We start from the raw sequence: 56,630 nt of genomic DNA, 5'->3' as shown, positions 1-56,630 counted from the left end.
GGCCACGTTGGTGCCGCCATCGTCGAACGGCACGGCGGCCGCATCGGCGTGGAGCAGCACCCGGGCGGCGGCAGCCGCTTCTGGTTCACGCTGCCGCCGTCAACCTGATCCCCGACTCGCCTATGCGTCCGGGTCCCAGGCGATCAGCTGGTCGAAGACGTGCCGGTCGCCGTCGATCCGCAGCGAGTCCATCCGAATGCGTCCATAGCAGAACATGACCAGCTCATTGGCCGTGCCCTGGGCGGAGACATAGGCCGTCTCCGGGTGCTCGCCGGCGGCCGGCCCGGAAAGGCGGGCGGTCCGGGCGCCGTCGGCGTCGAGCCAGATCCGCCAGGAACGGCCCTCGGTGGCGTGGTAGTCGATGACCGCGGGCTCGTGCGGCCACGCGGCCGTGTTGGCGACGCAGGTGGTCAGGAACTCGTCGACACCGTCGAGGGCCACCGCGTCCGGCAGCGGCTCCGGGGCGCCCACGGCGACCTGCGCGTCGTAGGTGTGCACGGCGACCTGCTGGAGCTGGTGCCGGGCGACGGCTCCGGTGGTCTGCGGCGACTGCGACGGACCCCACCACGTCCAGCAACCCTGATCCGGGCCGGCCTTCCACAGCGCGTCCAGCAGCTGCCGGGTGGATTCGGTGAACCAGGCCAGCAGGGCCTCGCGCTCCCGTGGCGCGACCGGAGCGGAGAAGGCCGGCGGATTGTCGGCGGGCCCAGCGGCCACCGTGACGGCCCACCTGTGGCGTCCCTCGCCCAGGTGCTGCACCAGGTCGAACAGCGTCCACTCGGGGCAGGTCGGCACTTGCACGTCGAGGCTGGGCGCCGCGGCGACCGCCGCCCGGAAAGCAGCCGATCGTTCGTCCATCAGCCGCAACAGGTCGGCGAACTCCAGAGTCTCTTCCACCGCGGATTTCTACCACCCTGCTCCGGCAGCCGACAGCGAGTTTCCCGCCCCGGCGTCCGGTTGGCCGCGAACCGAGGCCCGGCAAGTCCTCTTGTCCGTCACCGCAGGCTGCGCCGGACCGCCCGGATCGCCAAGGAAACACCCAGCAGCAGCCCGGCCGCCTCGCCCGTCATGAGGCCGTGAGCGGGGGAGTTGTCCTTCATGACCCACAGCAGGACGAGGCTGCCGACCGCCAGCAGGGTCGAGACCCCGGCCAGCTCATTCGGAACCCTACCGTCGGCGATCAGGCGTTTCGTTGCGAGGGCGATCAGCCCGCCGCCGACCAGGAGCCCGGCCAGGAAGAGCGTCCCCACCAGGAGGGGCCGGGCAGAGGTTGCGGCGATGGCGACACCGGCCGCCGCCACGGCCAGGCCGAGTGCCAAAGGCCGCACGGGTGAGGAGTGGGCCCATTTGCGAAGGGCGTCATCGGAATGTATGTCCCCGGACATGCGCGACATCGTGCCAGGTCACCGCCACACCACGAAGGGCGGTTGGGGGCTACTACCATCGTCGGCATGCCGAGAACGGGCTGGTCGCCGGCCGAGGACCAGAACAGGCGACTGCTTCGCGCCCGCGACGCGATGGACCGTGACTTCGCGGACCGGCTCGGCCTGCCCGCGCTCGCCAAGCTGGCGCACATGTCCGAGGGGCATTTCAGCCGCAGCTTCCGCAGCGCCTTCGGGGAGACCCCGCACCGCTATCTCCAGCGCCGCCGCATCGAGCGCGCCATGTCGTTACTCCGCGACCCGGCAAGCTCGGTGACCGAGGTCGGGCTACAGGTCGGCTTCGACAGTCTCGGGGCGTTCAGCCGGGTGTTCCGGGCCGTCGTCGGGGTCTCGCCGTCGCAGTACCGCGAGCGGAGGCTGGTGGCCAACGCGCCGGTGTGCTTCGTGAAAACCTGGCTGCGACCGGTCAGTTTTGGCGAAGCACCCACGCCGGGCCCGCCCGTACCGTGAAGCCATGTTCACAGCGATCACGATCACCACGGTCCGGGTGCTCGACCAGGACGAAGCACTCGACTTCTACGTCGGCAAGCTCGGCTTCAAGATCGACGACGACGTCGACATGGGCTTCATGCGCTGGCTGACGATCTCGCTGCCGTCCGATCCGGGCCGGCAGCTGCTGCTGGAGGTTCCCGGGCCGCCCGCGATGAGCGAGCAGGCCGCAGCGCAGGTCCGTGACCTGCTGACCAAGGGCGCCCTCGGCGCGGCGATCCTCACCACCGACGACTGCCAGAAGGTGTACGACACGCTCAAGAGCCAGGGCGTGGAGTTCACCCAGGGCGTCGAGGTGCAGCCGTACGGCATCGACTGTGCCTTCCGTGACCCGTTCGGGAACCAGATCCGGGTCACCCAGCCGGCCGCGCAGCCGTCCGCCATCACCGACGAGGACCGTGCCCGCTGGTGCGGCTCCGCCGAGTCCTGAGCTCGCCGGGGGCGGCCCGCGGAATTCCGTCCGCTGTTGCAACGTGCCGTGCCATCCAGACAGCCGCGGTGTGCCCACCCGCCCCGGTCAAGGCTGCGGGCCGATACGCAAGTGCTCGACGCCGTAGGCCGCCACGCCACCGAGCCGTGCAGCCCGCGTGGACATCTGCGGTTCGATGCGAACCACAGGTCACCACGCCGCCAAGCCGTGCAGTCCGCGTGGACATCTGTGGCCCGATTCGAACCGCGGGTCACCACGCGAACTATTGCTGTCGGCGGGGGGTGACGGAACCCGGAACGCCTTTGCCGCGCGGCATTGCGCTCGGACGACGACGGACGCACACGATCGGCCATTGCGTGCGCTGGTCGACGTTGCCGATCCGCGACTTACGTAACCGACAGCACCCGGTTCCGCGGAACGGGCCGCAGGCCTCACCGGCCGTCGCTCAGCCCGGTAAAGCCACCCGCATTCCCGCGTTCAGCGACGGCTCGCGGTCTCGGCCGTGACCGAGCCGGCAGAACCCCGACCCGGCGGGCCGGCAGTCCGCGGAGCTTGGGCGCGGTCAGTGGGCCGACCGGCGACGCCACCAGATCTCCAGCGGACCGAGGACACCGAACTCAGGCGGGTCGCGATCGGGCGATTCCAGGCTGGCCCGCCGTGGATTCGGCAGACGACACCCTGCCGTCCGTGACCTGGGCTTACCTGTCCTTCAGGGCAGACAGCCTCACCAAATGAATTCGAGACGGTCGATGGAGCGGACTAAAAAAGACTAGGGTGACTCGCGGATTCCATTCAGGTGAGACACGGGGAGGCCTGGACGATGAACACGAGATTGGCTGCTGCCCGCAGCCGTACGAGACGGGCGGTACGACGTACCGCCGTGGCCGCTGCTCTGGCTGTGCTGACCCTGGCGGCGGGGGTGGGTTCCGCTCCGGCGTCGGGCGTCACCGGCGGCGCGCCGGCCGACGGTTACGCGTTCGCGGCACACATCCAGGTCGGCGAACTGGTGCGCGGATGCTCCGGCGCCCTGATCGACCCGGAGTGGGTCGCCACCAGCGCCGCCTGCTTCGCCGGTGTCGCCGGCGCGCCCGCCGAGGTCACCACGGTCACCGTCGGGCGGGCCGACCTGCACACGACCGGCGGCCAGCAGCGCCGGGTCATCGACGTGGTGCTGCACCCGGACCGTGAGCTGGCCCTGGCCAAGCTCTCCGCCCCGGTCATCGACGTCACGCCGGTTCCGATCGCCGACGTCGCACCGACCAACGGCGAGACACTGCAGATCCTGGGGTACGGGCGTACGGCGACCACCTGGGTGCCGGGCCGCCTGCATCGCGGCGACCTGACCGTCCAGGCCGTCGGCGCCGCCACGATCGACCTCGCCCCGGCCGTGGGCACGGCGGTCGGCATCTGCAAGGGCGACTCGGGCGGACCCGCGCTGCGACCCCGCGGCGCCGGATTCGAGCTTGTCGGCGTGCACGCCCTGTCCGGTCAGGCCGGCTGTCTCAAGGCGCCGGCCGATGCGACCGCCACGGCGACGGAGACCCGGCTCGACGACATCGCGGCCTGGGCCCGCCAGACCGTCCGCGGAGGCGCGTTCGTTCGCCTCCCGACGAGCGCGGCGGTCCTCGACACCCGCGGCTCGATCGGCGGCGCACCGGGCGTCAAGGCGGCCGGCGCCACCACGTCGTTCCAGGTCACCGGTGTCGGCGGGGTGCCCGCCACCGGCGTGACCGCGGTGCTGGTGGACATCACTGCGGTGACCACGACCGCCGGGATGTACCTGACCGTGTTCCCCGAGGGCACCACCCGCCCGGCCGCGCTGTCCACTCTGAACGTCACCGCCAGCCAGATCCTGTCGAACAGTGCCGTGGTGAACGTGCCGGCCAGCGGCAAACTCTCCGTCTACAACAACGGCGGCGGCGTGCACATCATCGTCGACGTGCAGGGCTACTACACCCGCGCCGGCACGTCCGGCGGCGGCTACGTGCCGGTCACGCCGACCCGGCTGGTGGACACCCGCAGCGGGCTCGGCGGTGGCGGCACGACGGCGATCCCCAGCGGCGGCAGCCGGACGTTCCCCTTCACCGGCGGGGTGATCCCGGCCGGGGCGTCCGCCGCGTTCGTCGATCTGATCGCCACCGGCGCCACCGCACAGGGCTGGGTCGGCACGTACGCGACCGGCGGCACCAGCCGCAGCGTCATGGACTACGTCGTCGGCACCACCTCGCACGGCGTGTCGGTGCGGCTCGGCACCGACGGGCGGGCCACGTTCACCAACAACAGCGGCTCACCGATCCACCTGGTGATGACGGCGACCGGCTACTTCACCGGCGCGCCCGCCACCGGCGCCGGCCTGCGTACCCTGGCGGCGCGGCGGCTGGTGGACACCCGCAGCAACACCGCCCCGATGCCGGCGAACGGCACCGTCGACATCGCCACCGGCCTGCCGCCCGGCGCCACCGCCGTGGTGAACTTCGTCGTGGTGGACAACACGGCTGCCGGCTACCTGCGCGCCTGGCCGGTCGGCGGCACCGAGCCGAGCACGTCGCTGTCCAACTATCCGCCCGTCGCCGACCTGGCCCGCGGCGGCTTGGCCAAGGTCCCGGTCGGCACGGACGGCAAGATCCGCGTCCGCAACGTCAGCACGGGCACCACCAACCTGGTGGTCGACCTGCAGGCCTGGTACCCGGGTTCCTGACCGGATGGTGGCCGCGCACGTGATCGGCGCGCGCGGCCACCACAGCGAAGCCGGTGGTGTTGTTGATCTAGTCTCGATGGAATGCATTCGTCTGCTGATGGATACCGGTGGGAGGCCGCACGCGGCGGTCGGATTCCGGCCGGAGCGGCGCCGCACGGCTACGAGGCCGACGGCGAGCCGCTGTGGGTATGCCGCGTCCGCATGTACGGCGGCGTGCACCCGGGCAAGGTCCGCCCCGGCTTCGGCGCTGCCCAGGCCACCTGGGGCGGCAAGGAAGTAAGCATCGACGAGTACGAGGTGCTGATGGACCGCGGCGCCTGGGGCATCGCCTCCGGGGGCGCGGTGCCCGCGGGCGCGCTCCCGGCAGGTCGTGAGAGCGACGGCGAACCGCTCTACGTCGCCCGCGCGGCGGTTGCGCCCGGCACGTTGCACATCGGCAAGGTGCGGCCCGCCTTCGGCGCCGCCAACATCGGATACGGCAACGGCGAGCACACCGTTCTGTCGTACGAGGTACTGCTGCACCCGTCGTCACCCGGCGCGCCGGCAACCCCACTGCGTACCGGGATCCAGATGGAACCCACCTACGCCGACTTCGGCACCGCGCCGCCCCGGACCGGGAACATCACGATCGTCGAGGCCGACCGGGCTGCGGCCGCAGACGACCACCTCGCCGTTCACGCCGGCGGGTCGGTCGAGCTGGAGTTCGACGTGCCCGACCCGGCCGCGGTCCGCGAGGCCTGCGTCGCCTTGCGAGCGCTCGCGTCGATGCTCTCCCGGGAACCCGGATACGCCCCGCTCACCGTCCGCCTCAACGGCAACCGGCTGGCCGACCGGCTGCGGATCCCGAACGGCGGCGGACTCCCGCAGCGGGTGGCCTTCGCGGTCCCGGCCGAGCAGTTGGTGGCCGGCCGGAACACGCTGCGGATCGAGAGCGGCGACGATGCCCGCAGCATGTTGTGGCTGTACCGGGTGACGATCGACCCGATGCACGCACACGATCAGGCGGGCTCGGCGCTCGAACGGCAGCGGATCGCCGAGCCGGTGCTGCGGTACGCGACCGACGCCGGCGAGGTCACCGTCTTCATCGACCGCGGCGAGCAGGCTGTCGTCGAGCAGGTGGCCTGGGCGGACTCGTCCGGCGCCGAGTACGCGATCACGTTCGAGAAGCAGCAGGCCGCGTTCTACGGCTGGCGCCGGCAGCCCGGCGAGCAGCCGAGGGAGTTCCGCGGCCGCCTGATCCGGCGCGACACCGTGGCCAAGGAGGCACGGCGCTTCTCGGCTGAGGAGGGCTGGGGCGGCGGGTGGCACCGTTCCGGGGACCTGCTCCTCGCGGTGGGCGTGCCCGGCAGCCCGGCCACCAGGTTGAGCTGGCGCGACGGCCGCGGCAACCACGGCACGGTCGCGTTCGCCGACGGCGGTTTCCTGGGCACCTACCAGCGAGCCGGGGAGGGCCCGATCGGCTACCGCGGCCAGGGCCGGTGACCGGGATCCCGGCCCATCCGCGACCGTCCCAGGTGCGGGCGACAGGGTAGATCCGCTGCCGGCGGACGGAGGCGCCCCAGTCGGCGAAGACCTGCCGCGCCGCTCCTCGCGCGGGCCAGTAGGCTCCGGTCGCTGATCACATGAAAATCGAGGAGAGCCCGCGCGATGTACGGGGAGACCACCGGGCTGGAGCCGGGCGGCAAGGCGGACAAGTCCACGGGCGGTCCTCCGGTCGAGTGGGACCCGGATTGGGAACGCGGTCCACAAGAGGGTCTCAGTGGACTCGCCGTCGCCTCCTTGGTCTTCGGCGTGATCGGCGGCATCATCTTCAGCCCGCTGCTGGGCATCGCGGCACTGGTGAAGATCAAGCAGACCGGTCAGCGTGGCAAGGGTCTCGCCGTCGCGGGTCTGGTGCTCAGCACATTCTGGCTGGTCGTGCTGGCCGTCGTTGTCGGTGTCAACTGGCACGTGGGGAACCGTGCCGAGGACATGGTGGCGCTGCGAGTCGGCCAGTGCCTGGACCTTCCGGCGGCGGAACAAGGCGACCCGTTCATTCCCGGACAGATCACCACGCTCCCGTGCACCCAGCCGCACCATGCCGAGATGGCCGGCTGGGTCGGTTTCGGGGACGGGAGGTCCGCGTACCCGGGAGCCACCGCGCTCGTTCAGCGCGCCAAGGAGGGCTGTCCCTCGGTGACTCGCAACTATGTCCTCGACCCGTTGTCGTTGCCTACCGATGTGCAGACACGCTGGTACGTTCCGCGTGACTCGGAGTGGGCGCGAGGGAGCCAGAACATCACCTGCTTCCTGGCGGCGGAGCAGACGCCGATCGGTCGCCCACTCCGCGAGGACGCATCGATCGTGAACCCCGACCAGCTTTACTTCCTGCTGGCGATCCGGGACTGCGTTCAGCTCACGGCGGGCGTCGATGAGCTGCGGGCGGCCGGTACGCCGGCCGAGCTGCGTAGCTTGGCGGCGCAGACCGTCGACGCGTGCTCGACCACGCGCTCGAAGTTGCAGGGGAGACTGTGGCCGAGCGCTGTCGAGCCGGAGATGCTCCGGCTCGTCGCCGACATCGAGGCCGCGCTGCCGCTGTGGCAGTCCGCCGCCCGCACGACCAGCGAAGATGACCTGCGCAGTGGTATCCAGCAGGCGCAGCAGGTCAGCGATCCCGACCCCATGCCGGCGGTACGTCGAGCCTTGAAGCTGTCGACCACGCAGGGCGAGCCGCTGCCCGGACAATGATGTCTGGACAACCTGGACGAGATCGCCGAACTGTGCGCGGGCCGGCCCGTCCTGGCCGTTCGCACCGCCGAACACGTCGGCGCCCGCCTGCGGGGCCTGCGCGAATGGCCCGACCCGACGATCCTTGCCGGCGTCGTCACGGCACTGGCCGGGCGCGGCGACCTGGCCGGAGGGCTGTTCGCGGTGGCGCTGGTCCGGCACGGCGCCGGTTTCGGCTGGAAGCAGCCATGGCGAGACCTGCTGACCGGGCTGCGGCGACACCCCGACCCGGACGTACGCGAGGAGGCATACGCCATCGACATGAGTTGACCAGCCGTTCTCTGCGCTCATGATCCAGAACGTCTGGATGGCCGGGGAGTTTGCGTCACAGGTGTGCGACCCGGTCGCGCCGGTGGGTGGCCGACCGCTCAAGATCATCAGACGATCTCGTCGGAGGGACATCCTTGAGCGCGCCAACCGGGTCCGAGCAGGCCGCCACCAGCGCACCGAAGTCACGCGGGCCCGGCAACGGGCGGCTCGCCTTCGGGGGGTTCTTCCTCGTCCTCGCGGTCACCCATCAGACCGCCGGACACATCACCCATCCCGTGGCCCGGGCGCTGGACGCGCTGATCTTCGGTGGCGCCGGGGTGCTGCTGATCCACCTGTGGAATCTGCGCCGCGAGCGATACCGCGCCGATCCCGGCGCCGCGCTGCCCGGCCCGTCCGGCCTCGCGCTGACGACCGGCTCCATTGGCCTCATCTGCGCCTTCGGCGCCGCCGAGACGAGCTTGAGTCCCTCCGGATCCGCGGGCCTGTCCGCCGACGAGGTGGAGACAGCCATCGGCATGGGTACGCTCGGCGCGGCGCTGCTGTTGATCACCGCTCTACGGATCAGGTACGAGAGACGGCGTCCCGCCGAAGCACCCGTTCCCGAGCCTGTCGGCCTGCCCGTTCCGGAGCCCGTCACCCTGCCGACGCCAGCTGGGCCGGCACCGGTGCCGGAGGACCTCCCGGCTTCGGCGGCGTCACCTGACGGGGCGACGCCGGCTTATGTGGCGGCGGACTTCCTGCACGACGACGCACGGACCGCGTGGGCGTACCGCCGATATCGTGCCCAACGACAGCCGCAAGGAATCAGCGAAACGCTGGGCCGCGCCCTGCTCGCGGCCCTCGAATCGGGCGACCACGCCGAGCTGATCGTGGACGCGGTCGCCACCGACGAGACCGACGTGCTGGACGCGGTGGACTGGAAGCGCGACGACGCCGAACCGGTCGTCGCGGTGCGCACGCGGGCGCGTACATCCGTCGTCTTCCGGAGGCGGACGCCGTACCGCCGATGCCCGACGCCGCCTCGTTCATCGCCGCTGCCGCGATGCGGCCGGCCGGACCGGCCCGGCCCATGCTGCCCACCGACTGGCGTACCGCGGAGGAGATCGCGTGCCTGCACATGCGTGGCCTCGGATTCGACGACGCCGAGACCACGCCGCCCGGACGTGACGGCGGGCTGGACGTCACCGCCTCCCAGGCGGTGGCCCAGGTCAAGATGCTTGCCCTGCCGGTCGGGGCGCCGCCCGTCCAGCAGTTGCGCGGAACCCGGCCGCTGACCGCCAACCACCTGTTCTACTCGACCTCCGGCTATACCGCTGCGGCGGTCGAGTCGGCCGACGAGATCGGTGTCGCCCTGTTCCGGATCGAGCGGGACGGCACAGTCAACGAGGTGAACGGCCATGCGGTGGAGATGGCGCAGGCCGGAGCCGGGGCTCGTGTGGCGGGGGACGCGGTTGCGGTGGTGAGTGAAGCGGTGATGACCCGGCATGTCACGGCTTATGCCGACGGTGTCGCCGCCCGGATCATGAACGCCGCGACGCACACCGACCAGAGCCGCACTCACGACGACGAGCGCTACCCGGGACAGTGGCGCCGGATGGCCGGATACCTGCGCCAGGCGCTGGACAACCTCGAGGAACGCCCGAGCGAGTTCCCGTCACTGCGCGCCGCGATGATCTACTTCCACCACACCGAGTTGCTCGCGCACGTGTTCTTCCAGGAGATGGGCGTCCCCTACCCGGAGGGCGGCGGCGTCACAGACGACGATCTCAGTTCGTACTACACCTGACGCCGCCGTCCACTCGATTCTCGTGCGGTGATTCCTGACGGTGAGGATGCGCCAGAAGGTGTCGTCGTCAGGACTGCGGCTTGGAACCATCTTCGGCCCGGCGGTGTCGACCATGCGTGCACCCACCGGAAGGAGACGGCCGTATGCCCGCCACACCGCGTCGTGAGCTGATCGTCTGGAACGAGGCCGGCCCACCCCACGACGGACTACCTGACTCGCGAGGGCAGACAGCAAACAGGTGGTACCGGCGAGCCGGGGGCGTCTTCATCGCGACGGTGTTGCTGGCGGCGATCGGCGTTCTGGTGACCCACCCAGCAGGCGAGAAGGCCGGCCGGAGGAACGGCGCGGCGCTCGCCGAGGCCAGGCCCTCCGCAGATGCCGTTACTGGAACGGAACCCGGCGAGGCGAGCGAGGCGCTCTTCGTCCAGTTCGCCGACCGGGACCACGGGTTCGCGCTGACCTCGACATGCCCGGGCGAAGAGCAGCCCTGCTCGTACGGATTGGCCGTCACTGTCGACGGGGGCCGTACCTACCAGCATCGGAAGGTCCCGTTGGCCAAGGTTCCCCCACTCGAGGGTTACAGCGCCGACCTGCACGCCGTCACCGGACAAACCGTGGTGATCGAGGATCGCGGGAAGTGGTGGGCGAGCATCGACGCCGGGCGTACGTGGCGTTCGGTACCGAACTCCGTGACGCGAAGCGTCGCTGTGATTCCAGCGAAGGCGCGCCTTCACATCCACTGTGCCGACACGAACTGTGACAAGCGCGAACTAACGGTGATCGCCCCGGAGACCGGCATGCGGTTGAAGCTGTCCAACGTGCCGCTGGAGAGCGTGCACGGCTCATCGGAGTCCACGATCGCTCCTGACGGCACTCGATGGCTCTCCGGCATCGCCCGGGGCGGCGTTCCCGCCCTGGCCACGACGCGCGATGGCGGCCGTACCTGGTCGGTGTCACGCTTTCCCAAGCCGGAGAATCTGCTCTCTGGGCCGAAGCTCCTGGTAGGGCCAGGGAAGCAGTGGTACGCGGTGTTCACCGTCCAGCGCAACGACGCCAAGAACGGCTTCGGGCCCGTGTACGCCAGCCCGGACGCAGGCCGAACCTGGAGCCGGATACGAGACGGCCGAGAGCAACCCGCCTCGATCACCGGGGCGATCATCCAGCCAGAGGGACAGCTGCTGATCGGGACGGAACGAGACGGCCCGATGATCAGCGCCGACGGGGGACGCACGTTCACGACACCTCGCGCCGTGCCGGCGGTCTCCACTTTCATCGAGCGCAGCGGGATGATCACGGCCATGACAAGCACTGGCGCCTACTGGACATCGCGGGACGGCGGCGCGACGTGGTCGCCGGTCTCGGTGCCGGCCCCGTAATCGGCCGCCTGGTCGACCTGCCTGCGGGGTCAGGTGCTGGTCAGGGTGGCGCTGACCAGGTCGGTGATGAACTCGTCGGTGATCTCCTGGCCGGTGATCAGCGCCCGGTAGTAGAGGGGCCCGACCAGCCGGTCGACGGTGGTGTCGAGGTCGGCGTCGGCCGGCAGCTCACCTCGCTGGACCGCGCGCTGGAGCAGCTGCCGGTCGCGTGCCCGTTGGGCGGTCAGGTGCTCGTCGCGTAACCGGGCGGCCAGGGCCGGGTCGTGCTGACTCTCCGCGGTCAGGGCCCGGAACACCGCCCCGGCGTCTGAGACGGTCAGGAAGCGGGCGAGCGTGGAGAGATGGGTGACCAGATCCCGGGTCGTGTCCCCGGTGTCCGGTGGTGTGAGTTCCTCAGCCGCGTCGGTGGCGAATGCCTCCAACAGGATGTCGGTCTTGGCGGGCCACCACCGGTAGATGGTCTGTTTTGCGACGCCGGCCCGCTGGGCGATGCCCTCGATGGTGAGCCGGGCGAATCCCTTCTCCACCAGGAGACCGTCTGCTGCCTGCAGGACGGCTAAGCGGGCCTGTTCGCTGCGCCCGTGGCGGTTTCCGCGATGCATGGCCACATCCTACCTTGCCTAGACGCAACGTTGCGTCTACGGTTCGGTGTCATGACCTCACTGCTGACCGAACCGATCCGCGGCATCCTCGACCGGCTCCACACCGCCGCTCTGCACGACGACGATCTCGACATCGCGCCGCTGCCGCCCGACGCCTCAGCCGCGCAGCGCGCCGACGCCCTCGCATCGGCCTACCTGCCGGTCTCCGCGGAAGGCGGAAGGCTGCTCTACAGCCTCGTACGGTCCGCCCGGCCAAAGACGATCGTCGAGTTCGGCACCTCGTACGCGACCTCCACCCTCTACCTGGCCGCCGCGGTACTCGACAACGGCACGGGCCGGGTCGTGACCACCGAACTCAGCTCGGCCAAGGTCGCCGCCGCCCGCGCCAACCTCGCCGAGGCCGGCGTGTCCCACCTGGTCGACGTCCTCGCCGGCGACGCGCTCCAGACACTCGGCACGGTCGGCGACCCGATCGACCTGGTGCTCCTCGACGGGTGGAAGGACCTGTACCTGCCGGTGCTCCGGCTGCTCGAGCCACGATTGACACCCGGCGCATTGGTGATCGGTGACGACAGCAGCTTCGCGTCCGTCCAGCCCTATCTCGACTACGTCCGTGACCCGGCGAACGGCTACCTGAGCACCAGCTTCCCGGTGGAGGACGGCATGGAGATCAGCTGCCGCATCGGCAACTGAGCCACCCGTACGGAGACGATCCTGGTGCCGGGCGCCGTCTCGTTGTCGCTCCTTGAGGCCGGCGACCGGCGTATGGCGAACGGATGGCGTACGTGTCAACGGCGTGGCCGATTATCGGAGGGCCACAGCAGCACTCCGGCTCGGTAGGGGCACGGGGCTTTGACCGCGGCGGAGGCGGTGACCGGGGCGGGTCGTCCACCGGACGGCCCGCCCGGGAGCACCGTGTCGCAATACCACCATAAGATCGACTTTCGGTGGCTCCGGCGTTAGCCTGGCCGCAATGCCATCCGAGAGTGTCCACTATCGAATTCTGGGCAACGTGGAGATGCGGCTCGGCGGTGAGAACGTCGTCGTCGCCCGGCCGCGGCACCGGGCTGTCCTGGGCTACCTCCTGCTCAACGCCGGCCGGGTCGTCACCGTCGAGGCACTGGCCGAAGCGATGTGGGGCGGCGCCGAACCGGCCACCGCCCGATCCCAGTTGCAGGCCGACATCTCCGCGGTCCGCCGGGCCGGCGACGGCCGGCTGGCGCTGCTCAGCCACAGCGGCGGCTACCTGCTCGAAGCCGGACCGGACGACCTCGACTACCTGCGCTTCCAGCAACTCACCACACCGGCCGGCGACCTTCCACCCGCCGAACGTGTCGCCCGGCTACGGGAAGCTCTCGCGCTGTGGCGCGGCCCGGCCCTGGCCGACGCCGCCGGCGCCTATGTGGCAGCGGCCCGCCGCCGGCTGGGGGAGGAGCGGCTCGCCGCCTGGGAAGAGGTCTTCGACCTGGAGCTACAGGCCGGCCGGCACCGCGAGATCGTCCCGGAACTGGCCGGGATGGCCCGCGACGAGCCGACCCGCGAACGGCTGTGGATCGCGCTGATGACCGCCCTGCACCGGTGTGGCCGCCAGGCCGACGCGCTCGCCGCGGCGCGGGAGATGCGCCGGTTCCTCGCCGACGAGCACGGGCTGGAGCCCGGCGCCGCGTTCATGACGGCGGAGCGGACCGTCCTGCAGGCCGCCGGCGCCGCCGAGGACACCGGCAGCGACCAGCCGGCCCCGGTCCCGCTGATCCCGGCGCTGCTGCCGTCGGCCGTCGGCGACTTCACCGGCCGGGCCGCCGAGGTCGCCTGGCTGGACACGGTGCTCGCCCCAGGCGATGGGCCTCGTCCGGTCGTGACGATCACCGGGATGGGCGGGGTCGGCAAGAGCACCCTGGCGGTGCACGCCGCGCACCGGGCCGCCCACGATCACCCGGACGGCCAGCTCTATGCCCGGCTGCACGGCACCGACGCGCATCCGGCCGAACCGGGCGACGTGCTCGCCCGGTTCCTGCGCGCCCTCGGCCTCGACGAACGCGCCATCCCGATCGACCTGACCGAACGCGCCGACGCCTACCGTTCGCTGCTGGCCGGGCGCCGGATCCTGGTCCTGCTGGACGACGCCGCCGACGAGGCACAGATCCGGCCACTGCTGCCCGGCGGCAACTCCTGCACGACCCTGGTGACCAGCCGTTCCGGCCTGGACGGACTGGAAGGCGCCGAACGCCGGCAACTGGACGTCTTCTCCTGCGAGGAAGCCGTGGCGTTCCTCGACCGGGTCGCCACCGCACACCGGGTGACCGACGACCCGGGGGAGAGCACCGCGATCCTGCAACTGGTCGGGCGCCTTCCGCTGGCCGTCCGGATCGTCGGCGCACGCCTGCGTTCACGCCCGGCATGGCCGATGTCGCGCCTGACCCGGGCCCTGCGCGACGAGCGTCGGCGCCTGGACCATCTGGTCGCCGGCGACCTGGCGGTCCGGACCTCGATCGCCGCCAGCTACCGGGCGATCGGCGAACCCGCCCGGCGCCTGGCCCGCCGGCTCAGCCTGTTCGCTCTGCCGGATCTCCCGGCCTGGCTGGCCACCGTCGTCACCGGGGCGCCCACCGCGGAGGCCGAGGACCTGCTCGAGGAACTCGTCGACGCCCAGTTGCTGCTCGACGCCGGCACCGACACCACCGGCGGCGGCCGCTACGGCTTCCACGACCTGGTCCTGCTCTACCTGCGCGAACGCGCCCGCGACGAGGAACCGTCCGAGGGCGCCGAGGTGCTGAACACCGGCCTGGGCGGCTACCTGTGGCTCGCCCGCCGGATGAGCGACCGGATCCCTGGCCCGTGTTACGCCGCGGTGCGCGGCAACGCCACCGAGGTGGCCGTGGACGGGGCCGACGACCTGCCCGACCCGCTCACCTGGTTCGCCGGCGAACGGTTGTCGCTGCTGGCCGCGATCCGGCAGGCCTGCGACATGGGCGCGCTCGACGCGGCCTTCGAACTGGCCGGTTGCCTGGAGAAGTTCTTCGACATCCGGGGCGTCTACATCGACTGGCGGTCCACCAACGACTACGTGCTCACCGCCTGCCGGGCCGCCGGGCACCGGCTCGGTGAAGCCGTCATGCTGCGCGGCCTGATCGAGCTCTCCACCTGGCACGAGGCCGACCACCCGGGCGCGGCCATGGAACGTATGCTCCGCGACGCCGACCATCTGTTCGAGCTGTTCACCGAGGCCGGACACGGCCCCGGCATGGCCGACGCGGCGGTGGACCAGGCGTGGGCGCTGGCGGCGACCGGCGACTACGACCGGGCGGCCGCCTGCGCCGACGCCGCGATCCGGCTGGCCGAACAACACGAGCACCTCGGCGGCCAGGCCCGCGCCCACGTGGCCCGTGCCGTCGTCTACGGCGAGTCGCTCGCGCTGGCCGAGGCCGGGCGACACCTCACCGTCGCCCTGCGCCTGGCCCGGCGACTGGGAAACCAGCGGTACGTGGCGACCACCCTCCAGTTCATCGGTGTGCTGAACACCCGGGCCGGGCGTAACCCCGAGGCGATCACCGCCCTGGACGAGTCGCTGCGGATCCTGCGGCGCTACCAGGACCGATACGCCGAGGTGCTGACCCTGCTGACGCTGGCCCGGGCGTACCTGCCGCAGCCTCCGGCGCGCGGCTTCGCCACCGAGGCGCTGACCATCGCCCGCGAGTACAACCTGCCCCATCACACCGCGGACGCCCTCGGAGTCCTCGGCGTGATCGAATTGGCCGCGGGCAACCACGACGCGGCGATCAAACACCTGGAGGCATCGGTACGGCTGTGGCGCCGCCGTGGCTGGCCCGCTTTCCTCGCCGAAGCGCTGCGCAAACTCGGTGACGCACAGGCCGGGGCCGACCCGATCGCCGCCCGCCGGGCATTCAGCGAAGCCCGCGACATCCACCAGCGACTCGGGCACACCGAGAGCACAGCGGAACTCGTCGCCCTCATCAGCGCCCTCGACCGCAGCGCCCGCTGCTGAGGGCTACCGCGCGCGTACCCTCTCGTAGAGTCCGTTGACAGCGGCGGTGAAGACCGCGACGTAGTCGATGCGGTCGGGCAGCGCCGACCACTGGTCGCGGATGCCCTCGTTGAGGGCGAGCAGTTCCAGGACGAGCTGCTGGGGATCCGTCGTCTCGGCGATCTCGCCGGCGTCGATGCGCTCCTGCACGAACGGGACCAGCGAGTCCAACCCGGCCTCGAGGTTGCGGCGGGCGCGGCCCTGCACCGGATGACCTTCGATATGGGAGGCGCCGGTGAGCATCACCCGGAACCGCAGCAGGTCCGGTTCCTGGGCGGCGAGGCGTACGACCGCGATGAACTCGTCGAACAGGGCCCGGACCGACTCGGTCGTCAGCCTGATCGCCTGGTAGACCTCTTCGCGGCGCTCGACGACGGCCATGAACAGGTCGTACTTGGTGCCGAAGTGGTGCAGCACCCCGGCGTCGGTCACCCCCGCAGTCCGGGCGATGTCGGAGATGCGGGCGCCCTCGTAGCCCTTGCGGCCGAACTCGGTCGTGGCGGCGGCGAGGATCCGGGTTCGCCGCGCGTCGCCGCGCGCGAGCCGGTAGACGCCGGCGGGGGGACTCTCTGCGCTTTCCACCCCGAAACCCTACGACCTGGACGGATGCATGATCAACCAGCTAACTTAGTCGCCACTAAGTTTGACGCTCGGACAAAAGGGGGTCGCGTGAGCGCGATGATCGCCGGAACCTTCAACTCCAGGGACACCGGAGGCCTCCCGCTCACCGCGGGCGGTGCGACCCGCACCGGAGTGCTCTACCGGTCCGACGCCCTCGCCGGCACGACCGACAACGGCATCAAAACCCTCAAAGCAAGCAGCATCGGTACGATCGTCGACCTCCGCACCGACCTGGAGAAGACCGGACTGCCGAACCGGGTCGGCTCGCAACACCGGTTCACCATCGTGGAGCTGCCGCTGCTCGACGGAGCGTTCACGAGCATGCCGTCGCCGGCCGACCTCGACGAGGCCACGATGCTCGCTCGAATCCCCACGCTGGCGGACCTCTACGTCCGGATGCTCGGTTCGGCCGCCGCAACCTTCGCCGAGGTCGCCCGGCTCGTCGCCCGGCCCGCCGACCACACCCACGGCGGCGTGCTCGTGCACTGTACGGCCGGCAAGGACCGTACCGGTGTGGCCGTCGCCCTGCTGCTCGACGCCGCCGGAGCGGACCGCGACGCCGTGATCGCCGACTACGTGCTCAGCGAGACGAACCTCGCCGGCGAATGGGCCGAAATCATGCTGGCCCGCCTGAAGGCCTGGGGTGTGCCGCTGATCCCGGCGATCACCGGCCTGGTGACCGCCACACCGCCGGAGGCGATCAAGGCCGTCTTCGCGTGGCTCGACGAGCAGGGCGGCTCGGCCCACTACCTGCGCAGTGGCGGCCTGTCCGACGACGACCTCAGCGCCCTGCGCGAGCGCCTCGCCGGTCGAGCTCCGTCCTGAGGCGCGTCGCTCCGGCAACCGGCAGTGGCAGGCCCGATGCGGAACTCAACCGGCGCACAACGCGTGGTCGATCAGCCGCGCCGACGCCTTCGCCTGCACCGTCGGATCCTGACCCGGCTCCAGCGTGCCGGCCAGGAACACGGTCACCGACCGTCGTCCGTCCGCGGTCACGGCGTTGTCGGTGATCGCGTTCCACCAGCCGCCGCCGTGGAACCACACCCACCCGCCGCAGGGCAGGCGGCGTTTCATCAGTCCCAGGCCGTAGCCCGGTTCGTCCCAGACGGCCGAGAACGGCTCGGCCGGGCGGGTGGCCTGCATGTCGCGGAGCTGGGCCGGCTTCAGCAGACGGCCGCTCAGCAGCGCCCGGAAGAACCGGTTGACGTCCGCGGTGGTGCTGATGATCGACGCGTCGGCGTGCCCGGACACCCGGGTGGACACGTCGACGGGCGGACCTCCCGCCCGCAGCCGCTGGTAAGCCGCAAGCCGCGGGGACGGCAGGTAGGCCGAGGTGCCCGGCAGAACAGTCCCGGTCAGGCCCAGCGGCACGACGATCCGGTCGTGCACCGCCTGCTCCCAGGGCGCGCCGGTCACCCTCTCGACGATCATTCCGGCCAGGACGTAATTGGTGTTCGAGTAGGCCCACCCCTGACCGGGAGCGAACACCGGCTCGTGACGCATGGCCATCGCGACCAGCTGCTCGGCGGTGTGGGACCGGAACCGCTCGCGATTGAACTCCTCCTGCGACGTGGCTTGCGCCAGCGGCAGATCGTCGGCGTAATCGGGTAGCCCGCTGGTGTGACCGAGCAACTGCCGCACGGTGACCGCCGTACCGTCGTCGCCGTTTCCGGCCAAGAGCCCTGGCAGCCACCGCTGCACCGGATCGTCGAGGCCGAGACGCCCTTCCCCGACCAGCTGCAGCACCACGGTGGCGACGAACGTCTTGGTGGTGCTCTCGATCCGGTGCCGGCTGTTCCACGCGATCGGCTCCCGGGTGACCGGGTCGGCGACGCCGGCGCGAGCGGTCAGCGGCCGCCCGGATCCGCTGACCTCGGCCAGCACCCCGGTCGCCCCGGTCGCGAGGAGCGCGTCCACATCACGTTGCAGTTGCGTCGCACCCTCGCGTTCGAGCGCCGGCGGGGGACCGGCCGAGGACGGCGCGGCCGCCCCGGCCACGAGCAGCACACCGACCAGCGGAAGAACGTATCGCGCACGAATCTGCATCCGTCCACTGTGGTCGGCGTACGACCGCGATGGCATCGGGTGATTCCCGGGCTCGCCCCTGAGAGGGAACCCTCAGGCGAGAAGGCCGTGGCCGGGGTGGGCGGCACAGCTGATCTCTAGAATCAGCGACGACCAGCCGCGGTGAGGAGACACATGCTGCACGTCCGAGCGATCGTCCCGGCTCAGCTCACCGATCAGGTCCAGCAACTTCTCGCCGCGGACGACGCGGTGACCCACGTGTCCGTGATGCCGGGCGTGGCCGTGTCACCGCGGGGCGACGTGGTCGAGTTCGATGTCGTCCGCGAGGGTGCCAGCCCGATCCTGGAGCGGCTGCGCGAGATCGGCCTCGAAGAGTCGGGGTCGATCGTCGTCGAGCGGGTCGACGCGGCGATCTCCCTGGCGGCCGACCGGGCCGCACGACGCACCCCGGGCCTCGGTGTCGACGCGGTGGTGTGGGCGGAGGTCGAGCAGCAGACCGGCGAGGAGACCCAGCTGAGCGCCGCCTACCTGGCGTTCATGACGATCGCGATGATCATTGCCGCGGTGGGTGTGCTGCTGGACCAGCCGATCCTGATCGTCGGATCGATGGTGGTGGGACCGGAGTTCGGACCGCTCGCGGCGATGTGTGTCGGCCTGGCCCGATGGCGGCCCGCCCTGATACGCCGCTCAGCACTGGCACTCGGTGTCGGGTTCCCGTTCGCGATGATCCTGACCGTCGCAGCGGTGTGGCTGCTGACCGCGGCCGACCTGGTGAACGAGTCGATGCTGCTCGCCGAACGGCCACTCACCGACTTCATCTGGCGACCCGACGCGCTGTCCTGGGTGATCGGATTCCTCGGCGGCGTCGCCGGAATCCTGTCGCTGACCTCAGCGAAGGCCGGCACTCTGGTGGGCGTGCTGATCTCGGTGACCACGATTCCGGCAGCCGCGAACGCCGCAGTCGCGCTCGCCTACGGAGTCCGCAACGAGGCCGCCGGATCCGCACTCCAACTGGTCATCAACCTCGCCGCGATCGTCGTGGCCGGAGTGCTCACCCTGCTGGTCCAGCGCCTGATCTGGCACCGCCCGGCCCGGCTGCGGGGTTCCCGGCGCTGACCGCGGAGCGTACGGTGAGCGATAGGTGAGCTGGGAAGTGTCGCCGCCACCGATGTCGCCCGCGCCCATCAGCACCTGGCGTACGTGCCGGCGGCTGTCGCGCTGTGGCCGCAACTCATCGGCGCCGAGATCCTGCACCTGCAAGCACGCACCGCCAGATCCGGCGTGGCGGACTCGTCGTCACCGGCCTGGCCGTTGGGCATGACGGCCCTGGTGACCGCCAGTTACACGCAGGTGATGGCCGACCCGGCAGTGGCCGGCAGCCTCCAGGCACTGGTCGGCAACCCGGGCCATCCGGTCATGAGGCGCACGTCATGGCCCGCAACGATGCCGCTATGGTTCGCCGATGGATGCCGAGACCGACGAGCTGAGATCCGCGCATGATGTGCTTGCGGAGGTCTATGCCGAAAGCCTGGCGGGTGCGCTGGAGAACATGCCCATCGACCGGGCGGTGCTCGATCTGTTCTGCGAACTCACGCTCGCTGCGGACCTGGGCGCCCGCGTGGGAGACGTCGGTTGCGGGACGGGAAGGCTGTCGCCCTACCTGACGGCACAGGGTCTGTCACCGCATGGCGTCGATCTCTCGCCGGAGATGGTACGGGTGGCGCAGCGCGACTACCCCGGCTGTTCCTTCGAGGTTGCTGACCTTCGCGACCTGCCCTTCGATGATGCTTCGCTGGCCGGGGTGGTCTGTTGGTATTCGCTGCTCTTCCTCCCTCCGGCCGGCCGGGCGGTCGCCTTCGGCGAACTGGCTCGTGTCGTCGGGCCCGGCGGCTATCTGGTGACGGCGTTCAAGGCCGGCGATGGCGAACGGCGGCGTGGAGGCCGCAGCATGGGCCTGGGCATCGAGTTCGACGCCTACTGGCTGTCTCCGGACGAGATGGAGCGCCGGGTCACCGACGCTGGATTCGAGACGGTGTTCTGGGCCGGCCGGCCCGCCGCGGGCGGGGAGTCGACTCCGCAGGGTTATCTGCTCGCTCGAAGGACGAGTGCCACCGACAACCCGGCGACCAGCAGGCAGCCTCAGTAGCCGCAACTGCCAAGTGTAGATCGGCTTTCATGGCGCATTCGCGAGTGGTATGGCGGTTCTGGATGGGCATGTGCATGATGCAGACATGGTCGCTGAACGAACCCTGGCCCCCGCACCCGATCACCTGAGCTGCGACCAGCACGACCGGTGGCTCACCGTCCTCGACCACCTGGTGGCCGCCCTGCCGTACCGTGGTCGGCTGATCCTGGTCGACGGGTTCGACCAGCGGGCCGGCCTGCTCGCCGATCGCCTGGTCGAACGGCTGCGCGACCTCGGCCGGCCTGCCGTGCGGCTCACCGGCGACATCTGCACCTGCGACGAGGACGGCTGGGACAGCCTCACCGCCGGCGCGGTCGTCGTCGCCGACGGCCCGCGCTGGCGTGACCGGCTGCCGGGGATGTCCTGGGATCTGAGCGTCTGGGTGCGAACCCCACCCCACGGCCACGGCGATTTTCGCGGCGACGACGCGCATGCCGTCGTCGACCTGCACGACCCGGCCTGGCCGGTGATCCGGCATCTGGACGAGGTGCTCGCGCCCGGCGACCACTGGTACCGCACCGAGTCCCGTGCGTTCTTCGCGTCCCGCGCGCGGACCTGGGACACCAAGTTCGGCGCCGACCTGCCCGCCTACGCCGCCGCCATCGCCGAATCCGAGGTCAGACCGGGCGGTGTCGCCGTCGACATCGGCTGCGGAACCGGCCGCGCTCTGCCCGCCCTGCGGGCCGCAGTCGGACCGGACGGCACCGTCATCGGCATCGACCACACCCCGCAGATGCTTGCCGAGGCCGCCGCCCGCGCGGTCGACTGCCAGGCCCTGCTGCTACGTGCCGACGCCCGCCACCTGCCCCTGCCGGCCCGCAGCGTCGACGCGATCTTCGCCGCCGGCCTGATCAACCACCTGCCGCACGCCGCCACCGGCCTGCGGGAACTCGCCCGCATCACGCGGCCCGGCGGCAGACTCATCCTGTTCCACCCGTCCGGGCGCGCCGCCCTGGCGGCCCGTCACGGGCGCGCCCTGCGCGCCGACGAAGTCCTCGCCGAACCGATCCTGCGAGCGACGGCCACCGACACCGGCTGGAACCTGGTCGGCTACGACGACGGACCGTCACGCTTCTACGCTCTCGCCAACCGCGTGTGACCGAAGGAGAAGCCCCTGGTCCGTATGCCTACGACCGCCAGGATGCCGGCGACCCGGTCACCCCACCGCCGCCCGGCCAGCGACGAACCGGCGACCAACAGCGGTGCAAGGACCAGCTTCAGCAGCAGAATCACTGACGTCACGTTATCGGCGTCTCCGCATGCCCGCCGCCGCCGCTACGCCATTGTCGGCCGCCGCAATCCGTTCACTCGGTTTCCTCGGTGAGGGTGAGGAGGTTTGCGCGGACCTTCTCCAGCAGCTCTAACAGCACGGCCTGCTGGTCGCCGGTCATTCCTGCGGTCGCGGTCTCGGCGAGCGTACGCCAGGCCTGCTCGATCTCCGGTATGACCGACCGGCCCTTGTCGGTCAGCTGAATGCGGGTGGCGCGCCGGTCGCCCGGCACCGGCTGCCTGACGAACCAGCCGCCCTGATCGAGGCGGCTCAGGCTGCGGGTCACCGTGGGCTGTTCCACGCCCATGCGGGCGGCGATCTCCGACACGGTCACGCCGTCGGGCTCCTCGCCGAGCATCCACAGCAGGACGTCCTGACCCGGGTGCAGACCGAGCCGGCTCAGCGTGTCGGCCTGTGCGCTGCGGTACAGCTTGGCCACTTTGACCAGGCTTTTGTTGGTCGTCAGGACATCCGCCAGTTCCACCCCGGCAGTCTACGGGTTGACGATCCACCATCCGATAATACATAGTCGGCTAACCTATAGCCGACTATGGAGTTGACGATGGAAACCGGACTGCTCGGAAGAATCGCCCTGGTCACCGGAGCCTCCGGTGCCATCGGCAAAGCCGCAGCCATGCACCTCGCCGCCGAAGGCGCCACCGTCGCCGTCTCCTGGCGAACCAACCACGACAGCGCCGCCGACACCGTCGACGCCATTACCGGCAAAGGCGGCCGGGCGTACGCCGTCCACCTCGACCACAGCGACCCGGCTGCCGCCCGCCACGTCATCGACGAGATCACCGAGCACCTCGGGCCGATCTCGGTCCTCGTCGCCAACGCCGTGCAGTGGCCGTCCTTCGACGACGACGAGATCACCGGCCTCACCACCGCGCTGGCCGTCAACACCGTCGGCCCGGCGGCCCTGATCGACGCGGCCCTGCCGGGCATGCGCTCCGCCGGCTGGGGCCGCATCGTCGTCGTGTCGACCGACATCGTCGAACAGCCCATGGCCGGGCCGATCGCCTACGCCACCGCGAAAGGCGCACTCGAAACCGCTGCCCGCGTGCTGGCCGTCCGGGAGGCCCGCCACGGGATTCTGACCAACGTCGTCCGGCCCGGTTTCACCCTCACCGACAAAGCCCTGAACGCGCCATTCCTGGGCCCGAAAGCGGTCGCCGACGAATCCGCGAAGACCCCGACCGGCCGCATCTGCACCCCCGACGACATCGCCACCGCCATCACCTACCTCGCCTCGGCAGCAAACGGCCACGTCAACGGCCAGACCCTGTCCCTGGCGGGCGGCCGCGAACTGGTCCGCTGAGCCGGGCGCTGTTCCATGTCGCGCGGTGCCCGCCACCGGTTCGGCTGCCCGCGACCATGGCCATTCACACCGTCGTGGAGACCAGAGCGTCGCCCAGGGCCAGCCGGATGAAGCCCTCGTGTCCCGCGCCGGGGGAACAGATCAGCTTGAGCTTCAGCACACCTGTCACGTCAATCTTGATCGACTCGGGGCTTCCGACCTTGACCGTCAGCGGACACTGACGTCGGAGTCCTCGAAGTCGGCGACGAACATCGATCGTGGACCGGTCGGTCCCGTCGGCGTCGGCTCCGACTCGGTGGCCCCATCCTCGGGCGGGGCGCTGGATGATTCCGACGAACTCGGATCCGGAACCGCGGATTGCGACGCCGGAAGCGATTCGGCCGGGCTGTTCGTCGGAGTCACAGGCGCCTGCGCAGTGCCCGGTCCGCACGATTTCGGTCCCTCTTTGAGGCGGCGCCAGGTAGCTTGCCACCTCCCGAGACCTTGCAGCGCCATCCGAACGGCCGACCTCTTCCGGGTAGTTCCGCGCCCACCGGCTAATTCCAGTCCTCCCATCGGTGATACCAGTTCGCGTCGATTCGGCTGTTCACCACTTCTCCCCGGATGCCTTCGGGCAGCACATAACCGGGCTCGTATATGAGTGTGTCGCGCCGGAACGGGTTGACGGTGTCCATTGACAGTTCCGCCGTGCGTATGACACCGGCCGCGTCATATTCGATATCAATCCAATGCACGCTGTACGGAAGACCCGTCAACTTGTCCCGCAAGTCGGCGAAACGCTGCTCGGACGTGCTGTCGAACAGTTTGTAGTCACCCTCGAGCGTGCAGGTGGTGGTGACGTCGGATGCCCGTCGTTCCTGATCGTCCGCATATGCGTGGCACCAGTCCTGGACCCTGAGGAAGGTCACATGTTCCTTGGCCAGCGTTTCGAGAACCGGGAAGGACTTTGCGGCATTCCCGTAGGGGACGGATTCCTCCGGCCGTGATCGGAGCGCTATCATCCCTGCGGTCACCATGAAGACGAATATGAGCACCAGAACTCGTATCGCTGATCCCCGTCTCGTTGACATGCGCCGATGGTAATCATGGGAATCGAAATCGAAACGGCCTTCACCGAACCTCCCCAATTCTTCCGGGCAATCGTCACTGCGCTTGACGTCGCCCACATCTACAGTTGGCTCAGTGGAGACCATGACCCAGATCCTGCACAGGCTGACCTCCTACGAGCCGGGACGGGAGTGGGACGACGTCATCGACGACCCGCGCCTGGTCCTCGATCTGAAGCCCAACGACTTCGACAGGTTCCCGCTGTTCCACAAGCGCTACGCCGGAGGACTGCCGCGCGTCGAACTGCCCCGTGACCTGCCGTCCACCGAAGCGCCGGCCGTCGACGTGCTGGCCGGGACCGCGAAGATCGCCGGCCGGGGCCTCGACCTGCCACATCTGGCCCGGCTGCTGCACCTGTCGGCGGGCGTCGTGCGTACCTCCAAACGCAGCAACGGGATCACCCACCTGTTCCGTGCGGCCGGCTCAGCCGGCGGTCGTTTCCCGCTCGAGCTCTACGTGCTCCTCCCGGAGGGCCAGGCGGGTCTGCCGCCCGGCGTGCACTGGTACGACCCGGCCGGTCACGCCCTCGTGCAGGTCGCGCCCGCCCCGGCCGGCGGCGGCGCGGCGATCGTGGTCACCGGTGTCCCGTGGCGGACCGGCTGGCGCTACCGCGAACGCGGCTACCGGCACGTCTACTGGGACGCCGGCACGATGCTGGCCCAGACACTCGCGCTGGCCTCGTCGGCGGGGATTCCGGCGCGGCTGCACACCACGTTCCCCGACCAGGTGGTGACCGAGTTGGTCGGCGCGGACGGCGTACACGAATGGCCTGTCGCTGTTGTCGCTCTCGGCCCGCAGCAGCCCGCGCTGACGGTGACCGGCGCGGCGGCCGTCGGTGAGGTCGATGCCGATCCGCTGGAGTTTCCGCTGGTGACGGCCGCGCAGCGGGCCGGCGACCGGACCGCGCTGGGCGCGGCGTGGGGCGAGGGTGACCCGGTCGAAGTGCCGGAGGCGGAGTCCGCGCCGGTGGAGACGGTGGTGCTCACCCGCGGCTCACAACGGCGGATGGACCCGACCCGCGGGGTGTCGGAGAATGTGCTGCTCACCGGTCTGCGGGTGGCGGTGCGGGGGATCGATCTTCCGCAGTACGTGGCGGTGCACGACGTCGGCGGCGTGCCGCCGGGTGTGTACCGGTGGCCTGATCTCGAGACTGCGGTTCATGCGGGTGACCAGCGCGAGGAGCTGTTCCGGGTGACCCTGGAGCAGGGGCTGAGCCGGGACGCGGCCTTCGTGGTGATCACCGCGGCCGAGGTGGCAAACCTGGACGACCGTGAGTACCGGGCCGCGCAGCTGGCGGCCGGGCTGGTCGAGGGGCGGCTGCACCTGCTGGCGTACGCGATGGGCGCCAGCGCGACCGGAATGACGTTCCTCGACAGCGAGATCCCGGCCCTGCTCGGGGCGCCGCTGGACGCGATGATCTTCACGTGCGTGGGGGTACCGGACTACCGCTCGACACCCGGCGGGATGCCGGGCGCGCCGGCCGACGTGCGCCCGATGCAACACCGCGATTGACCCTGGTCGGCCGGCTGGCACAATGCCGGCGTGACCGAGATCGACGACGCCCTGCACCGGCTGGGTGAGGCCTTCGTGGCCGGCCTGAAGGAGCCCGGCTACCAGCTGATCACCGTGTACCCGTACGGCACGCAGAGCCAGACCTACACCACGGCGGGTGAGCCGTCACGGCTCGGCCACTGGATCACCCCGGATCTCGACAACGCCATGTCGGCACTGCCCGGGGTCGCCGGCCGGGGCCTGGTCATCGAGATGATCGGTGATCCGAACCGGACATACACCATTCACTGGTCACGAGACATACCGTCCCTGCCGGCCCGGATCATCCTCGACGAGCATTACCGCCTGCCCGGCCACGAACTGCCGCCGGCCCGCACACCCGGCACCACCGAAACCGGCCCCACCGATCCCGGGACGCTGGCCGAAGTCGAACGACTGGTCACCGAATTCATCACCCGGCACCACCCCCAGGGGTATGCGCCCGGCTACTCGGAACAGGAGATCCTCGCCGCCGAACAACACCTCGGCGCACGGCTGCCCGAGGATCTGCGAGCCCTCTACCGGCTGATTCACGACGACAGCACCGAGTCGGGGCTACTCGACCCGTTCGTCCTCGTCCCCCTGAACATTCTTCTCGAATGGAATCAGCAGAACCATCCCGGCTACCACGACGGCCCGTTCGACGACGCGGTGATCTTCGACTGCGCACCGGCCGGACACGTCCGGCGAGTGTCGTCGAGCAGCGGCTGGATCACCTTCGCCCGCGACTACGGCATGAACCTCGCAGCCGTCGACCTCGACCCGGGGCCACTGGGCCGAATCGGTCAGATCCTCACGTACGGGCGAGACGTGTGGGCACCCGTCGAATACGTCGCCGCCTCGATGACCGACCTGCTCCGCCGCGCGATCGCGACCCTCGACGAGGAACACCCGTCGCCGCCCGACCCCCAGATCCGCGCCGACACCATCGCCGGCCTGCCGCCGACGACGCAGGGCGCGATCCTGGACACCGAGGCCCCGCTCCACGGCGCCGACTTCAAACCCTTCACCAACCTTCGATCCTTGACGGTACGGGGAAAGCCCTCACTGGCCGACCTGAGCCTCCCCATCCATCTGCCGATCGAACACCTGGACGTGGAGGCGGCCCGCTGGGTGCTCGCCCCGCTGCCACCGGCCATCACGGATCTCACCCTGTCCGGAAACACCGGCCCGGCGTCGATAGCCGACCTGGCCACCCTGCCGAACCTGGTCCGCCTGGACCTGTCCGGCGCAGCCGTGACGGACATCGAGACGATCGCCATGTTCCCCGCCCTGCGAGTGCTGATCCTCAACGGCCGCCAGTGGACGAACCTGCTGGCCACCGGCTGGAGACCGGACAGCCTGGCCGCCGCCGAACTGGGCGGCACCGCCGGCGTGGGTGACGCCGCCCGCTGGTACCAGGCCTTCGGCCGCAAAGGCGCCGTCCACACCCTGACCGGTGCCCTCTGAAAGTGGGAACTGCGGCGCCGGCCGGTTGTGGATCGTGGCGTGTGCTGAACTGGGGGCATGCTGTTACGTCCCGCAGAACTGGCGGCGATCCGGGCCGGAGATGTCGACGTGGCCTTCCGCCGGTGGGAACGGCCTCGTCTCAAGGTCGGCACGCGGATGCGTACCGCAATCGGGCTTGTCGAAGTGACGTCCGTCGACCGCGTGCCGGTGAGTTCGCTGACCGCCGCGGAGGCCCGCCGGGCCGGCGCGGTGTCCCTTGCCGCGCTTCGGCAAGGACTGGACCGGGTGCACGCCGACCGGCCGGTGTTTCGGATCGGGCTGCGGTACGCGGGCGCCGACCCGCGGCACGCATTGCGTGAGGCGGTACCCGACGCTGCGGAGATCGACGCGATCGTCGCGTGGCTCGACCGGCTCGACCGGGCTGCTCCCGCCGGGCCCTGGACCCGGCGAACCCTGCTGCTGATCGACGAGCTGCCGGCGACCCGGGCACCCGACCTGGCACCGCGGATGGGACAGGACACTGCGGTGTTCAAACAGAACGTGCGCAAGTTGAAGGAGCGCGGGCTGACCGAGTCGCTCGACATCGGCTACCGGCTCTCGGTGCGTGGCGCCGCCGTCCTGGACCACGAGGGACATTCCCGGTCGTCCCTGGGGCGGCCGGAGCCGGAGCCGGGCATCCCGCTGCCGCACCTCGGCGCGGCCGCGACCCGTGCGCTCACCGCGCACGGCCTGGACCGTCTGGAGCAGGTCGCCTCCCGCACCGAGGCCGAGGTGCGAGCACTTCACGGAGTCGGGCCCTACGCCCTCGACCGCCTGCGAGCGGCGATGGACGCGGCCGGCCTGTCGTTCCGCAGCGAACCCACGGGAACAGAGTGACCTGATCCACGGGCCGGCGGTCACGACGCGGGTCCGGCTACCTCGCCCGATGAGTCCTCGATCGGACTGTTGTCACTGCTCATTGGCACGCCCGCAGCATCGCACGAGTCCCGCGCGGGGCCTTACCGTCGCCGATGACAGCGCACCGACCAAGGGGGAATCTTGAATCAGTTATGGCGTACGGCCACGGCCGCACGCATCACGGGGGAACGATCAAGAAGACTGGCGGCCCGGCTGCTGGCCGTGCTGCTCCTCGCCGGCATCCTGCCCGTGCTCGCGGCCACACCGGCCCACGCGGTCGGCATCTGCCAAACCACGGACGCCAACCCGGTCCTGCCCAGAGGCACGTTCCTCTGCGGTGACGGCTACGCGCTCCTGCTACACCGGTACGACAACCGCTGGCACGCGTTCCTGGTGGGCACCGACCGCAGCAACACGATTTACCACACCTGGCAGAGCACGCCCAACCTCGGTCCCGAGCAGGCGGGTTACCGCCAGAGCTGGACCAGTCTCGGCGGCAGCGGGCGCGGCCCGATCAGCGCTCATAACTACACTCGCAACGGCGGCAAGGCGTTGGCGATCGCGGTCCGCTTCCCCAACGGTTCCAATTACTGCAAGAACTACAACGGCAACAATGGTGGCGCCTGGTGGCCTGGCCCCACGGACTGGGTGTTCAGCACCTCGGCCGGATGCGTCTTCCCCTGAGCCGTACCTCGGGGCCGGAACCGTCCGGCCCCGAGGTCCCGTCGCCCGGAGCAGCGACCACGGCGTTTCGTACCCTGGTGCCAGAGACAGGGCCTGCTCTTTTCCAGCAGCAGCGTGCTGACAAGTCGTAGGTTGATCGCCCAGCGGCACGGCACGGGTGGGTCTCGCTGCGTGCAGCGATGGCGGGGGCACACGTTGGCGTATTGCGTGCTCTGGTCGTCGTTGCCGCGTGGATGAACGCTCACGATCAGCCGATCGTGAGCGTCTGCCCTTGCTGGGGCAACGACCAGCGCACACGATCGGCCATTGTGTGCGCTGGTCGACGCTGAAGACCGCCACCGGATGATCACCCCGGTGGGAGCATGGGTGCGGAGCGGGTCGTCGGCGAGCCATGACCGCAGCTCGCAGACCCTGACTGCGAAGGGTCTATGAACAGGGAGATGCCCAGTCGAGGATCTCGTCGGGCGGCAACACCGCCAGCCGTACGACCAGCGCTTCGGCGACCGCAGCCTCGTCGAACAAGCCGGTCGTCACACCGGAGTCGTCGCGGGCCTGTTCCACGATCCGCCAGAACTCGTGGATCTCCACCACGCCAGTATGCGGTGCCAGTTTGATCCTGTGGACGACATCGGCAACCATCGTCAGGTGAGTGACGCCCGGAGTCTGGTAGAGCTGCAAATCAACGAGGTTCGCAACTCGCAATGGCATGAAGCGACCATGACCGTACGCAACCTCCGCGGCCTGGTCTTCCGCGGCGCCAGATTCCTCCGGGTCGACGGCACAGCGGACCTGATCGACCTGGAACTGACCCGGATCGTCTGGTACGGCAGAGACGTCCCCGAGATCCCGGGCGGCCACACAGCCCTGGTGACGCTGCGAGGGCAGGGCGCGCGCGTACTCCGATCCGGCAGCCCGTCCGACGGCTGGCAGCAGATCGAGGGCGAAAACGGTCCACATCCCCGCGGTTTTGTCGGTGCCTCTGGCTAGGGTGGGCCACCACCGGCGGAAGGGGTCCTGTGCAACCTCGGATCGAACGGATCAAGGCGTGCCTCAACGGCGCCCGGCGCTCTGACGAACACCCGGCCGTACCGGTCACGCCTGAGGAACTGGCCGCAGAAGCGGCGGCCGCGGTGACCGCCGGCGCGGAGGCGTTGCACTTGCACCCCCGCGACCGCGACGGCGCCCAGTCGATGCACTCCGATGACGTGGCGGCTGCGGTGACCGCGGTGCGCCGGGCATGCCCAGCAGTGCCGGTCGGGGTGACCACCGGACTATGGATCACCGATGGAGACGCCGACCGGCGGCTCGCGACGGCGGGCCGCTGGGCTGACCTGCCCGCGGCGGCACGACCCGACTTCGCCTCGGTCAACGTCAGCGAGCCAGGTTTCATCGACCTGGCCGATGCGCTGCGGCGAGCCGGGGTCGCGGTGGAGGCAGGCGTGTGGTCGACCGCCGACGCGCACGTGCTGGCCGCCAGCCAGGTGGAGGTGATCCGCATCCTGGTGGAGATCATCGACGGCACGACCGAGACTGCCGACGCGATTCTGGCCCGCCTCGACGACTTGGAGCTCACCGCACCACGCCTCCTGCATGGAGAGGACGAGACATGCTGGCCGCTCGTCGCTCACGCGGCCCGATGCGGGCTGCCCACACGCATCGGCCTGGAGGACACCCTCACCGGGCCAGCCGGCGAGCCCATCGCCGGCAACGCCGACCTGATCCGCCACGCGCTGGCCGTCTGGAGCGCGGCGGCACTCACAGCGCCGGACCCCCGGTCGGCAGCGCCTCGTGGCCGGGCTCGTTGAATCGCACTGATCGCTGGGGGAGATCCGTGTCCGGATAGGTGATTCCCACCTTCTGCCAGAAGTCGGTGAAGATCCAGACGTCGCTCAGCGTGGTGCGGTCGTCGGGAAAGGGTTTGCGACGGCCCAGCCATTGCGCGGCGTCACCGAGGCCGCTGAAAAACGCGGCCAGATCACCACCGCGGGTCTGTCCACCGCCCCGGCCTACCGGGCACCGAGATGTGGCCGGCCATCATCTGGTTGTTGGCCGACCTGACCGGCCGTCCCAGCGCCCTACGGAAAACCGCCTGCCACGGGGTGGTGCTACCACCACTATCAGCCGGGTGCCTGTCCCATCGTGCGCTGAGCCGGTTCGCGGAAGGCTTGACCTCGTCGAACAAGGCGGGGGAGGACCAGTGCGAGGCTCAGAGGGTCAAACGATCAGCAGGCGGGCCGTTCTCGGTGGGGCGGTTGCGGCGGCCGCGGGGGCGTGGCTCACGTCGACCGAGGCGGCCTCGGCGAGTGACCAGGGCGCCCTGGCCGTGGAGCGCGAGGCCGCCCGGCTCGACGGCTCGTTGGTCGCGTTGCGCCGTGACCTGCACGCCCATCCCGAGCTGTCCGGTCAGGAGCAACGGACCGCCGCGGTGGTGGCGGCGCGCTTGCGGGCGGCAGGGCTCGATGTCACCACGGGCGTCGGCGGGCACGGCGTCGTCGGCGTCCTGACCGGGGTCCGTCCAGGGCGGACGGTGGCGTACCGGGCGGACATGGACGCGGTCGGCCCGGACGACGGGGCCGGCGGCGCCACCGGCCCGTCCCACCTGTGTGGTCATGACATCCACACCACGATCGGCGTGGGGATCGCCGAGGTGCTGAGCCGGCTGCGGGAGCGGCTGTCCGGCCGGGTGGTGTTCCTGTTCCAGCCGGCCGAGGAGAGCCTGGCCGGCGCTGCCGCGATGATCGCCGACGGTGTCCTCACTGCCAACCGGCCGGGCGAGATCCACGCGCTGCATTGCGGTCCGCTCCCGGTCGGCCGGTTCGCGACGATCGCCGGCACCGGCCTGCCCGGCCAGGACAAGGGCCAGATCACGCTCACCGGCGCCGATGCCCCGGCGCGCGCTCGGCGGTTGGCCGAGAGCATCAACGACATGAGTACGGTGAAGCGCCCCACCAGGCCCGCCGACCTGGAGCAGTTGCTGGCCGATCTGCAGACCCCGGGCGGACCGCTGGCCCGGTTCGTCTTCGTGCAGGCCCAGGCCGTCGGCGCGACGGTGCGGGTGTCGTCCCGGTGCTGGCCGGAGCACCGCTACCCGCAGGTGCGGGCCGAGATCCGCCGCCGTGCCCGGGTGGTGGGCCCGGCGACCGTGGACTTTCCGGCCGACCCGTTCCCGGCGATGCACGTGCCACAGCGTGAGGGTCAGGCTCTGGAGCGGCATCTACGGCGCACGCTCGGCACTGAGCGGGTGACGCCGCTGCACGCCGCGATCCCGTTCAGTGGGGAGGACTTCGCCCTGTTCCTGGACCGGATCCCCGGCACCTACACGTTCCTCGGCGTGCGAGCCCCGAACACCGGCATCGAGAACAGCTATCCCCACCTCGCCACCTTCCAGCCGGACGAGAGCGCCATCGGCCACGGCGTCCGGGCCATGGCCGGCTGGCTGCTCACCCGCACCCGCGCATGACACGCCACCCGGCCGGCTCGAGGCGGCCGACATGAACAGCGGGGCACCGTCACCGGCCGCAGGTCGGTCCCGACCGTTTCTGGCGGGTGGCATGAGCAGCGGCGCCGCGCCTGCTGGTTCTGGCGGGTGGCATGTGTTGCAGCGTCGTGCGGGCTGGTTTCAGCCGGGTGGCATGTGTTGCAGCGTTGCGTCGGCTGGCTCTGGCGGGTGGCATGGGCAGCGGCGTCGCTCCGGGCGGCTTCAGGTGGGCGGTATGAGCAGCGGCGTCGTGCCGGCTGGTTCTGGCGGGTGGCATGGGCAGCGGCGTCGCTCCGGGCGGCTTCAGGCGGGCGGTATGGGCAGCGGCGCCGCGCCTGCTGGTTCTGGCGGGTGGCATGAGCAGCGGCGTCGCTCCGGGCGGCTTCAGGCGGGTGGCATGAACAGGGGAGCGGCAACCGGGCGCAGGTCGGCGGTGGCCACGACGGCCGGGGTGGCGACCGCGTCGAGCAGGAAGTCCACCAGCCGCCTGGCGTGTTGGGCGGCCGCTGTGTGCAGGGCTGCCCGCTTCTCCGGGGTGGTGCTCAGCGCGTGGGTCATCGCCCCGCCCAGCAGGGTTTCCAGCAGCAGTCTGGCCGAGGTGCCGGCCGGGAGCTCGCCCCGGGCGATGCCGCGGCGCACGATGTCGCGGGCCGCCCCGGCCTGGGAGCGGCGCAACTGCTCGTCGTGGTCGGCGACACCCGGGATCGACGGTCCCTCCAGGCTCAACCGCAGGGCGGCGCGACTCGAAGGGCCGGTGTACAGCTTGATCATCTGGGTGGCCAGCGCGATCAGATCGCCGTGGAGGGTGCCGGTGTCGATCGGGCGGACGGTGGCCAGGTTGGTGGCCAGGGCCTCGGTGAGTAGTGCCTCTTTGCTGCTCCACCGCAGGTACAGGGTGGGTTTGCTGATGCCGGCCCGCCGGGCGACGGTCTCCATCGCGAACCCGGCCCAGCCGGTGTCGCCGAAGACGTCCAGGGCCGCTTGCGCGATCCGGCGGTCGACGTCGGGGTCGCGCGGGCGGCCGCCCGCTGATCCAGCACTCATCCCGCGGTCTCCCTCAGATACTGAACGGCACCGTCAGGATACAGGCCGGAAAAGGGACACCACGCCGACCGGCTGCCCGGAACCCCACGATCACCTATTCATCCCCCGCGCCGATGAGTCGTCACCGCACCGGGTTGCCGCCGAGGTTGCCGTCGCCGCACGGCCACGGCCCAGTGTCGAGCCGGGCCAGACCGGTGCCGCCGACGACGAACAACTCATCGTGCAGGGCGAAGACGACCTGCCCGTGATCGAGCAGCAGGATCCGGCTCATCACACCCCGGTCGTCGTCCTCGGCGAACAACGTCCGAATCCGCCGTTCGGCGTCGACGGCCAGCAGCTGCCCGTCGCGCCAGAACACCGCCGTGCCGTCGACGTCCAGCGCCGGCGCGGTGGTGTGGTAGCCGGACAGCAGCGGCCCGTCGCTCACCGAACCATCCGGGTTCAGGACCCGGAACCGGGAGCGCGACACCGACCCGTTCTCCAGCTCGGCGCTGCGGACCGTGCCGTGCCGGTCGACGAGCATCATCCCGTGCCCGGCCCAGGTCCGAAGCGCCTGCCCGGTGGCGTCGTAGCTGGTGGTGGTGAACTCGCCGTACCCCTGCCGGCCGATCAGGAACGAACCGGGGCCGGTGATGGCCTTGTGGCAGTAGGGACCGGGCGGGGTGGTCGTGACGATCCGGCCGGTCGCGGCGTCGAGCAGTGTGCAGACGCCGATCCCGCTGCTGCCGTCGGCGATTTCGGCCAGCACCCGATCACCGGAGACCAGCAACGGCTCCCGGGAGCCGGCCCCGAGCGTCCGCGGACGCCACGGTTCCATCGGCTGGGCCTGCCAGCCGGCGTCAGCGCCGGCGAAAGCGAACTCGGCGAGGACGAGCGGAGTCGACCAGACGGTGCCGCCGGCCCAGGTGTGCCGGGCGACCCGCGCCGTCCGGCCGGGCGGCACCACACGATAGGGGTGACCCGGCAGCCAGATGACACAGAACCCATCAGGGAGTACGACGAAGGCGCCCATGTGCTCGTGCGGCTCGTGTTCGGGAACCACCGAGCGCAGGTCCGAGCCGTCCACCCCGACCTCGGTGAACGTGCCGCCGGCATGCGCCACCCAGACCGTGCCCGACGACGTGCCCCGGGGCGGCCCGGGATGCCCGGCGAAGGAGCGCTGCCAGACGACCCCGTCCGCCGGATCGACCGCGGTGAGCACCGTACCGTCGAGATCGTGCCCGGCATAGCTGGTCACGAAGATCGGGCCGCTCGATGCGGTGGCGGCCAGACCCCACACCTGTCCCGGCATGACCAGACGATCCGGTTTCATCGCGTTGTCAGTCCTTTCGGCGGCTTCGGCAGCCAGCACGATAGCGTCTGCCGCTCACCGCTTCCGGAGTCGAGCCGATGGGTACTGGGGAACGTCCACGGGGGTGATCGTCCGGATGGATCCGGAACAGGTCGGTGACTGGGTGCTGCACGAACTGCCCAGGCTCAATCAGGCGATCCTGCAGGACGACGCGCCACCGGGGCTGCTGGTCACCGAGTTGCGCGACCACGTGCTGCACCAGCTGCCCGACGTCGTCCAGCTCACGCCGCTCCAGGCGCAACGGCTGATCGTGCACCTCGGCCTCGCCGGCGCTTCGGTGGCCCGGCACTACCAGGACAGTACGCCCGGCGGCGTCGAGCACCCGGAGCGCGCGTTCGATCCGCTCCAGGTGGGGGCGAACCTGCCGTTCCGTGGCTACTTCTCCGCGCTTGCCGGGCACACCGGCACCGGGCACTACGACCGGGACAGCTACGCGTCGCTGGTGCGGTGGAACGTCGGCACGGTACGGGTCCGGCTGCGCGACGAGGTGGTCGCCGAACTGCCCGGGATCTTCGACGACGGCCACATCCGCACCTACACCGGCAGCAGCGCCGAGCAGGAGTTCTTCCGCGTGGTCAAGCAGGGTGAGGCGATCGAGCTGGCGGTCAACTGCCTGCTCGAGTCGCTGACCGCCGCGCACACCGAGCTGACCGGGGAGTACGCCCACCGCCGGGTGCGCGCGGCCACCGTACTGCTGGATGCTCTTCGGGGCCTGCTCGTGGATTTCACGAACCTGCCGCCGGACCGGGCGATGACCGCCGACGTGTTCATGGACGTGTTCCGGCAGTTCGCCGCGCACTGGACACCTGGTGACATCCCGCCCAGTGGGGCCCTCGACCCGGAGGCGCTGAAACGTGACTACCTGCTCGGCACCGCGTCACCCGGCTACGACCAGCGGGCCCGGCACCTGTTCCCGGCGATGCTGGAACGCGAACGGGAGGAGATCAGCGACCTGATGGGCGAACCGTCGCTGCCGCAGCGGCTGCTCAGCGAGATCGGCAACGGCCATCCGGCGCTGGACGACGCCGACGACGGCGACCTGCGGCGTCTGATCGCGCACCATCCGGCGCTGGTCGACTGGTACCGGCTGCTGACCATGAACGCGCGCGTGTCCGGCGTACATCTGCGGTTGTCGAAGAAGTTGCTTTTCGCGCCGCAGCGTCACCGTGACGAGATCGGGCTCGGTGACCGGCATCCGGTGTCGAATCGGGCCGGGACCACCGGACTGACCGAGACGCACCTGGAACGTCTCACCCGGGCCCGCCGGGAGCACGCGCTGGCCGCGCTGCGGCCCGTGCTGACCGGCGACCTCGCGCCGGCTGTGCCGTCCACGGATGCGCTGGTGAAACTGGAGCTGGCCGGATGACCCGTACCGGACTCGGTCATGACTCGCTGATGGCGCTGATCGACCACACCTCCGCGGTGATCTACATGCGTGACGCGGACGGGCGATATCTGCTGGTCAACCGGGAGTACGAGCGGCTGTTCGGGCTGCGCCGGGAGAACATCGTGGGGCTCACCGACCATGATCTGTTCCCGCCCGACGTGGCCGAGGTGTTCCGGGAGAACGACAGGCAGGCGCTGGCCGGGGGAGTGCCGATCCAGCTGGAGGAGTACGCGCCGTCCGACGACGGCACCCGCACCTACCTGACCGTCAAGTTCCCGCTGATCGACGAGAGCGGGTACGCGTACGCGGTCGCCGGCATCTCCACCGACATCACCGAACGTAGCCGGGCCGAGGCCGCGCTGCGTGACAGTGAGGAGCGGTTCCGGCTGCTCGCCGATCACGCCCAGGACATCATCTTCCGCTACCGGCTCGACCCGGCGCCCGCGATGGAGTATCTGAGCCGGGCCATCGAGTCGATCACCGGCTATCCGGCGCTCGACTTCTACGCCGATCCGCGCCTCATCCTGACCCTGATCGAGCCGGACGACCTGCCGGATTTCGAGAAGTCGTGGCAGGCGCCCCGGACCGGCACGCTCACCTTCCGGCTGCGCCGCCACGACGGCGCGGTCGTCTGGATCGAGCAGCGGGTCAGCCCGGTCACCGACGACACCGGCGCGGTCATCGCCGTCGAGGGCATCCTGCGGGACGTCACCGAGCGGATGGACGCCGAACGCGAACGCGCGGAACTCGAGCAGCAGCTGCGCCAGGCGGAACGCCTCGACTCGCTCGGTCAGCTGGCCGGCGGCATCGCGCACGACTTCAACAACATCCTGGCGGTCATCTCCGGGTACGCCGACATGCTCGTCGACGAACTCGGCGACGACCACCCGAACCGGCCGGACGCGGCCGGCATCAAACAGGCCGCCGCCCGTGGCACCGGGCTCACCCGCCAGTTGCTGCTGTTCAGCCGTTCCGAGCCGTCGCGGTCCGAACTGCTCGACCTCAACGCGGTCACCTCCGACATGCTGCGCCTGCTCGGCCGCACCCTCGGCGAGGACATCGAACTCGGCGCCGACCTGGCCCCCGGCCTGCCGCCGGTCATGATGGACCGCAGCAAACTCGAACAGGTCGTGATGAACGCCGTGCTCAACTCCCGCGCCGCGATGCCCACCGGCGGCCGGCTGACCATCGGCACCACCCTCGAACACGGCGGCGACGGTCAGACCCAGGTCTGCCTCGCGGTCACCGACACCGGCTGCGGGATGACGCCCGCGGTGATGGCCCGCGCTTTCGAGCCCTTCTTCACCACCAAAGGCCGAGGCAGCGGTACGGGACTCGGCCTCGCCACCGCATACGGCGTGGTCACCGACGCCGGCGGCGCCATCAGTCTCGAGTCGGAGCCGGGGCAGGGCACCGTGCTGCGGGTGCGCCTGCCCGCCGCCGCGGCCCAGCCACTCGCCGCCACGGCGGCCACCCCGCCGGCGGCGCAGGCGTCCGGCGACGGGCGGCGGATCCTGGTGGTCGAAGATGAGGAGGCGGTACGCGACATCGTGCGCCGCCTGCTCAGCAAAGCCGGATACCAGGTGTTCGCGGCCCCGCATCCGGCCGAGGCGCTCCGGATGTGCCACGAGGACGCCCTGGAGTTCGACGTCCTGCTCAGTGACGTGATCATGCCCGGCATGTCGGGCACACAGCTCGCCGCCGAACTGCGCCGCGACCGTCCGGACCTGCCGGTCCTGTTCATGTCCGGCTACACCAGCGGCCCGGCGCCGGGCGGCCAGGAACTTCCGACGGACGCACCGCTGATCCGCAAACCGTTCGAGAAACAGACCCTGCTCACCGAACTGCACCGCCTGGTCACTGAACGCCTTTGACCCGTCCGGTCCAGCGCTGGTAGATCCATTTTCCGGCCTGGAAGACGAGGTACGCCGGCACCGCCACGATCGCCAGCGCCACGTTGAGCAGCTTGTCGAGGATCGGGTTGACCATCCGGTCCACCGCCCGGTCGATCCGGTCCCCGATCCAGCTGAACAGCATGACGAACGGCAGGAACACGGCGTAGAGACCGCAGGTCACGGCGACCGCGATGAGATGGACGTAGAGGGGGACACCGGCGATCTCCCGCTCGAGAAACGACGGCTCCGGCTGGTGCGGCTGGTGTGGCTGGAAGGGATGCACGCCGCCACTGTAGAGAACCCTGCCAATATCTCCGGCCGGATCAGTAACGGACACCGGTGAGACGTTCGGACTCCCGCCACAGCGCGGCACGCAGGTCTTCGTCGAGGGCGGCCCGGGGGAGTGCCACGAAACCGGGCACGCCACCGAGTTCGAACACGCCGGTCGGCGCGATGAACGACCCGTCGGTGACCTTGGGGGTGGTCGCGGCGAAGATGATCGGGTCGGCGACGTGTTCCAGGGGCTGGCCGACCGCCCGCATGATCAGCCGGCCGATCCCGTTGGCGATGCGGCTGGTCCCGTACTGCTGGATGTCGGTCGGCGCGGTCCCCGGGTGGACCGGGACGCTGATCACCCGGTCGCGGTCGACGTGCCGGTTCAGTTCGACGGCGAACAGCACGTTGGCCAGTTTCGAACTGCCGTAGGCGCGCATCGGCGCGTATCCGTGCTCGAACTGGAGGTTGCCGAGGTCCAGCCGGGCGGTGCGGGCGGCCTGCGCGCTGACCGTGATCACCCGTGCCGCGCCGGACTTCTCCAGCAGTGGCAGCAGGTGGCCGGTCAGGGCGAAGTGCCCGAGATGGTTGGTCCCGAAATGCTTCTCGAAGCCGTCGGCGGTGGCCTGCCACTGTGGAATCGCCATCACCCCGGCGCAGTTGACCAGGACATCGACAGGTGTGCCGGATTCCAGAAGCCGCTCGCTGAACCTCGCGACCGAGCCCAGATCGGCCAGATCGAGTGGCAGCCATCCGGCCGGGGCTCCGATGGCGGCGACGGCCCGTTCGGCCCGTTCGGCATTGCGGGCGCCGATGATCACCCGGTAGCCGTGGCCGGCGAACGCCTGGGCGGCGCGCAGGCCGATCCCACCGGCACCGCCGGTGAGCACGACCGTCCGGCCGTTTCGCATGGTCATGTCCGCTCCTTAGTTATTGGACGTTCATTCAATTGGAGCGGAGCCCGGGTTCGTTGTCAACTGGACGTTCAATAACTAGGCTCGGCCCATGCGCGTACGTGATCCGGACAGCAAGAAACGCCAGCTCCTGACCGCCGCACTGACCGAGTTCGCCGCACACGGGCTCAGCGGAGGCCGGATCGACGCGATCGCCCGCGGCGCCGGCTGCAGCAGCGGCCTCGTCTACACCTACTTCGGCAGCAAGGAAGGCCTGTTCGACGCCGTGCTCGCGTTCATCGCCGAGTCGGCCGTCGCCGGCATTCCGATCAAAGGCGACGACCTGCCCGGGTACGCCGAACGCCTCCACCAGGGCAACCAGGACCATCCCGAAGTCGTCCGGTTCGTCACCTGGTACCAGCTCGAACGCGACCCCGGCGCGGACGCCCCGCCGATGCCCGACGACACCGTCAAACACAAGATCGACGTGGTCCGCCAGGCCCAGGCGGACGGACTGGTCCGCGACGACATCCCCGCGCCCACGCTCGTCCTCGCGGTCCAGGCGATCGCCCGGATGTGGGCCACCCACCCCAGGTCGACCCTCGACGCCATCGACCCGACCGCCGACCCGGAGCTGCGCCGCGAAGCCGTCCGCTCCGCCGTGCAGGCCCTCATCGCGGTGCCCGGCCCGCCAGGTGCGCTCTAAGATTCGTGACGACGGACACAGGGGGTGCCACCATGACGCGCAGTCAGGCCGAGCCCCGGCGGTTGATGAGCTTCAGCACAGCCGGGCTGCCCACCGCCCAGCGGGTCGCGCTCTGGGAGGACCACAACCGCAGCGCGCTCATCGGACTCCGGTGCCGCATGCTCGGGGAGACCCCGTTCGACGGGACCGAACTCAACCTGCAACTCGACCACATGCACCTGGCCCGGGTCCGCGGCAACGCACACGTCGTCGAACGGCCCGCCGAAGTGATCCGGACCAGCCCGTCCGACTCGATCGCCGTCTACCTCGCCGTGCTCGGGGAGGCGTTCTTCTACCACGAGGACGGGGTGCTCACCCTACGGCCCGGACAGGCGCTGATCTGCGATGCGGACCGGCCGTTCATGCGCGGCTTCTCCCGCGGCCTGGAAGAACTCGCCATCAAAGTGCCACGGGCGACCTTCCGCGAACTCACCGGGCTCGACGAACTCCGCGCCCCGCTCGTTCGCGACTTCGCCCAGGGGGACGCCTCCGCCCGTACCCTCGCCCGGCTCGTTGATCGTGCCCTGCGCCCGGACGGCGGCGAGCCGATCGACGAGGCGACCACCCTGCATCTGATCGCCGGGATGACCGGCCGCATCGCGGCCGTTCCCGGCACCGTGCACCTGGCCAACGCCCGCGCGTTCATCGAGGACCACCTGACCGACCCGGGCCTGACCGCCGCCCGGGTGGCCGCCGGCATCGCCATCAGCGAACGCCACCTGTCCCGCGCCTTCGCCGCCACCGGCACGAGCCTGCCCCAGTATGTGCTGGCCCGCCGCCTGGAACGCGCCCGAACCCTGCTCCTGGCCCACCCCCGCCCGCCGGTCGCCGAGGTCGCGGCCCGTTGCGGTTTCGGCTCCACGAAATACTTCGCGCAGACGTTCCGCACCCACTTCGGCCACCGCCCTACCGACCTGCCCCGCGCCTGAAATCCGCCACCCGGCCGTATTTCCGCCGTGTTGCCGGTCGATGTCTAGGCTCGCCGAAGGTCCCGTCGTGACACTGACGGGCATGGCGCAGATCAGCACCGACGTCGTCATCATCGGATCGGGGCCGGCCGGCGCGGCGGCGGCCCTGCTGTTGTCGACGCTCGGCGTTCCCAACATGATGATCACCAAGTACCGGTGGACGGCGAACACCCCGCGGGCGCACATCACCAACCAGCGGGCCATGGAGGTGTTCCGGGACGCCGGCATCGAGGAGCAGGTTCTCGCCGACGCCACCCCGCACCATCTGATGGGTGACACCGTCTTCTGCACGTCGATCGCCGGTGAGGAGATCGGCCGGATCCTGACCTGGGGCACCCACCCGGGCCGGCACGGCGACTACCAGCTGGCCTCACCCTGCCTGCCGGTCGACATCCCGCAGACCTACCTCGAACCGATCCTGGTCCGCAACGCCACCGAACGCGGCACCCAGACCCGCTTCTCCACCGAGTATCTGTCCCACGAGCAGGACGCCGACGGTGTCGACGTGCGGGTCCGCGACCGGATCACCGGCCACGAACACACGATCCGCGCGAAATACCTGATCGGTGCGGACGGCGCCCGCTCCCAGGTGGCCGAGGATCTGGGCCTGCCGATGCAGGGCGCGATGGACATCGCCGGATCCATGAACATCACCTTCAAAGCTGACCTTTCGCCGTACGTCGGAAATCGCCCTTCGGTTTTGTACTGGGTGATTCAACCCGGCTCGAACGTCGGCGGGATCGGCGCCGGTCTGGTCCGGATGGTCCGGCCGTGGAACGAATGGCTGATCGTGTGGGGCTACGACATCAGCCGGCCGGCCCCGGTCGTCGACGAGGCGGCGGCGATCGCGATCGTGCGCAGCCTGCTCGGCCTGCCCGACATCGACGTCGAGATCACCGGCACGTCTCTCTGGGGCAACAACGAGATGTACGCGACCCGCCTGCACGACCGCCGGGTCTTCTGCGCGGGTGACGCGGTGCACCGGCACCCGCCGTCCAACGGGCTCGGCTCGAACACCTCCATCCAGGACTCCTACAACCTGGCCTGGAAGATCGCCGCCGTGCTCCGCGGGCAGGCCGGCCCGTCGCTGCTGGACACCTACACCACCGAACGCGCCCCGGTCGCCGAGCAGATCGTGCTGCGCGCCAACCGGTCGAGCCGTGAGTTCGTGCAGTTCTTCGAGGTGCTGGGCCTGCTCGATGCCAAGGACGAGGCGGAGATGGCGGCCCGGATCGAGGAGCGCAAGGCGAACACCCCGGCCGGCGCCGCGAAACGGGCCGCCCTGGTGACCGCGATGGAGCTCAAGCACTACGAGTTCAACGCGCACGGTGTCGAGCTCGGCCAGTTCTACGAGTCGGCGGCGATCGTCGGTGACGGCACCCGCCCGGTGCCGAAGAGGGACCCGGAGCTCTACTACGAGCCGTCCACGGTCCCCGGCTCGCGGCTGCCGCACGTCTGGGTCGGCACCACCGAGCAGCGGCTGTCCACCCTCGATCTGGCCCCGATGACCAGGTTCACCCTGTTCACCGGCATCACCGGCGAACCCTGGGCGGCCGCTGCCGAGAAGGTCGCCGAGGAGCTCGGGGTGCCGCTGGCGACCGTGATCATCGGCCCCGGCCGCGCGGTCACCGACCTGTACTACGACTGGGCCCGGGTGCGGGAGGTCGCCGAGTACGGCGCGATCCTGGTCCGCCCGGACAAGCACATCGCCTGGCGCTCGACCGTGCTTCCGGCGGATCCTGGACGGGTGTTGCATGACGCGCTGGCGGCGGTGCTCGGCCGATGATGACCTTCACCCACGAGACGCTCCCGCAGCGGGTGGTCTTCGCCGCCCATCAGATGGCCGAGCGGCTGCCCGCCGAGGTGGCGAGGCTCGGCGCCCGGCCGATGGTGATCACCACCCGCGGCGAGGTGCTGCCCGGCGCCCTGCACTACCGGGAGGTGGTGATGCACGTGCCCGCCGAAGTTGCTGAACGGGCCCGTAAGGTAACCGCCGCCGAGGGCATCGACGTGCTGGTCAGCGTCGGCGGCGGGTCGGCCACCGGGCTCGCCAAGGCGATCGCGCTCACCACCGGGCTGCCGATCGTCGCCGTCCCCACCACCTACGCCGGCTCCGAAGCCACCAACGTCTGGGGCATGACCGAAAACGGTCGCAAGACCACAGGTGCCGACCTGCGCGTGCTGCCCCGCACGATCCTCTACGACGCCGCCCTCACCCTCGGCCTGCCCACCGAACTCGGCGTCGCCTCCGGCCTCAACGCGCTCGCACACTGCGTCGACTCGATGTGGGCGCCCCGCGCCGACCCCATCAACCAGGCCCTGGCGATCGCCGGCGCGCGTGCCCTGAGCAGCGGACTTCCCGAGATCGTCAGGCAACCCGACAACCTTCGAGGGCGAGAGCAGACGCTGTACGGAGCACACCTCGCCGCCGTTGCCTTCGCGTCGGCGGGCTCCGGGCTGCATCACAAGATCTGCCATGTGCTCGGCGGGATGTTCAACCTTCCGCATGCGCAGACACATGCGGTCGTGCTCCCGTACGTCATGGAACTGAACTCCCCGGGCATCCCGGACGGGCTCGCCGACGCCTTGGGCCCGGGAGGTCTGGCGCGTCTGCGCGCCGAGGTGGGCGCCCCGCGCGCCCTGCGTGACCAGGGGTTCCGGGAGGCGGACATCCCGGCCGCGGTCGACGCGATCCTGCCTGTCGTCCCGGCCGGCAACCCGGTTCCGGTGACCGCCGGCAACCTGACCGAACTGCTGCGCCGCGCATGGGCGGGGGAGGAGCCGAAATGAGCACCGAACAGGACGACCGGGAGCAGCAGCTCGTCGAACGGGTCCTCGCGTCCTTCGCGAACACGCCCGATCCCCGGCTCAAGGAGATCGTGCAGGCGCTCACCAGGCATCTGCACGCGTTCGTCCGTGAGGTCCGCCTGACCGAAACTGAATGGCAGCGGGCGATCGGGTTCCTCACCGCCACCGGGCATGCCACCGACGACCGGCGGCAGGAGTTCATCCTGCTGTCCGACGTGTTCGGCGTGTCCATGCAGACCATCACCGTCAACAACGAGGCCTACCAGAACGCCACCGAGGCGACCGTCGTCGGGCCGTTCTTCGTCGAGGGGTCACCGCGGATCGAGCACGGTGGGGATCTCTCCTTCGGGGCCTCCGGCAGGCCCTGCTGGGTGGAGGGCAGCGTCACCGACACCACCGGCAAGCCGGTTCCCGGCGCCCGGATCGAGGTGTGGGAGGCCGACGAGGACGGGTTCTACGACGTCCAGTACGGCGACGACCGCACCGCCGCCCGTGGGCACCTGTTCAGCGACGACGACGGCCGGTACCGGTTCTGGGCGATCGAGCCCACCCCGTACCCGATCCCGCACGACGGACCCGTCGGCGACCTGCTGACCGCGACCGGCCGCTCCCCGCTGCGCGCCTCCCACCTGCACTTCATGGTCGAAGCGCCGGGCCTGCGCAGGCTGGTCACGCACATCTTCGTGCGCGGCGACGCCCTGCTCGACCACGACAGCGTCTTCGGCGTCCGTGACTCCCTGGTCAAGGACTTCGAACCGCAGCCGGCCGGCACCCTCGCCCCGGACGGCCGGGACCTGGCCGGCAGCGCCTGGTCCCGGGTACGTTTCGACATCGTCCTGGCCCCGGCCCGATGACCCGCGCGCCGGTCCGCACACCGCGGCTCGTTCTGACCCCGGTCGGTCTCGACGATGTCGACGACCTGGCCGTTCTCTACGGCGACCCACAGGTCGCGCACTGGACCGGGCCCTGGAACCCCGCCGGTGTGCAGGCGTGGGCCGCGGACATGGCGGCCCGGTGGAACACGGACGGCATCGGCAAATGGATGGCCCGCGACCGGGCGGACGGATCACTCGTCGGCCGCGGGGGCTTCACCCGCTTCGATCTGGCCGGCGAGCCCGTCCTCGAACTAGGCTGGGCGGTGCGCGACGCGAGCACCGGCCGCGGGTACGCGACGGAGATCGGGCGGGCGGCGCTCGACTGGGCCGCCGTCCATCACCCGCATCTGCCGATCGTGGCCTTCACCGAGGTCCACAACCGCGCCTCACGGGCGGTCATGCAGCGGATCGGGATGCTTCCTGTGGGCACCCTTCGGCGCGACGGACTCGTCGAGGGCCGCACCGGCATCCACCCGGACGCACCGTTCGCCCTCTACCGGGTCGAACCCTGAGAACCACCGATGGCCGCCAGCCGGTGGGTCAGCAGCCCGGCCATGGCGCGCACGCCATGCCCGATCGCCCGTTCGTCGGCGGCGAAGTCGAGAGTGTGCGGGGCGCCGTTCATCCCCGACTCGGTGTCCGCGACGCCGAGATAGAACATCGCACCCGGCGCCTCCTTGAGAAACAGGGCAAAATCTTCGCAGTTGTACGGCCACGACGCCCGTCCCCACAGGACGGAGTCCGGGCCCAGCGCCGTGCCCAGGTACTGCCCGGCCGCCGTGCTGAGATCCACCGAGTTGACCATGGCCGGGAACGCGTCGCCGTAGGGGTATTCGATGTGGCCGCCCGCCTCGGCGGCGAGCCGCTCGATCCGGTCGCGTAGCTGCGGGAACCGCTCCTGCGGCCAGACCTTCAGCATGATCCCGACGGCGGGCTGCCCGTCCTCGGTCTGCTCGGTCCACTGGATGACACTCACCGACTCCTGGATCGAGGCGGCGATCTGCGGGTCGAGGACCGCGAGGAAGCGTGCGTGATAGTCGTCGACGCTCTCCAGGAGCCCCACGGTGTCGATCTTCTGCACCTCGGCGGCCACCGCCTTCTGCACCTCGGCGGCCACCGCGGCGTTGTCGCCGCCCGGCAGCACGATCCGGATGTTGTCGACACCGGGCAGGCCGTACCCCGGAGAGACCGTGATGGTCCCGGCCGGGAACGGCGCGCAGTGCAGCGCGTAGCTCTCCTTCGGCGCGAGCTTCTGCACCAGCCCGGTCCCCAGCATCGCCCGTGCGCCTTGGAGCGGCTCCTCGGCCGGCTGGAAGACGAACGCGAGCCGGCCCCGTACCTGGTCGGAGTCCTGCGCCAAGGTCCGGGCGACGCCGACCCCGATCGCGGTGTGCAGGTCGTGCCCGCACAGATGCGCCACGTCGGGCACACGCGAGGCGAAACCCTCGTCGAAGACCCGGCTCGACCGCGGGAACGGCAGCGAGTTGTATCGCACGTCGACAGCGTCCATGTCGGCCCGGTACACCACCGTCGGACCGTCCGCGGAACCGTCGAGCACCGCGAGGACACCGTGCCCGCCGACGCCTGTCGTCACCTCGAGCCCGGCCGCACGCAGCTGCTCCGCGACCAGTCCGGCGGTCTGCCGTTCCTCGCCGGCCAGTTCCGGATGGCGATGGATCTCCCGGCGCAGCTCGATCAGGTAGTCCTCGAGAATCGTCACCGGTGAATACTGCACACGGCCGTCGATGTCTTGCACCGCAATTTCCACCTCGCGGTCAGGCCATCGGCGTTCTCCACGGCACGGTGGTTCCGCAGCGGCGCAGGCCCGCCTTGCTGTTGCTGTTGCTGTTGCCGTTGCCGTTGCCGTTGCCGGAAATTGCATCGGCAGAGGCACTTCGGCTGCATTAGATTGCCGGCCGTGGGCCTCGGGGGAATCGTGAACTGCCGTTGCTGGAAGGACGCCGGACTGGACGGTCCGATCGGCTTCGACGAGGACGGCTGGTTCGACCTGCTCGACTCGACGGATCCGGTGGCCTACCGCTGGTATGAGGCCGGCTGCGAGCACCGGGACTTCTCCCTCGCTCACGAGGATCTGGGCAGCTGGGGTGGGCAGAGCGCGGTCCGGCAGACGTGCACCGAAATCGGCTGGGACCTGCTGCCGACGTTGCGCGCGGTCCTGCCGACCACGAACGACGGCTGGATACCGGTGGCCGACGTGCCCGCGGTCCTGGCCGAGCTCGACGTGTTCGAGAGCCGGGCCGGCATGGTCACCGAGACGGTGCTGGTCGACGAGGAGACCGGGCAGGGCATCTACAGCTGCGTCGCTGCGAACCTCTCGATCATCGGGTGGAACCGTGCCCTGCAAGCCGGGATCGACCAGGACGGCTTCTTCGTCCGGAGCACCCGGCTCATACCGCGCACCGTGTTCCGCGCGACGCGATTCACGCAGCGCGAACTGCGAGGCGGCCGGGTCGAGTTCGCCGGTGACCAGGGCACGGCACGGCTGAGGCTGTTCCTGGTCGGCCACGTCATGCCGGTGACCCCTTCGCGGCTGGCCGTGGTGACCCGCAACCAGTCGGCGGACGGCTGGAGTCACTGGATCGGCTCGATGAGGCGGCTGTGCGCGGCCGCGCTGGCCACCGGCAATCCGGTGAAGTGGACCTGACCTGGCGACCTGCGGTAGTCCTCCGGAATCCGGTGCGGCATCCTTACCCGCGTGAAGATGATCAAGGTCGGTCGGTGGATGCTGGCGTTCCTCGTGGCTCTGCCGGCCGGCTGTGCCCGGCCCACGGCGGAGGTGGCCGGCGTTCCGGCCGGCTGCGATCCCGAGAAGTCCCCCGTCGAATGGTCCGGCATCGTGCAGGAGCCGGTTCTCGAGCATGTCTCGCTGTTCGCCGGAGATGTTCTGGGGGAGGGGCGGGTGGTACTCGATGCGCCGGTCACCGCGGCCGTCACGGGTGTCGCCGCGCCCGAAACCTGGCTGCGGATTCTGGCTACCGAACTGGAGAACGTTACCGGCGCCGACATTCAGACAGTTCGGTCGTCCTCCTCGTACGAGATGGGGATCGGAAGCTGGGGCGCGGCGAACTCGGACATTCCGGAAAGCCTCGCCTACATGGGTGTCCGCCGGATCTCGGCGGGCTTCACCGTCGCCTGCACGCCGGCGGTTTCGGGCACCTTCACCGCATGGACGGAGACGACGGCGAGCGCTTTGATGTGCGGGGACCGGATGCCTCCGGAGGACCTTTACGGGCAGGCCGCCCGGAAATACTGCCCGCGCACGCCCCAGCCGCTACCGAGCGCCGAGCCCACCTGGTGAGTTTCGGCTGGTGGCGCCCGCTTAGTCGAGGTAGGCCACCGCGGGGTCGCCCGAGGCGATGCGGACCGGATAGTCCCAGCGGCGGAGGGCCTGCGCCATCTTCGCGGCCCCGGCCGGATTGGCGGAGTGAATGACGACGACACCGACATCGAAGGGCCGGGACTCGAAGGCGGCCCGTTCGAGCACCTCCACGACCGGCCAGATGGTGTCGTCGGCGCCCAGATCATGATCGAGCCACAACTCGTCGATCCGGTGCTCCCGGTATCGGTCGAGAAGATCCACGCCTGCCGAACTGGTCCGGGCCACCTCGCCCACCCGCCCATCCACGAACGAGCGCAGATCGTCGACGAGCAGAATCACCGGATTCACGGCAGGGCTCCGAGGCCGGCGAGGAGTTCGACCTTCTCGTCCCGATCGAGGACCTCGTAGATCGGCTCGTCGCGCCGATCTGTCTCCTCGTCGATGGCTCGCCGTCCGGGGCCGGCCGGCAGTTCCCTGATCTTCCCCGCGTAACTCACGAGAGACGAGGCTACCTCCACCCAACTGTAAGCATTGACAACTGTTAACACGTTGGACATGCTCTGAGAGCGCTCTCAGCGCTCCTTTTCCGGCCATAACAACCGCCGCACCCCTGGAGTCCCCATGGCCACACGTAACAGGTTGTTAAGCGCCTTCGCCGCGCTGCTGGCGGCGATCCCTCTCGGCGCCACCGCCACCGCAACACCTGCCGCCGCCGTCGGGCCGGCCCTGCTGCCGGTCACCGTCACCAACAGCACCGGCCGCGGCGACGCCGTCTACCTCTACGTCATCGGCGTCAACCTGACCACCGGCCGCCTCGGCTACGTCACCGGCGGCGGCACCTTCAACAACTGGCCGGCCGGCTCGCTCCCGCCCTCGCCCGCCCCTGACGTCTCGATCGGCGGACCCGGCAACGGCGGCAGCACCACCGTCCAGTTCCCCCGCAACTTCTCCGGCCGCATGTACATGTCGCTCGGCCAGAAACTCCAGTTCTTCCTCACCCCCGACGGCCTGGTCCAGCCCGCCCCGTGGGCGTCCGGCGACCCCAACCACGACATCCTGTTCGACTGGAGCGAGTTCACCTACAACGACGCCGGCCTCTGGCTGAACAGCTCGCAGGTGGACATGTTCGCCATTCCCCACGCGGTCAGCGTCTCCGGAACCGACGGCAGCCGCAGCACCGGCACCGTGGTCGCCAACGGCCGCCAGAACGTCATCGACCAGATCCGCGGCCAGTCCGGCTGGGCCAACACCGTCGTCACCCGTTCCGACGGCACCGTCCTGCGCGTGCTCGCACCCGGCAAGGCGGCCGGCGCCGGCCTGTTCAGCACCACCTACCTGGACTCGTACATCACGAGCGCCTGGAACGCGTACAGCAGCAAGACCTTGACCGTGGTCCCGTTCGGCGACCAGCCGAACACCAGATACTTCGGGCGCACCTCGGGCAACACGATGGTCTTCACCAACAGCTCCGGCGCGCAGGTCGCCTCGTTCAACAAGCCGACCAGCGCCCACGTCTGGGGCTGCGACGGCAACCTCCAGGCCCCGAACGACCTGGTCGTCGGCCCGATCGCACGCACCCTCTGCGCGGCCCTCAACCGCGGCACTCTCGGCACGATCGACACCCAGCCCGGCGGTACGGCGTCCGACTTCTACAAGAGCAACCCCACCAACCAGTACGCGCGGATCATCCACGCGAACATGGTCGACGGAAAGGCCTACGCCTTCGCCTTCGACGACGTCCAGGCCCAGGAATCGCTCGTCTACTCCAACAACCCGACGTCCGCCGGGGTCACCCTCTCGCCGTTCACCGGCGGTGGCGGCGGCGGTGGCGGAGGTTCCACCACGGGCTACGCCGTGACCGGCCCCGGCGGCAAATGTGTGGACGTCGCGGGCGACGACGTCGGCGGGAACGGGGCCGCCGTACAGCTGTGGGATTGTCAGACCGCGGCGAAGGACCAGCACTGGACGCTGCGCAACGGCACCCTCCAGACGCTGGGCCGCTGCCTCGACATCGTCGGCAACGCCACCGCCGGTGGCAGCAAACTCCAGCTGTGGGACTGCAACGGCGTCGGCGGCCAGCAGTGGGTCAGCCAGGCCGGCGGCACCTTCCGCAACCCGCAGTCGGGCCGGTGCATCGACTCGCCGAACGGCGCCACCGCCAACGGCACCCGCCTGCAGATCTGGGACTGCAACACGTCCGGCGCGCAGAAGTTCGCCTACAACGGCGGCGCCACCAACCTGGCCGCGCCCGGCGGCAAGTGTGTCGACGTGGCAGGCGACGACGCCGGCGGCGACGGCGCAGTCGTGCAGCTCTGGGACTGCCAGCTGACTGCCCGGGACCAGCACTGGACCTGGTCCGGACAGTCGCTGGCCACGCTCGGCCGCTGCCTGGACATCGCCGGCGGCGGCACCGCCAACGGCACCGTCCTGCAACTGCACGACTGCACCGGCAACGCGGCGCAGAACTGGGTCGTCAACAGCAACGGCAGCATCAGCAACCCGCAGTCCGGCCGCTGCCTCGACGCCCCGAACGGCAACACCGCCAATGGCACCCGCCTGCAGATCTGGGACTGCAACGGCTCCGCCGCCCAGAAGTTCGCGAAAGCCTGACCGGCCGGGGTGTCCCGCCGTCGCGCTGCCTTCGTGCTGCCGGCGGCGGGATACCCTGCGGTGGTGACGACCCAGGACGACGTGCTCGGCTACTTCGACACCCTCTCGAACTGGGGACGCTGGGGCGACGACGACCAGCGCGGCACGCTGAACCACATCACCGACGACATCCGCTTGGCCGCCGCCCGCGCCGTCCGACACGGCCGCAGCGTGTCCTGCGGGTGGGAGGTGGCCGTACCGCAGGAGATGGAACGCTCCACCACCACCTGCCCGTGTGCCGCCGAGATGCCCGGCGCCGAGCACATGCCGGCGCACTTCCACGCCGACCGGCGCTGGGGTTTCTCCTCCGAACGGCTCAGCCTGATGTTCCACGGCAACTCCGTCACCCACCTCGACTCGCCGTGCCACCTCTACTGGGACGGCACGATGTACAACGGGCGGCCGCACACGCTCGTCGACCCGGACACGGGATCGGCCTGGGGCGCCGTCACCGCCGCCGCCGACGGGATCGTCACCCGCGGTGTCCTGCTCGACGTGGCGTCCGCCCGCGGAGTGTCCTGGCTGGAGCCGGGGGAGGGCGTGCGCCCCGACGACCTCGAAGCGGCCGAGCGCCGGCAGAACGTCCGGGTCGGGCCCGGCGACGCGGTGCTGCTGCGCACCGGTTACGGCCGCTTCCGGCACGAGCAGGGTTACACGTGGAGCATCACCCAGGCCGGCTGGCACGCCTCCTGCCTGCCCTGGCTCCACCAACGCGACGTCGCTCTGATCGCCGCCGACACCCCACAGGACGTCCAACCTTCGGGTTACGGCCAGGTGCTCATGCCGGTGCACGCCGTCGGGCTCGTGGCGATGGGCCTGTGGCTGGTCGACAACTGCGACCTCGAGGCGTGCGCGACGACAGCGGCCGAGCTCGGCCAGTGGGATTTCCAGTTCGCCGTCGCCCCGATCCGTTTCGCCGGCACCTCCGGTAGCCCGGTCAACCCGATCGCCACGTTCTGACCGCTCGTAAAAGCGATTGCGGCATTCTCGCGCCATCCCTAGTGTTGCTCTCACCAGACCGACGGAAGGGAGTTCTCGATGCGCCACAGTGAATCATCCCCTCCAAATGGGAGGCGCATCTAGCGCCCCGGCATCGACGCCGCCTCCCATCTCCGGGAAGGCGGCTTTTCTTTTGTCACAATCCGGTCCTGTGGAGCTGAAGGCAAAGCTCACCTGGCCCTCAACCAGGAGATCGTCGGTTCGAGCCCGACCAGGATCACGTACCACGCCGATGTAGCTCACCAGGTAGAGCGTCGACCTCGTAAGTCGAAGGCACCCGGTTCAAGTCCGGGCATCGGCTCTTTTCTCCCGTCGATGGGCGGCGGGAGAAAAACCAAGGATGGGCCAGCCGATGGGCGCCGGCCGCGGTCTCGAAAACCGTTGGGGGTAACACCCGTGCGAGTTCGACTCTCGCTCCATCCGCAACGCCCTCGTAGCTCAGCGGACAGAGCTGCGGTTTCCTAAACCGTGACGCGGAGGTTCGATTCCTCCCGGGGGCACTACGGAGGGGCCGGCCTGGCTTCGGAACCGCGACTGGAAATCGCGGGTGCGGCAACGCACCGAGGGTTCGAATCCCTCCCCCTCCGCTCATCCGAGCTGTCCGAGAGCCATCGAACCGGCGACGAAGAGCATTACCAGCGCCGCAGTCCGTGGTGATGGGCGGCCGGCTTCGCGCAGGAATCTGACGCCGAGCGGAACGAATGCCACGGCCAGGCCGGCCACCTGCACGGCCGAGGCCCACGTGCTTCCCTTGAGGACCCCGATCATCAGGCCGGACATCAGCGCCAAGGCGATCGCAGACGGCAGCCGCAGCGTGCCGGACAGGTAGCAACCAGCCGCGAGGACGATCCAGCCGGTCATCACCGCGAGGCTCAGGCTCGACACCACCCACTCCGGATAGGTGTAGTAGGCGCCGACAGCCCGGGTCGCCAGGTCCAGGCCGGCGCTGTCCAGCAGCGAGAACGCGAACGTGTTGACGCCGTAGTGGAAGGTGCGGGCGAACAACCCGAACATCACCAGGCTGCCGCCCCACACCGCCCAGCCCGGACGGCTGACGCCGACCCGCGCGGCGACGGCGAGGACGCCGGGCCACAGCGCGACGGTTCCGGCGAGGAACAGCGCATACGCCATGGCGATCAGCGTGGGGTGTCGCTGGTGGGCGGCGAGCTGGTCGGGGAAGAAGAACGGCACGCCGAGTCGTAGCAGTGTGCCGGTCAGCAGGAGCAGGGGCCCGGCTATCAGGGACACCCCGCCCAACCTGTCGGTCGTCGCTGTGTGCATGCCTGAACTCTGCCGCCGGGCGGGGCCCGGCACATCCGGCCACGGAATGAACCGACTGCTACCCGAGGATGACCGCCCTGGGTCTGATGGCAACCACGGCCCCCGTCGGTAGCGTTGCCGGGGTGATCGTGACGCGAGGGCTCCTTGTCGATGCGGCGGCGGCCGTGGCCGTGCTGCTGGTCTGTGGTGTCGCGGCGCAGGAGTCCGGGAGTCCAGCCTGGTGGCAGTGGCTCCTGGTCGGCGCGGCCGCCGCGCCGGTGGCCGTCCGCCGCAGAGGGCCGCTGACCGCCGCGGTGGTGACGCTTGCCGCATCCGCCGCTGTGCTGGTCGCCGGGGTGATTCCCGCTTACGCCTCGCCCGGGCTGTGTGCCGCGGTGGCGCTGACCCAGTTCACGGCGGCGGCGCGGCTGCCGGTGTCGCGTTCGGTTCCGGCGCTGGCCGCGGGGCTGGCCGCGGCGGCCGCGCTCGGGCTGTCATGGCCGGTGGCGCCGCTGGCCGCCGGCTCGGTGGTCGCCGTCCCGTGGACGACCGGCTGGTTCGTCCGCCGCCGCCGGCACCGCGCCGAGCAGGTCTTCGAGGACCGCACGGCCCGCGCGGTCACCGACGAGCGGCTGCGGATCGCCCGCGACATGCACGACATCGTCGCGCACAGCCTCAGCATGATCGCGATGAAGGCCAGCGTGGCACGGCACGTGTCCGCCGTGCGACCGGAGGAGAGCCTGGCGGCCCTGGAGGTGATCGAGACCGCAAGCCGGGAGGCGCTGGTCGAGATCCGCCGCGCCGTGGGCGTGCTCCGCACCGGCGACGACTCCGTCGGCCAGGATCTGGGAGTGCTCACCCGCCGTACCGAACAGGCAGGCGTCCAGGTGGACACGACCCTCACCGGGGCGACTCGGCCACCGTCGGGAGTGCGCCTGGTGATCTACCGGATCGTCCAGGAGGCCCTGACCAACGTGGTCCGGCATGCACATGCCACCAGATGCACGGTCGACGTCACCACCGGCCCGGAATCAGTCACGGTGCGGGTGGCCGACAACGGCACGGCTCCCGCGGCCTCGGGAGGTTCCGGTCATGGGCTGCGCGGCATGCGTGAGCGGGTCACGGTCTACGGAGGCAGCCTGCAAGCCGGGCCGGGGGAGGGCAACGGATTCGTGGTGACGGCGCACATCCCGTATCAGGCCGCCGGGCGGGAACAGCCGTGACCGATCAGATCCGTGTGCTCATCGCCGAAGATCAGACACTGCTGCGGGACAGTTTCCGGGTCCTGCTCGACGCCACGCCCGGTTTCGTGGTGGTGGGCGAGGCCGGCACCGGCAGCGAAGCCGTCCGGCTGACCCTGGCCGAGCGGCCGGACGTGGTCCTGATGGACATCAGCATGCCGGACATGACAGGCATTGAGGCCACCGGCGAGATCTGCCTCCAGACCGACGCCCGGGTGCTGATCCTGACCACGTTCGACCTGGACGAGTACATCTACGGCGCGTTGCGTGCAGGTGCCAGCGGCTTCCTGCTCAAGGACGCCACCGCCGCCGAACTGGTCGCCGCCATCCGGGTGGTCGCCGCGGGTGAGGCAATGCTGGCGCCGAGCATCACCCGCCGGTTGATCGCCGGGTTCGGCGCCCAGCCCCGCCCGTCCCAGACCTTCCACCGACGTCTCGATGGGGTGACCGACCGCGAACGCGAAACGCTGACCCTGATCGCTCGGGGCATGTCCAACACCGACATCGCCGCCCACCTGACGCTGAGCCTGGCCACGGTTAAATCACACGTGGGTCGTCTGCTCACCAAACTGAACGCCCGAGACCGGGCCCAGCTGGTGGTGGTCGCCTACGAGACTGGCCTGGTGACCGCTTCCGTAACCGACGTCAAACGTTGAGCAGCCCATGTCTGTCGAGCTCAGCCGCGAGCTGCGCGGCATCCTGGAACTGCACGGCGGACAGGCCCGCCTTTAGTGCCCCGGCGACGTTGGCTTGCGAGTCGTCGACGAAGAGCACGTCGGAGGGCTCAACCGCCAGGATCGACAGCGCGCGGCTGAACGCCTCCGCCGTGGGTTTGACGGCGTGGATGTCAGCCGAGAAGACGATGTCACCGAAGTGCTCACCGAGTTCCGGGTGGGCTCGGAGCAGTGCCTCGCGCAGCAGCAGGTCGTTGTTGGTGAGAATGGCGGTACGGTGCCGGACCGCGATCCGGCCGGCCAGCCCGACAACCGCCTCGTCGACCGGAAACGAGGCCAGCCAGGCACTTTCCAGCTCGTCCCGCCCCACCGAGTGCCCCAACCGCGCCCCGACCTCGGCCACGATTTCCTCGGCACTCCACAGGCCGCCCTCGGTCTCACCGATGAAGCCGCTCCCATAGAGAAGCCGGTGAACATCCTCCGACGTCCGGGCGTAGATGTGGGCGAGTTCCGCCAGTCGGAGTTCCGGCTGATAGCGGCACACCACACCGCCAAGGTCGAAGACGACGGTGCTGATCCCCACGGGTCAGGACGCTAACACGGGCGGTTCGCGGAACGGCTCCCGCGAGGGCGAGCCGCTTCGCCGCGCCGGCCTACGACGAGAAGTCGAAGTCGCCGTTATTGATGCCGTCCAGGAGCGTGGTCGACTCGTCAGGGGGTACATCTGCACGGTGCCCGGGGGAAGGCGCAGGCGGGGGCCTCCGAACCACGGTGAGGGATTTCCGAACCTTGCGCGGGTCCTGAGAGCTGCTTGAGGTTGCGTTGAGGGTGCGTTCCGATCTGTGGGGGCATGAACGCCACCGCAGTCGCCGCCCCCGCCGCCGCCACCGTCGCCCGTCAGGGTGGCATCGAGTTGAGTGTGGTCGTGCCGTTCTTCAACCCGGGTCCGGTGGTGCGTCGCACGGTCGAGCAGCTGGTGGCCTGCCTGACCGAGGCTGGTGTGGCGTTCGAGGTGATCGCGGTGTCGGACGGTTCGACCGACGGGTCGGCGGCGCTGCTGGCGGGCATGGCGAACGTGACGGTGATCGACAACCCGGTCAACCAGGGCAAGGGCGCGGCTCTGCACCAGGGGTTCGCCGCGGCGAACGGGGCGTGGATCGGGTTCATCGACGCCGACGGTGACATCGACCCGCAGCACCTGGTCGACTACCTGCTGATCGCCCGGGAGGGCAACCACGCGGTGGTGTACGCCGACAAGCGGCACGCCGGTTCGGTCTCCGGCGCGAGCCGGGCCCGCAAGGTCATCTCGGTGTCCTACTCGACGCTGGTCACCACGATGTTCGGCCTGGCGGTGCGGGACACCCAGACCGGCTGCAAGATCATCCGCCGGGACGTGCTGGCCGAGGTGCTGCCCCGGCTGCGCGAGCGCCGCTTCGCGTTCGACCTGGAGCTGTTCGTGGCGACCAAGGCCGCCGGGATCACCGATGTCAAGGGCGCCCCGGTGCGGCTGGAGACCCGGGTCGCCGGTTCGACGGTCACCACCAAGAGCATCATCCGCACGGTCCGCGACACGTTCACCATCTACGGCCGCCGCCGCGCCAACCACTACGCCACCTACGCCCTCGCCGCCTGAAGCGCCGAGCCGCCTGAAGCGCCGAGCCGCCTGAAGCGCCGAGCCGCCTGAAGCGCCGAGCCGCCTGAAGCGCCGAGCCGCCTGAAGCGCCGAGCCGCCTGAAGCG

At 70.2% G+C, this 56,630-nt stretch carries 56 protein-coding genes and 5 tRNA genes (1 of these 61 cut by a window edge); 42 read left to right on the top strand and 19 right to left on the bottom strand.

The window, feature by feature from the left end; genetic code table 11:
- The 3 genes from AB0E94_RS29485 to AB0E94_RS29475 all read right to left on the bottom strand — a co-directional run.
- Positions 1-33, bottom strand: partial view of a helix-turn-helix transcriptional regulator gene (locus AB0E94_RS29485; RefSeq protein WP_360332517.1) — the 5' portion only. The gene continues 258 nt to the left of window position 1, outside the view; 33 of the gene's 291 nt are visible here — the first part of the coding sequence; the start codon lies at positions 31-33; its stop codon lies off the left edge, out of view.
- An 87-nt stretch (positions 34-120) separates the two neighbouring features.
- Positions 121-897, bottom strand: a complete 777-nt coding sequence (locus AB0E94_RS29480; protein ID WP_360332514.1) for a maleylpyruvate isomerase family mycothiol-dependent enzyme — start codon at positions 895-897, stop codon at positions 121-123.
- A 98-nt stretch (positions 898-995) separates the two neighbouring features.
- Positions 996-1,328: a hypothetical protein gene (locus tag AB0E94_RS29475; RefSeq protein ID WP_360332511.1), complete on the bottom strand. Its 333-nt coding sequence runs from the start codon at positions 1,326-1,328 to the stop codon at positions 996-998.
- A gap of 123 nt (positions 1,329-1,451) precedes the next feature.
- Here AB0E94_RS29475 and AB0E94_RS29470 point away from each other — a divergent pair, with 123 nt between their 5' ends.
- The 6 genes from AB0E94_RS29470 (at position 1,452) to AB0E94_RS29445 (ending at position 8,095) form a co-directional block, all read left to right on the top strand.
- Entirely contained in the window at positions 1,452-1,892 is a 441-nt protein-coding gene (locus AB0E94_RS29470; protein WP_360332508.1) for an AraC family transcriptional regulator, read from the top strand.
- Positions 1,893-1,896: 4 nt separating this feature from the next.
- Complete coding sequence (locus AB0E94_RS29465; protein WP_360332505.1) at positions 1,897-2,361, top strand: VOC family protein; 465 nt, start codon at positions 1,897-1,899, stop codon at positions 2,359-2,361.
- 880 nt (positions 2,362-3,241) lie between these two features.
- Positions 3,242-5,059 carry a S1 family peptidase gene (locus tag AB0E94_RS29460; RefSeq protein WP_360332502.1) on the top strand — a complete coding sequence of 606 codons (1,818 nt, stop codon included), beginning with the start codon at positions 3,242-3,244 and terminating at the stop codon, positions 5,057-5,059.
- A gap of 81 nt (positions 5,060-5,140) precedes the next feature.
- Positions 5,141-6,541 carry a DM9 repeat-containing protein gene (locus AB0E94_RS29455; RefSeq protein ID WP_360332500.1) on the top strand — a complete coding sequence of 467 codons (1,401 nt, stop codon included), beginning with the start codon at positions 5,141-5,143 and terminating at the stop codon, positions 6,539-6,541.
- A 165-nt stretch (positions 6,542-6,706) separates the two neighbouring features.
- Positions 6,707-7,786: a DUF4190 domain-containing protein gene (locus AB0E94_RS29450; protein WP_360332497.1), complete on the top strand. Its 1,080-nt coding sequence runs from the start codon at positions 6,707-6,709 to the stop codon at positions 7,784-7,786.
- A gap of 183 nt (positions 7,787-7,969) precedes the next feature.
- Positions 7,970-8,095 (top strand): hypothetical protein, encoded by a 126-nt coding sequence (locus tag AB0E94_RS29445; protein ID WP_360332494.1) that lies wholly within the window; start codon positions 7,970-7,972, stop codon positions 8,093-8,095.
- Positions 8,096-8,277: 182 nt separating this feature from the next.
- Here AB0E94_RS29445 and AB0E94_RS29440 read toward each other — a convergent pair whose 3' ends face one another.
- Positions 8,278-8,427: a hypothetical protein gene (locus AB0E94_RS29440; RefSeq protein WP_360332491.1), complete on the bottom strand. Its 150-nt coding sequence runs from the start codon at positions 8,425-8,427 to the stop codon at positions 8,278-8,280.
- A gap of 674 nt (positions 8,428-9,101) precedes the next feature.
- Between AB0E94_RS29440 and AB0E94_RS29435 the strand changes: the two genes are divergently transcribed.
- The gene (locus AB0E94_RS29435) at positions 9,102-9,881 is read left to right on the top strand and encodes a restriction endonuclease (RefSeq protein WP_360332488.1); all 780 of its coding nucleotides are present in this window, start codon (positions 9,102-9,104) and stop codon (positions 9,879-9,881) included.
- A gap of 275 nt (positions 9,882-10,156) precedes the next feature.
- The gene (locus AB0E94_RS29430) at positions 10,157-11,257 is read left to right on the top strand and encodes a hypothetical protein (protein ID WP_360332485.1); all 1,101 of its coding nucleotides are present in this window, start codon (positions 10,157-10,159) and stop codon (positions 11,255-11,257) included.
- Between the two features lie 29 nt (positions 11,258-11,286).
- Here the strand turns inward: AB0E94_RS29430 and AB0E94_RS29425 are convergent, their stop codons facing one another.
- A complete protein-coding gene (locus AB0E94_RS29425) occupies positions 11,287-11,859 on the bottom strand; it encodes a TetR/AcrR family transcriptional regulator (RefSeq protein WP_360332482.1) in 573 nt (190 codons plus the stop codon).
- A gap of 51 nt (positions 11,860-11,910) precedes the next feature.
- Between AB0E94_RS29425 and AB0E94_RS29420 the strand changes: the two genes are divergently transcribed.
- Together AB0E94_RS29420 and AB0E94_RS29415 are read left to right on the top strand one after the other, a co-directional pair.
- Positions 11,911-12,552, top strand: coding sequence for a class I SAM-dependent methyltransferase (locus tag AB0E94_RS29420; protein ID WP_360332479.1), 642 nt, complete (start codon positions 11,911-11,913; stop codon positions 12,550-12,552).
- A gap of 280 nt (positions 12,553-12,832) precedes the next feature.
- A complete protein-coding gene (locus AB0E94_RS29415) occupies positions 12,833-15,862 on the top strand; it encodes a BTAD domain-containing putative transcriptional regulator (RefSeq protein ID WP_360332476.1) in 3,030 nt (1,009 codons plus the stop codon).
- Positions 15,863-15,865: 3 nt separating this feature from the next.
- On the opposite strand, the gene AB0E94_RS29410 is transcribed toward AB0E94_RS29415, so the two are convergent.
- The gene (locus tag AB0E94_RS29410; protein WP_360332473.1) at positions 15,866-16,483 is read right to left on the bottom strand and encodes a TetR/AcrR family transcriptional regulator; all 618 of its coding nucleotides are present in this window, start codon (positions 16,481-16,483) and stop codon (positions 15,866-15,868) included.
- Positions 16,484-16,579: 96 nt separating this feature from the next.
- Here AB0E94_RS29410 and AB0E94_RS29405 point away from each other — a divergent pair, with 96 nt between their 5' ends.
- Positions 16,580-17,347 carry a tyrosine-protein phosphatase gene (locus AB0E94_RS29405; protein WP_360332590.1) on the top strand — a complete coding sequence of 256 codons (768 nt, stop codon included), beginning with the start codon at positions 16,580-16,582 and terminating at the stop codon, positions 17,345-17,347.
- 45 nt (positions 17,348-17,392) lie between these two features.
- On the opposite strand, the gene AB0E94_RS29400 is transcribed toward AB0E94_RS29405, so the two are convergent.
- Entirely contained in the window at positions 17,393-18,568 is a 1,176-nt protein-coding gene (locus tag AB0E94_RS29400; RefSeq protein ID WP_360332470.1) for a serine hydrolase domain-containing protein, read from the bottom strand.
- 153 nt (positions 18,569-18,721) lie between these two features.
- Here AB0E94_RS29400 and AB0E94_RS29395 point away from each other — a divergent pair, with 153 nt between their 5' ends.
- The 3 genes from AB0E94_RS29395 (at position 18,722) to AB0E94_RS29385 (ending at position 21,831) form a co-directional block, all read left to right on the top strand.
- A complete protein-coding gene (locus AB0E94_RS29395; protein ID WP_360332467.1) occupies positions 18,722-19,663 on the top strand; it encodes a DUF389 domain-containing protein in 942 nt (313 codons plus the stop codon).
- 346 nt (positions 19,664-20,009) lie between these two features.
- The gene (locus AB0E94_RS29390) at positions 20,010-20,693 is read left to right on the top strand and encodes a methyltransferase domain-containing protein (protein WP_360332464.1); all 684 of its coding nucleotides are present in this window, start codon (positions 20,010-20,012) and stop codon (positions 20,691-20,693) included.
- Between the two features lie 85 nt (positions 20,694-20,778).
- Positions 20,779-21,831 (top strand): methyltransferase domain-containing protein, encoded by a 1,053-nt coding sequence (locus AB0E94_RS29385; RefSeq protein ID WP_360332461.1) that lies wholly within the window; start codon positions 20,779-20,781, stop codon positions 21,829-21,831.
- A gap of 205 nt (positions 21,832-22,036) precedes the next feature.
- Here the strand turns inward: AB0E94_RS29385 and AB0E94_RS29380 are convergent, their stop codons facing one another.
- Complete coding sequence (locus tag AB0E94_RS29380) at positions 22,037-22,486, bottom strand: MarR family transcriptional regulator (RefSeq protein WP_360332458.1); 450 nt, start codon at positions 22,484-22,486, stop codon at positions 22,037-22,039.
- A 78-nt stretch (positions 22,487-22,564) separates the two neighbouring features.
- On the opposite strand from AB0E94_RS29380, the gene AB0E94_RS29375 reads away from it, so the two are divergent.
- Positions 22,565-23,323 carry an SDR family oxidoreductase gene (locus AB0E94_RS29375; protein WP_360332455.1) on the top strand — a complete coding sequence of 253 codons (759 nt, stop codon included), beginning with the start codon at positions 22,565-22,567 and terminating at the stop codon, positions 23,321-23,323.
- A gap of 536 nt (positions 23,324-23,859) precedes the next feature.
- Here the strand turns inward: AB0E94_RS29375 and AB0E94_RS29370 are convergent.
- The gene (locus AB0E94_RS29370; protein WP_360332452.1) at positions 23,860-24,516 is read right to left on the bottom strand and encodes a hypothetical protein; all 657 of its coding nucleotides are present in this window, start codon (positions 24,514-24,516) and stop codon (positions 23,860-23,862) included.
- On the opposite strand from AB0E94_RS29370, the gene AB0E94_RS29365 reads away from it, so the two are divergent.
- From AB0E94_RS29365 to AB0E94_RS29350, 4 genes are all read left to right on the top strand, one after another.
- Positions 24,515-25,942: a hypothetical protein gene (locus AB0E94_RS29365; RefSeq protein ID WP_360332587.1), complete on the top strand. Its 1,428-nt coding sequence runs from the start codon at positions 24,515-24,517 to the stop codon at positions 25,940-25,942. The genes AB0E94_RS29370 and AB0E94_RS29365 overlap by 2 nt on opposite strands.
- 30 nt (positions 25,943-25,972) lie before the next feature.
- Positions 25,973-27,430, top strand: a complete 1,458-nt coding sequence (locus AB0E94_RS29360; RefSeq protein WP_360332449.1) for an SMI1/KNR4 family protein — start codon at positions 25,973-25,975, stop codon at positions 27,428-27,430.
- 57 nt (positions 27,431-27,487) lie between these two features.
- Positions 27,488-28,306, top strand: coding sequence for a hypothetical protein (locus AB0E94_RS29355; protein WP_360332446.1), 819 nt, complete (start codon positions 27,488-27,490; stop codon positions 28,304-28,306).
- A 162-nt stretch (positions 28,307-28,468) separates the two neighbouring features.
- Positions 28,469-29,011 carry a hypothetical protein gene (locus AB0E94_RS29350; RefSeq protein WP_360332444.1) on the top strand — a complete coding sequence of 181 codons (543 nt, stop codon included), beginning with the start codon at positions 28,469-28,471 and terminating at the stop codon, positions 29,009-29,011.
- A 426-nt stretch (positions 29,012-29,437) separates the two neighbouring features.
- Here the strand turns inward: AB0E94_RS29350 and AB0E94_RS29345 are convergent, their stop codons facing one another.
- Positions 29,438-29,719 (bottom strand): hypothetical protein, encoded by a 282-nt coding sequence (locus AB0E94_RS29345; RefSeq protein ID WP_360332441.1) that lies wholly within the window; start codon positions 29,717-29,719, stop codon positions 29,438-29,440.
- A 9-nt stretch (positions 29,720-29,728) separates the two neighbouring features.
- Between AB0E94_RS29345 and AB0E94_RS29340 the strand changes: the two genes are divergently transcribed.
- The 3 genes from AB0E94_RS29340 (at position 29,729) to AB0E94_RS29330 (ending at position 32,471) form a co-directional block, all read left to right on the top strand.
- Entirely contained in the window at positions 29,729-29,998 is a 270-nt protein-coding gene (locus AB0E94_RS29340; RefSeq protein WP_360332438.1) for a hypothetical protein, read from the top strand.
- Positions 29,999-30,027: 29 nt separating this feature from the next.
- On the top strand, positions 30,028-30,816 hold the full coding sequence (locus AB0E94_RS29335) for a 3-keto-5-aminohexanoate cleavage protein (RefSeq protein ID WP_360332435.1): 789 nt from the start codon (positions 30,028-30,030) through the stop codon (positions 30,814-30,816).
- Positions 30,817-31,208: 392 nt separating this feature from the next.
- Entirely contained in the window at positions 31,209-32,471 is a 1,263-nt protein-coding gene (locus AB0E94_RS29330; RefSeq protein WP_360332432.1) for an amidohydrolase, read from the top strand.
- Between the two features lie 402 nt (positions 32,472-32,873).
- On the opposite strand, the gene AB0E94_RS29325 is transcribed toward AB0E94_RS29330, so the two are convergent.
- The gene (locus AB0E94_RS29325; RefSeq protein ID WP_360332429.1) at positions 32,874-33,533 is read right to left on the bottom strand and encodes a TetR/AcrR family transcriptional regulator; all 660 of its coding nucleotides are present in this window, start codon (positions 33,531-33,533) and stop codon (positions 32,874-32,876) included.
- Positions 33,534-33,654: 121 nt separating this feature from the next.
- Positions 33,655-34,845 carry a hypothetical protein gene (locus AB0E94_RS29320; RefSeq protein ID WP_360332426.1) on the bottom strand — a complete coding sequence of 397 codons (1,191 nt, stop codon included), beginning with the start codon at positions 34,843-34,845 and terminating at the stop codon, positions 33,655-33,657.
- Between the two features lie 115 nt (positions 34,846-34,960).
- Here AB0E94_RS29320 and AB0E94_RS29315 point away from each other — a divergent pair, with 115 nt between their 5' ends.
- The gene (locus AB0E94_RS29315; RefSeq protein ID WP_360332423.1) at positions 34,961-36,250 is read left to right on the top strand and encodes a hypothetical protein; all 1,290 of its coding nucleotides are present in this window, start codon (positions 34,961-34,963) and stop codon (positions 36,248-36,250) included.
- On the top strand, positions 36,247-38,145 hold the full coding sequence (locus tag AB0E94_RS29310) for a PAS domain S-box protein (RefSeq protein WP_360332420.1): 1,899 nt from the start codon (positions 36,247-36,249) through the stop codon (positions 38,143-38,145). Before AB0E94_RS29315 ends, AB0E94_RS29310 begins: the two co-directional genes overlap by 4 nt.
- On the opposite strand, the gene AB0E94_RS29305 is transcribed toward AB0E94_RS29310, so the two are convergent.
- A complete protein-coding gene (locus AB0E94_RS29305; RefSeq protein ID WP_360332417.1) occupies positions 38,129-38,449 on the bottom strand; it encodes a hypothetical protein in 321 nt (106 codons plus the stop codon). The genes AB0E94_RS29310 and AB0E94_RS29305 overlap by 17 nt on opposite strands.
- Before the next feature lie 40 nt (positions 38,450-38,489).
- Positions 38,490-39,356: an SDR family NAD(P)-dependent oxidoreductase gene (locus AB0E94_RS29300; RefSeq protein WP_360332414.1), complete on the bottom strand. Its 867-nt coding sequence runs from the start codon at positions 39,354-39,356 to the stop codon at positions 38,490-38,492.
- Between the two features lie 88 nt (positions 39,357-39,444).
- On the opposite strand from AB0E94_RS29300, the gene AB0E94_RS29295 reads away from it, so the two are divergent.
- From AB0E94_RS29295 to AB0E94_RS29270, 6 genes are all read left to right on the top strand, one after another.
- A complete protein-coding gene (locus tag AB0E94_RS29295) occupies positions 39,445-40,038 on the top strand; it encodes a TetR family transcriptional regulator (protein WP_360332411.1) in 594 nt (197 codons plus the stop codon).
- Between the two features lie 32 nt (positions 40,039-40,070).
- The gene (locus AB0E94_RS29290; RefSeq protein WP_360332408.1) at positions 40,071-41,006 is read left to right on the top strand and encodes an AraC family transcriptional regulator; all 936 of its coding nucleotides are present in this window, start codon (positions 40,071-40,073) and stop codon (positions 41,004-41,006) included.
- Between the two features lie 67 nt (positions 41,007-41,073).
- Positions 41,074-42,831 carry an FAD-dependent monooxygenase gene (locus AB0E94_RS29285; RefSeq protein ID WP_360332405.1) on the top strand — a complete coding sequence of 586 codons (1,758 nt, stop codon included), beginning with the start codon at positions 41,074-41,076 and terminating at the stop codon, positions 42,829-42,831.
- Positions 42,828-43,835 carry a maleylacetate reductase gene (locus AB0E94_RS29280; protein ID WP_360332402.1) on the top strand — a complete coding sequence of 336 codons (1,008 nt, stop codon included), beginning with the start codon at positions 42,828-42,830 and terminating at the stop codon, positions 43,833-43,835. Before AB0E94_RS29285 ends, AB0E94_RS29280 begins: the two co-directional genes overlap by 4 nt.
- Positions 43,832-44,707, top strand: a complete 876-nt coding sequence (locus AB0E94_RS29275; RefSeq protein WP_360332399.1) for a dioxygenase — start codon at positions 43,832-43,834, stop codon at positions 44,705-44,707. The genes AB0E94_RS29280 and AB0E94_RS29275 overlap by 4 nt, the downstream gene beginning before the upstream one ends.
- The gene (locus tag AB0E94_RS29270; protein ID WP_360332396.1) at positions 44,704-45,240 is read left to right on the top strand and encodes a GNAT family N-acetyltransferase; all 537 of its coding nucleotides are present in this window, start codon (positions 44,704-44,706) and stop codon (positions 45,238-45,240) included. The genes AB0E94_RS29275 and AB0E94_RS29270 overlap by 4 nt, the downstream gene beginning before the upstream one ends.
- Here AB0E94_RS29270 and AB0E94_RS29265 read toward each other — a convergent pair.
- Positions 45,222-46,448 carry a M20/M25/M40 family metallo-hydrolase gene (locus tag AB0E94_RS29265; RefSeq protein WP_360332393.1) on the bottom strand — a complete coding sequence of 409 codons (1,227 nt, stop codon included), beginning with the start codon at positions 46,446-46,448 and terminating at the stop codon, positions 45,222-45,224. The two genes, AB0E94_RS29270 and AB0E94_RS29265, sit on opposite strands and share 19 nt — an antisense overlap.
- 198 nt (positions 46,449-46,646) lie before the next feature.
- Here AB0E94_RS29265 and AB0E94_RS29260 point away from each other — a divergent pair, with 198 nt between their 5' ends.
- Both AB0E94_RS29260 and AB0E94_RS29255 read left to right on the top strand, forming a co-directional pair.
- Positions 46,647-47,393 (top strand): hypothetical protein, encoded by a 747-nt coding sequence (locus AB0E94_RS29260; protein ID WP_360332390.1) that lies wholly within the window; start codon positions 46,647-46,649, stop codon positions 47,391-47,393.
- Positions 47,394-47,444: 51 nt separating this feature from the next.
- On the top strand, positions 47,445-48,047 hold the full coding sequence (locus AB0E94_RS29255) for a hypothetical protein (protein ID WP_360332387.1): 603 nt from the start codon (positions 47,445-47,447) through the stop codon (positions 48,045-48,047).
- Positions 48,048-48,068: 21 nt separating this feature from the next.
- Here AB0E94_RS29255 and AB0E94_RS29250 read toward each other — a convergent pair whose 3' ends face one another.
- A complete protein-coding gene (locus tag AB0E94_RS29250; protein WP_360332584.1) occupies positions 48,069-48,407 on the bottom strand; it encodes a cyclic-phosphate processing receiver domain-containing protein in 339 nt (112 codons plus the stop codon).
- Between the two features lie 5 nt (positions 48,408-48,412).
- Positions 48,413-48,565, bottom strand: a complete 153-nt coding sequence (locus AB0E94_RS29245) for a hypothetical protein (RefSeq protein ID WP_360332384.1) — start codon at positions 48,563-48,565, stop codon at positions 48,413-48,415.
- Between the two features lie 124 nt (positions 48,566-48,689).
- Between AB0E94_RS29245 and AB0E94_RS29240 the strand changes: the two genes are divergently transcribed.
- The 7 genes from AB0E94_RS29240 to AB0E94_RS29210 all read left to right on the top strand — a co-directional run bounded on the left by AB0E94_RS29240 (position 48,690) and on the right by AB0E94_RS29210 (position 52,303).
- Positions 48,690-50,678, top strand: coding sequence for a beta-1,3-glucanase family protein (locus tag AB0E94_RS29240; RefSeq protein WP_360332381.1), 1,989 nt, complete (start codon positions 48,690-48,692; stop codon positions 50,676-50,678).
- 63 nt (positions 50,679-50,741) lie between these two features.
- Positions 50,742-51,677: a cyclase family protein gene (locus AB0E94_RS29235; protein ID WP_360332378.1), complete on the top strand. Its 936-nt coding sequence runs from the start codon at positions 50,742-50,744 to the stop codon at positions 51,675-51,677.
- 184 nt (positions 51,678-51,861) lie between these two features.
- Positions 51,862-51,936 (top strand) — tRNA-Glu (locus tag AB0E94_RS29230).
- An 8-nt stretch (positions 51,937-51,944) separates the two neighbouring features.
- Positions 51,945-52,017, top strand: a tRNA-Thr gene (locus AB0E94_RS29225).
- Positions 52,018-52,054: 37 nt separating this feature from the next.
- Positions 52,055-52,139, top strand: a tRNA-Ser gene (locus tag AB0E94_RS29220).
- Between the two features lie 4 nt (positions 52,140-52,143).
- Positions 52,144-52,216: transfer RNA gene (locus AB0E94_RS29215), tRNA-Arg, on the top strand.
- A gap of 4 nt (positions 52,217-52,220) precedes the next feature.
- A tRNA-Ser gene (locus AB0E94_RS29210) sits at positions 52,221-52,303 on the top strand.
- Position 52,304: 1 nt separating this feature from the next.
- Here AB0E94_RS29210 and AB0E94_RS29205 read toward each other — a convergent pair.
- Entirely contained in the window at positions 52,305-52,997 is a 693-nt protein-coding gene (locus AB0E94_RS29205) for a hypothetical protein (RefSeq protein ID WP_360332375.1), read from the bottom strand.
- Positions 52,998-53,119: 122 nt separating this feature from the next.
- On the opposite strand from AB0E94_RS29205, the gene AB0E94_RS29200 reads away from it, so the two are divergent.
- On the top strand, positions 53,120-54,199 hold the full coding sequence (locus AB0E94_RS29200) for a sensor histidine kinase (RefSeq protein ID WP_360332372.1): 1,080 nt from the start codon (positions 53,120-53,122) through the stop codon (positions 54,197-54,199).
- Positions 54,196-54,873: a response regulator transcription factor gene (locus AB0E94_RS29195; protein WP_360332369.1), complete on the top strand. Its 678-nt coding sequence runs from the start codon at positions 54,196-54,198 to the stop codon at positions 54,871-54,873. Before AB0E94_RS29200 ends, AB0E94_RS29195 begins: the two co-directional genes overlap by 4 nt.
- Here the strand turns inward: AB0E94_RS29195 and AB0E94_RS29190 are convergent.
- A complete protein-coding gene (locus AB0E94_RS29190; protein WP_360332366.1) occupies positions 54,863-55,474 on the bottom strand; it encodes an HAD family phosphatase in 612 nt (203 codons plus the stop codon). The genes AB0E94_RS29195 and AB0E94_RS29190 overlap by 11 nt on opposite strands.
- Positions 55,475-55,741: 267 nt before the next feature.
- Between AB0E94_RS29190 and AB0E94_RS29185 the strand changes: the two genes are divergently transcribed.
- A complete protein-coding gene (locus AB0E94_RS29185) occupies positions 55,742-56,524 on the top strand; it encodes a glycosyltransferase family 2 protein (protein ID WP_360332363.1) in 783 nt (260 codons plus the stop codon).
- Positions 56,525-56,630 lie beyond the last annotated feature (106 nt).

It is taken from the genome of Actinoplanes sp. NPDC026670, assembly GCF_040638175.1.
GTDB lineage: Bacteria > Actinomycetota > Actinomycetes > Mycobacteriales > Micromonosporaceae > Actinoplanes.
Note: the sequence above shows the minus strand (reverse complement) of the source record. Positions and strands in the feature narration are given on the sequence as shown.

Bases quoted from the DNA above. Each gene is read 5' to 3' on its own strand.
- AB0E94_RS29470 (WP_360332508.1), top strand. From the start codon at position 1,452: ATGCCGAGAACGGGCTGGTCGCCGGCCGAGGACCAGAACAGGCGACTG.
- AB0E94_RS29465 (WP_360332505.1), top strand. From the start codon at position 1,897: ATGTTCACAGCGATCACGATCACCACGGTCCGGGTGCTCGACCAGGAC.
- AB0E94_RS29455 (WP_360332500.1), top strand. From the start codon at position 5,141: ATGCATTCGTCTGCTGATGGATACCGGTGGGAGGCCGCACGCGGCGGT.
- AB0E94_RS29450 (WP_360332497.1), top strand. From the start codon at position 6,707: ATGTACGGGGAGACCACCGGGCTGGAGCCGGGCGGCAAGGCGGACAAG.
- AB0E94_RS29435 (WP_360332488.1), top strand. From the start codon at position 9,102: ATGCCCGACGCCGCCTCGTTCATCGCCGCTGCCGCGATGCGGCCGGCC.
- AB0E94_RS29425 (WP_360332482.1), bottom strand. From the start codon at position 11,859: ATGCATCGCGGAAACCGCCACGGGCGCAGCGAACAGGCCCGCTTAGCC.
- AB0E94_RS29420 (WP_360332479.1), top strand. From the start codon at position 11,911: ATGACCTCACTGCTGACCGAACCGATCCGCGGCATCCTCGACCGGCTC.
- AB0E94_RS29415 (WP_360332476.1), top strand. From the start codon at position 12,833: ATGCCATCCGAGAGTGTCCACTATCGAATTCTGGGCAACGTGGAGATG.
- AB0E94_RS29405 (WP_360332590.1), top strand. From the start codon at position 16,580: ATGATCGCCGGAACCTTCAACTCCAGGGACACCGGAGGCCTCCCGCTC.
- AB0E94_RS29400 (WP_360332470.1), bottom strand. From the start codon at position 18,568: ATGCAGATTCGTGCGCGATACGTTCTTCCGCTGGTCGGTGTGCTGCTC.
- AB0E94_RS29395 (WP_360332467.1), top strand. From the start codon at position 18,722: ATGCTGCACGTCCGAGCGATCGTCCCGGCTCAGCTCACCGATCAGGTC.
- AB0E94_RS29390 (WP_360332464.1), top strand. From the start codon at position 20,010: ATGGATGCCGAGACCGACGAGCTGAGATCCGCGCATGATGTGCTTGCG.
- AB0E94_RS29385 (WP_360332461.1), top strand. From the start codon at position 20,779: ATGGTCGCTGAACGAACCCTGGCCCCCGCACCCGATCACCTGAGCTGC.
- AB0E94_RS29375 (WP_360332455.1), top strand. From the start codon at position 22,565: ATGGAAACCGGACTGCTCGGAAGAATCGCCCTGGTCACCGGAGCCTCC.
- AB0E94_RS29365 (WP_360332587.1), top strand. From the start codon at position 24,515: ATGACCCAGATCCTGCACAGGCTGACCTCCTACGAGCCGGGACGGGAG.
- AB0E94_RS29370 (WP_360332452.1), bottom strand. From the start codon at position 24,516: ATGGTCTCCACTGAGCCAACTGTAGATGTGGGCGACGTCAAGCGCAGT.
- AB0E94_RS29355 (WP_360332446.1), top strand. From the start codon at position 27,488: ATGCTGTTACGTCCCGCAGAACTGGCGGCGATCCGGGCCGGAGATGTC.
- AB0E94_RS29345 (WP_360332441.1), bottom strand. From the start codon at position 29,719: ATGCCATTGCGAGTTGCGAACCTCGTTGATTTGCAGCTCTACCAGACT.
- AB0E94_RS29340 (WP_360332438.1), top strand. From the start codon at position 29,729: ATGACCGTACGCAACCTCCGCGGCCTGGTCTTCCGCGGCGCCAGATTC.
- AB0E94_RS29325 (WP_360332429.1), bottom strand. From the start codon at position 33,533: ATGAGTGCTGGATCAGCGGGCGGCCGCCCGCGCGACCCCGACGTCGAC.
- AB0E94_RS29320 (WP_360332426.1), bottom strand. From the start codon at position 34,845: ATGAAACCGGATCGTCTGGTCATGCCGGGACAGGTGTGGGGTCTGGCC.
- AB0E94_RS29315 (WP_360332423.1), top strand. From the start codon at position 34,961: ATGGATCCGGAACAGGTCGGTGACTGGGTGCTGCACGAACTGCCCAGG.
- AB0E94_RS29310 (WP_360332420.1), top strand. From the start codon at position 36,247: ATGACCCGTACCGGACTCGGTCATGACTCGCTGATGGCGCTGATCGAC.
- AB0E94_RS29300 (WP_360332414.1), bottom strand. From the start codon at position 39,356: ATGACCATGCGAAACGGCCGGACGGTCGTGCTCACCGGCGGTGCCGGT.
- AB0E94_RS29295 (WP_360332411.1), top strand. From the start codon at position 39,445: ATGCGCGTACGTGATCCGGACAGCAAGAAACGCCAGCTCCTGACCGCC.
- AB0E94_RS29290 (WP_360332408.1), top strand. From the start codon at position 40,071: ATGACGCGCAGTCAGGCCGAGCCCCGGCGGTTGATGAGCTTCAGCACA.
- AB0E94_RS29280 (WP_360332402.1), top strand. From the start codon at position 42,828: ATGATGACCTTCACCCACGAGACGCTCCCGCAGCGGGTGGTCTTCGCC.
- AB0E94_RS29275 (WP_360332399.1), top strand. From the start codon at position 43,832: ATGAGCACCGAACAGGACGACCGGGAGCAGCAGCTCGTCGAACGGGTC.
- AB0E94_RS29270 (WP_360332396.1), top strand. From the start codon at position 44,704: ATGACCCGCGCGCCGGTCCGCACACCGCGGCTCGTTCTGACCCCGGTC.
- AB0E94_RS29240 (WP_360332381.1), top strand. From the start codon at position 48,690: ATGGCCACACGTAACAGGTTGTTAAGCGCCTTCGCCGCGCTGCTGGCG.
- AB0E94_RS29205 (WP_360332375.1), bottom strand. From the start codon at position 52,997: ATGCACACAGCGACGACCGACAGGTTGGGCGGGGTGTCCCTGATAGCC.
- AB0E94_RS29185 (WP_360332363.1), top strand. From the start codon at position 55,742: ATGAACGCCACCGCAGTCGCCGCCCCCGCCGCCGCCACCGTCGCCCGT.